The 50,386-nt window shown below is 62.4% G+C and carries 41 protein-coding genes, 1 tRNA gene and 1 pseudogene; 17 read left to right on the top strand and 26 right to left on the bottom strand.

Annotation, left to right across the window (positions count from 1 at the left end; translation table 11 throughout):
- Nucleotides 1-129: 129 nt before the first annotated feature.
- From PG887_RS12040 to PG887_RS12015, 6 genes are all read right to left on the bottom strand, one after another.
- Complete coding sequence (locus PG887_RS12040; RefSeq protein ID WP_124244354.1) at nt 130-447, bottom strand: heavy metal-binding domain-containing protein; 318 nt, start codon at nt 445-447, stop codon at nt 130-132.
- Between the two features lie 378 nt (nt 448-825).
- On the bottom strand, nt 826-2,118 hold the full coding sequence (locus PG887_RS12035; RefSeq protein ID WP_041212859.1) for an NAD(P)/FAD-dependent oxidoreductase: 1,293 nt from the start codon (nt 2,116-2,118) through the stop codon (nt 826-828).
- A 74-nt stretch (nt 2,119-2,192) separates the two neighbouring features.
- Nucleotides 2,193-2,732, bottom strand: coding sequence for an alpha/beta hydrolase YcfP (gene ycfP, locus PG887_RS12030; protein ID WP_005331594.1), 540 nt, complete (start codon nt 2,730-2,732; stop codon nt 2,193-2,195).
- 184 nt (nt 2,733-2,916) lie between these two features.
- Nucleotides 2,917-4,725, bottom strand: coding sequence for a M3 family oligoendopeptidase (locus PG887_RS12025; protein ID WP_270821775.1), 1,809 nt, complete (start codon nt 4,723-4,725; stop codon nt 2,917-2,919).
- Nucleotides 4,726-4,803: 78 nt separating this feature from the next.
- Nucleotides 4,804-6,594 carry a M3 family oligoendopeptidase gene (locus tag PG887_RS12020; protein ID WP_270821774.1) on the bottom strand — a complete coding sequence of 597 codons (1,791 nt, stop codon included), beginning with the start codon at nt 6,592-6,594 and terminating at the stop codon, nt 4,804-4,806.
- Nucleotides 6,595-6,763: 169 nt separating this feature from the next.
- Nucleotides 6,764-7,675, bottom strand: coding sequence for a DUF808 domain-containing protein (locus tag PG887_RS12015; RefSeq protein ID WP_270821773.1), 912 nt, complete (start codon nt 7,673-7,675; stop codon nt 6,764-6,766).
- Nucleotides 7,676-7,881: 206 nt separating this feature from the next.
- Between PG887_RS12015 and PG887_RS12010 the strand changes: the two genes are divergently transcribed.
- Nucleotides 7,882-8,484 carry a DUF924 family protein gene (locus tag PG887_RS12010; RefSeq protein ID WP_270821770.1) on the top strand — a complete coding sequence of 201 codons (603 nt, stop codon included), beginning with the start codon at nt 7,882-7,884 and terminating at the stop codon, nt 8,482-8,484.
- Between the two features lie 54 nt (nt 8,485-8,538).
- On the opposite strand, the pseudogene PG887_RS12005 reads toward PG887_RS12010, so the two are convergent.
- The 10 genes and pseudogenes from PG887_RS12005 to hinT form a co-directional block, all read right to left on the bottom strand.
- Nucleotides 8,539-10,158: pseudogene (locus tag PG887_RS12005) on the bottom strand (methyl-accepting chemotaxis protein).
- A 249-nt stretch (nt 10,159-10,407) separates the two neighbouring features.
- Nucleotides 10,408-11,322 carry a protein translocase subunit SecF gene (gene secF, locus PG887_RS11995; RefSeq protein ID WP_029314368.1) on the bottom strand — a complete coding sequence of 305 codons (915 nt, stop codon included), beginning with the start codon at nt 11,320-11,322 and terminating at the stop codon, nt 10,408-10,410.
- A 109-nt stretch (nt 11,323-11,431) separates the two neighbouring features.
- On the bottom strand, nt 11,432-13,234 hold the full coding sequence (gene secD / locus PG887_RS11990; RefSeq protein ID WP_270821766.1) for a protein translocase subunit SecD: 1,803 nt from the start codon (nt 13,232-13,234) through the stop codon (nt 11,432-11,434).
- A gap of 148 nt (nt 13,235-13,382) precedes the next feature.
- Nucleotides 13,383-13,850: a hypothetical protein gene (locus PG887_RS11985; RefSeq protein WP_042883117.1), complete on the bottom strand. Its 468-nt coding sequence runs from the start codon at nt 13,848-13,850 to the stop codon at nt 13,383-13,385.
- 106 nt (nt 13,851-13,956) lie between these two features.
- Nucleotides 13,957-14,817 carry a DUF6279 family lipoprotein gene (locus tag PG887_RS11980; protein ID WP_042017226.1) on the bottom strand — a complete coding sequence of 287 codons (861 nt, stop codon included), beginning with the start codon at nt 14,815-14,817 and terminating at the stop codon, nt 13,957-13,959.
- Between the two features lie 51 nt (nt 14,818-14,868).
- Nucleotides 14,869-15,732 (bottom strand): phosphotransferase, encoded by an 864-nt coding sequence (locus PG887_RS11975; RefSeq protein ID WP_104455732.1) that lies wholly within the window; start codon nt 15,730-15,732, stop codon nt 14,869-14,871.
- The gene (gene lpoB / locus PG887_RS11970; protein ID WP_010674346.1) at nt 15,722-16,318 is read right to left on the bottom strand and encodes a penicillin-binding protein activator LpoB; all 597 of its coding nucleotides are present in this window, start codon (nt 16,316-16,318) and stop codon (nt 15,722-15,724) included. Before lpoB ends, PG887_RS11975 begins: the two co-directional genes overlap by 11 nt.
- Nucleotides 16,318-16,716, bottom strand: coding sequence for a YcfL family protein (locus PG887_RS11965; RefSeq protein ID WP_104455731.1), 399 nt, complete (start codon nt 16,714-16,716; stop codon nt 16,318-16,320). The genes lpoB and PG887_RS11965 overlap by 1 nt, the downstream gene beginning before the upstream one ends.
- Nucleotides 16,717-16,784: 68 nt before the next feature.
- Nucleotides 16,785-18,206: a COG3014 family protein gene (locus tag PG887_RS11960; RefSeq protein ID WP_270821765.1), complete on the bottom strand. Its 1,422-nt coding sequence runs from the start codon at nt 18,204-18,206 to the stop codon at nt 16,785-16,787.
- Complete coding sequence (gene hinT, locus PG887_RS11955; protein WP_010674343.1) at nt 18,206-18,556, bottom strand: purine nucleoside phosphoramidase; 351 nt, start codon at nt 18,554-18,556, stop codon at nt 18,206-18,208. Before hinT ends, PG887_RS11960 begins: the two co-directional genes overlap by 1 nt.
- A 256-nt stretch (nt 18,557-18,812) precedes the next feature.
- Between hinT and PG887_RS11950 the strand changes: the two genes are divergently transcribed.
- Nucleotides 18,813-20,825 carry a methyl-accepting chemotaxis protein gene (locus PG887_RS11950; RefSeq protein ID WP_103261851.1) on the top strand — a complete coding sequence of 671 codons (2,013 nt, stop codon included), beginning with the start codon at nt 18,813-18,815 and terminating at the stop codon, nt 20,823-20,825.
- Nucleotides 20,826-20,895: 70 nt separating this feature from the next.
- Here the strand turns inward: PG887_RS11950 and PG887_RS11945 are convergent, their stop codons facing one another.
- Nucleotides 20,896-21,780 (bottom strand): 6-carboxytetrahydropterin synthase, encoded by an 885-nt coding sequence (locus tag PG887_RS11945; protein WP_162540564.1) that lies wholly within the window; start codon nt 21,778-21,780, stop codon nt 20,896-20,898.
- Nucleotides 21,781-21,859: 79 nt separating this feature from the next.
- On the opposite strand from PG887_RS11945, the gene PG887_RS11940 reads away from it, so the two are divergent.
- On the top strand, nt 21,860-23,203 hold the full coding sequence (locus PG887_RS11940) for a dihydroorotase (RefSeq protein WP_102948302.1): 1,344 nt from the start codon (nt 21,860-21,862) through the stop codon (nt 23,201-23,203).
- Here the strand turns inward: PG887_RS11940 and PG887_RS11935 are convergent.
- On the bottom strand, nt 23,193-23,507 hold the full coding sequence (locus PG887_RS11935; protein ID WP_103858525.1) for a hypothetical protein: 315 nt from the start codon (nt 23,505-23,507) through the stop codon (nt 23,193-23,195). The two genes, PG887_RS11940 and PG887_RS11935, sit on opposite strands and share 11 nt — an antisense overlap.
- 33 nt (nt 23,508-23,540) lie before the next feature.
- Between PG887_RS11935 and PG887_RS11930 the strand changes: the two genes are divergently transcribed.
- The 3 genes from PG887_RS11930 to PG887_RS11920 all read left to right on the top strand — a co-directional run bounded on the left by PG887_RS11930 (nt 23,541) and on the right by PG887_RS11920 (nt 25,677).
- Nucleotides 23,541-23,617, top strand: a tRNA-Pro gene (locus PG887_RS11930).
- Between the two features lie 120 nt (nt 23,618-23,737).
- Nucleotides 23,738-24,214 carry a CC0125/CC1285 family lipoprotein gene (locus PG887_RS11925; RefSeq protein ID WP_223918138.1) on the top strand — a complete coding sequence of 159 codons (477 nt, stop codon included), beginning with the start codon at nt 23,738-23,740 and terminating at the stop codon, nt 24,212-24,214.
- A 203-nt stretch (nt 24,215-24,417) separates the two neighbouring features.
- A complete protein-coding gene (locus tag PG887_RS11920; protein WP_010674337.1) occupies nt 24,418-25,677 on the top strand; it encodes a dicarboxylate/amino acid:cation symporter in 1,260 nt (419 codons plus the stop codon).
- A 73-nt stretch (nt 25,678-25,750) separates the two neighbouring features.
- Here the strand turns inward: PG887_RS11920 and PG887_RS11915 are convergent, their stop codons facing one another.
- Nucleotides 25,751-26,197: a methyltransferase family protein gene (locus tag PG887_RS11915; protein WP_201984330.1), complete on the bottom strand. Its 447-nt coding sequence runs from the start codon at nt 26,195-26,197 to the stop codon at nt 25,751-25,753.
- A gap of 179 nt (nt 26,198-26,376) precedes the next feature.
- Between PG887_RS11915 and alr the strand changes: the two genes are divergently transcribed.
- A complete protein-coding gene (alr, locus tag PG887_RS11910; protein ID WP_270821763.1) occupies nt 26,377-27,603 on the top strand; it encodes an alanine racemase in 1,227 nt (408 codons plus the stop codon).
- Between the two features lie 54 nt (nt 27,604-27,657).
- On the opposite strand, the gene PG887_RS11905 is transcribed toward alr, so the two are convergent.
- From PG887_RS11905 to PG887_RS11875, 7 genes are all read right to left on the bottom strand, one after another.
- Entirely contained in the window at nt 27,658-28,602 is a 945-nt protein-coding gene (locus PG887_RS11905) for a TerC family protein (RefSeq protein WP_029314355.1), read from the bottom strand.
- Between the two features lie 435 nt (nt 28,603-29,037).
- A complete protein-coding gene (gene oppF, locus PG887_RS11900; RefSeq protein ID WP_039038982.1) occupies nt 29,038-30,033 on the bottom strand; it encodes a murein tripeptide/oligopeptide ABC transporter ATP binding protein OppF in 996 nt (331 codons plus the stop codon).
- Nucleotides 30,034-31,014, bottom strand: a complete 981-nt coding sequence (locus PG887_RS11895; RefSeq protein ID WP_104455726.1) for an ABC transporter ATP-binding protein — start codon at nt 31,012-31,014, stop codon at nt 30,034-30,036.
- Between the two features lie 94 nt (nt 31,015-31,108).
- Entirely contained in the window at nt 31,109-32,020 is a 912-nt protein-coding gene (oppC, locus tag PG887_RS11890; protein WP_010674331.1) for an oligopeptide ABC transporter permease OppC, read from the bottom strand.
- Between the two features lie 14 nt (nt 32,021-32,034).
- Nucleotides 32,035-32,955, bottom strand: coding sequence for an oligopeptide ABC transporter permease OppB (gene oppB / locus PG887_RS11885; RefSeq protein WP_010674330.1), 921 nt, complete (start codon nt 32,953-32,955; stop codon nt 32,035-32,037).
- 97 nt (nt 32,956-33,052) lie between these two features.
- Complete coding sequence (locus PG887_RS11880) at nt 33,053-34,672, bottom strand: ABC transporter substrate-binding protein (protein WP_104455725.1); 1,620 nt, start codon at nt 34,670-34,672, stop codon at nt 33,053-33,055.
- A gap of 280 nt (nt 34,673-34,952) precedes the next feature.
- The gene (locus PG887_RS11875) at nt 34,953-35,588 is read right to left on the bottom strand and encodes a YchE family NAAT transporter (RefSeq protein ID WP_010674328.1); all 636 of its coding nucleotides are present in this window, start codon (nt 35,586-35,588) and stop codon (nt 34,953-34,955) included.
- Nucleotides 35,589-36,421: 833 nt separating this feature from the next.
- On the opposite strand from PG887_RS11875, the gene adhE reads away from it, so the two are divergent.
- From adhE to PG887_RS11825, 10 genes are all read left to right on the top strand, one after another.
- Nucleotides 36,422-39,097: a bifunctional acetaldehyde-CoA/alcohol dehydrogenase gene (gene adhE / locus PG887_RS11870; protein WP_104455724.1), complete on the top strand. Its 2,676-nt coding sequence runs from the start codon at nt 36,422-36,424 to the stop codon at nt 39,095-39,097.
- Between the two features lie 110 nt (nt 39,098-39,207).
- A complete protein-coding gene (locus tag PG887_RS11865) occupies nt 39,208-40,443 on the top strand; it encodes an HD-GYP domain-containing protein (protein WP_104455723.1) in 1,236 nt (411 codons plus the stop codon).
- Nucleotides 40,444-40,795: 352 nt separating this feature from the next.
- Entirely contained in the window at nt 40,796-42,487 is a 1,692-nt protein-coding gene (locus PG887_RS11860) for a sensor histidine kinase (RefSeq protein ID WP_104455722.1), read from the top strand.
- On the top strand, nt 42,484-43,188 hold the full coding sequence (btsR, locus tag PG887_RS11855; RefSeq protein ID WP_104455721.1) for a two-component system response regulator BtsR: 705 nt from the start codon (nt 42,484-42,486) through the stop codon (nt 43,186-43,188). Before PG887_RS11860 ends, btsR begins: the two co-directional genes overlap by 4 nt.
- 144 nt (nt 43,189-43,332) lie before the next feature.
- Nucleotides 43,333-44,754, top strand: coding sequence for a carbon starvation CstA family protein (locus PG887_RS11850; RefSeq protein ID WP_104455720.1), 1,422 nt, complete (start codon nt 43,333-43,335; stop codon nt 44,752-44,754).
- 289 nt (nt 44,755-45,043) lie between these two features.
- Entirely contained in the window at nt 45,044-45,382 is a 339-nt protein-coding gene (locus PG887_RS11845; RefSeq protein ID WP_104455719.1) for a DUF3302 domain-containing protein, read from the top strand.
- Nucleotides 45,383-45,385: 3 nt separating this feature from the next.
- Entirely contained in the window at nt 45,386-46,423 is a 1,038-nt protein-coding gene (locus tag PG887_RS11840; RefSeq protein WP_104455718.1) for an HlyD family secretion protein, read from the top strand.
- Between the two features lie 112 nt (nt 46,424-46,535).
- Nucleotides 46,536-48,296: a DEAD/DEAH box helicase gene (locus PG887_RS11835; RefSeq protein ID WP_254231927.1), complete on the top strand. Its 1,761-nt coding sequence runs from the start codon at nt 46,536-46,538 to the stop codon at nt 48,294-48,296.
- A gap of 87 nt (nt 48,297-48,383) precedes the next feature.
- A complete protein-coding gene (dacB, locus tag PG887_RS11830; RefSeq protein WP_042017206.1) occupies nt 48,384-49,817 on the top strand; it encodes a D-alanyl-D-alanine carboxypeptidase/D-alanyl-D-alanine endopeptidase in 1,434 nt (477 codons plus the stop codon).
- A gap of 201 nt (nt 49,818-50,018) precedes the next feature.
- Nucleotides 50,019-50,276 carry a GrxA family glutaredoxin gene (locus PG887_RS11825; protein WP_010674029.1) on the top strand — a complete coding sequence of 86 codons (258 nt, stop codon included), beginning with the start codon at nt 50,019-50,021 and terminating at the stop codon, nt 50,274-50,276.
- The last annotated feature ends 110 nt before the right edge of the window (nt 50,277-50,386 follow it).

The following is a 50,386-nucleotide window of genomic DNA, read 5'->3' as shown; positions in this document are numbered from 1 at the left end:
TTTGGAGACAGCCAGTTTACCAGCACCCTGTCTGTCAACTTCCACTTCCCCAAGATCCCGCGAAGAACCATAAAAAAGCCGATCTCGCGATCGGCTTGGGCATTGGCTTCTAACGGCGTGAGCGCAGGCTCACACCACCACGGCGGTGCCGCTGATGCTGACCATCAGCATGCTGCCGTTCTGGCCCACCACCTCGTAGTCGATGTCGATGCCCACCACGGCGTTGGCCCCCAGCGCCTGGGCACGCTCCTTGAGCTCCTCGAAGGCGATCTCCCGGGCCCGGGCCAGCTCTTTTTCGTAGGCGCCGGAGCGGCCGCCGATGATGTCGCGGATACCGGCGAACAGATCCTTGAAGATGTTGGCGCCGAGGATGGCTTCGCCCACGACGATGCCGCGGTACTCGCGAATGGTCTTGCCTTCCAGGGTGGGGGTGGTTGAGAGGATCATGAGGTCTCCTGTGAGTTGGGCTGGGTGCGCGAAGCACCGTTGCCGTCATGGTAGCAAGGCGCTGGCCAAAGCATAAGCCCGGCGTGGCCAGGGGCTTCAAGCACAGCGCCCGCCAGGTTCATCAAGGTGCCATCCATAGGGCCTGTGTCGTGCACTTACCCCCGCACAGCGACCTTGGGCTCCGGTGCTGGGGAGAGGGCTTCCGGGCCACGATGAAAGCGGGGCCTTGATGATGCAGACACGACGGCAGCTGCACCGGCCCTCTGCGTCTTCGCCCTCAACTACGGCAGACGTTTCTAGCGTCGCCCCGCATCGGCCATAAAAAAAGGAGAGGCAAGCCTCTCCTTTTTGATGTTCGCAGCGGCAGCCGCCATGCACTCAGTGCAGCTTCATGCTCGGGCGCAGCACCCGGTTGATGCGGCCCACCAGCATGATGAGGCCGGTCTTGATGTAGCCGTGCAGGGCCACCTGGTGCATCCGGTAGAGGGAGATGTAGACGATGCGGGCGATGTAGCCCTCCACCATCATGGAGCCCCGCATCAGGTTGCCCATCAGGCTGCCCACGGTGGAGAAGCGGCTCAAGGAGACCAGGGAGCCGTGGTCGTGGTAGCGGTAGGGCTTCATCTCGCCGCCATTCATCTTGGCCAGGATGTTCTTGAACGCCTGGGTCGCCATCTGGTGGGCGGACTGGGCGCGGGGCGGCACGAACTTGCCGTCCGGCTGCGGGCAGGCGGCGCAGTCGCCGATGACGAAGATGTTCTCGTCCCGGGTGGTCTGCAGGGTCTCGTGGACCACCAGCTGGTTGATGCGGTTGGTTTCCAGGCCCGCGATCTCCTTCATGAAGTCCGGCGCCTTGATGCCCGCGGCCCACACCATGAGGTCTGCTTCAATCAGCTCCCCATCCTTGGTGTGCAGGCCCTCGGCGGTCGCTTCGGTGATCATGGTGGCGGTGCGCACGTCCACGCCCAGCTTCACCAGCTCCTGATGGGCGGAGCCGCTGATGCGCTCCGGCAGGGCCGGCAGGATGCGGGGGCCCGCTTCCACCAGGGTCACCTTGAGGCTGTCGGTGGTGAGGTTCTTGAAGCCGTAGGCGTAGAGCTGCTCCACCGCGTTGTAGAGCTCGGCGGAGAGCTCGACGCCGGTGGCGCCACCGCCGACGATGGCGATCTTCACCTTGTCACCGGGCTGGTATTCGGTGGCGAACTGCAGGAAGCGGTTCATCATGCTGTTGTAGAAGCGGTGCGCCTGGGAGGGGCTGTCCAGGAAGATGCAGTGATCCTTGATGCCCTTGGTGTTGAAGTCGTTGGAGACGGAGCCGATGGCCATCACCAGGATGTCGTAAGCCACTTCCCGCTCGTTGACCACCAGGGCGCCGCTCTCGTCGTGGATCGGCGCCAGCACGATGCGTTTCTCGTCGCGCTTGATGTCGGTCAGGCTGCCGAGCTGGAATTCGAAGCCGTGGTTCTTGGCGTGGGACTGGTAGCTCAGGGCATCGATGCCCGCATCCATGGAGCCGGTGGCCACTTCGTGCAGCAGGGGTTTCCACAGGTGGGTGCGATTGCGATCCACCAGGGTGATCCTGGCCTTGTTCTTCTTGCCCAGCTTGCGGCCCAGGCTGGTCGCAAGCTCGAGACCGCCGGCGCCACCGCCTACAACGACAATATTCATCATGATGATTTTCCTTGGTTCCTCAAAACGAAAGGGAGCCATTGGCTCCCTAAAACGAAATCGGTTGACGTGATGGCTCAGGCTTCTTTGAAGGCCTTCATCCGTTGCAGATGATGCGAGATGTTCTTGAACTTATGGGTCTCGCGCTCATCCCATACGATGTCGTAATAGTTCTTCAATTCACGTTCAGTGTCCCGATTATCGCGGATTTCATCCTGAACGGAAAGGATGCACAGGCAGTTTCCTGAATTTTTATTACGAAATTCGGTTACACACTTGGTGCCGATGTCCTCGTACTCCTCCGGCCTGTCGATCTTGCCCTGCATGTTCTCTTCCGGGTGCAGGTTGGGGTTGAAGACCACCTGCTTGATGCCGCACAGAAACCCGATCCGCTCGCTCCAGTAGCCACCCAGGCCCACGCCGCAGATGAGGGGTTTGGGATCGGTGCTCATGTCGAGCTGCTTCTTCACTTCCTTGAGCAGATGGCTCATGTCGTGGCGGGGGTGAACCGTGCTGTAGTGCACGAAACGCACATCATCATCGATAAACTGCAACTGCAGCACTTTTTCATGATTGCCGGGGCTGGTGGCATCAAAGCCATGCAGATAGATGATCATGGACAAGACCTCAAAAACTGTGTCGGTTCTATCGAAACTACCCCAGCGACAGGGCCTTGCGCCACCAAAACATCCCACTTTCTTGCTTTGGATCACGCCCCTTCGGGCCACCAAACCGCGCGTCGGGGCGGCTGTGGCAGCGCCATGCCCCGGCGGGACATGGCGCAAACCGGGTCTGGCGAGGTTAACTGCCGCACTGGGCGAAGCGCGCCACCGCTGCTTCCACCAGGGCCAGGCTCCCCTGCCAGAAGGCGGATTTTCGAATGTCCTGCTCCAAATGCCGTTCGACCAGTTCTTCGGCGCTCATGCGACCGGTGTCTCGCAGCAGGGCGCGGTAGGCCTTCGCCACCCCCTCCTCCCCTGCGGCCTGGCGGCTCATTAGCTGCTGATAGACCCCGAGGCTGAACAGATAGCCAAAGAGGTAGGGGTAGTTGTAAAAACCGAAGCCCGCGATGGAGAAGTGCGCCTTCGCGGCCCAGAACAGGGGGTGATAACGGTCGAGGCTCTGCTCGTACCAGCGCCCCCAGGCCTCGTCGGTGAGCCCCTTGAGCCGGGCCGACGACACATAGCCCTGCTCGCGCTCGGCCACCAGGGCCCGCTCGAAGTCGAAGCGGGCCGGGATGTTGACCAGGAAGGTGGCGGCGCCATCGGCATCCGCCCAGGCGATGGCCAGACGCTCCTCGGCGCTTCGGGCCTGCTCGTAGAGGGCGCTGCGCACCAGGGTCTCGGCGAAGATGGAGGCGGTCTCCGCCAGGGTCATGGGGTAGCTGCGCTGGCTCATGGGCAAGTCGCGGATGAGCCAGTTGTGCCAGGCGTGACCGAGCTCGTGGGCCAGCGTGATGACGTTGTCCATGGTGCCCGCATAGGTGATGAAGACCCGCGGCTCCACCGGCTCGGCAAACTTGGTGCAATAGGCCCCGGTGCGCCGGTTGGGGGTGGGGGCGGCATCAATCCAGCCGCGCTCGGCCATCATGCGGGCAAAGTCCCCCATCTCGGGGTCAAAGCGCGCGAAGGCCTGGGCGATGATGTCGACCGCCTCCTCGAAGGGGATCTCCCGGCGACTGGCGGCAGGGGGCGGCGCAAAGAGATCCTCCGGCCCCAGCACCTCGAGGCCGAGGTGACCGGCCATCAGCCCCAGGGCCCGCTGGCCCAGATGGCGGGCCTGCCAGGTCTCCGCCATCAGGGTATCCAGGGTCGCCCGCTCGATGTGGCTCTGGTGGCAGGAAACGTCCAGGGCATCGAGGCGCCGGTGTTTGCCGCGCTGGCGCGAGAGCTCCAGGCGCCAGCCGTTGAGGGCGTTGAGGATGGCTGCCACCGTCTCCTGCTCCCCTTCCCAGCCGGCGCTGATGGCATCGAAGGCCTCTTTGCGCAGGGCCCGATCCGGGCTGGAGAGCAAGTTGCTCGCCTCTGCCAGCCCCATCTCGCGACCCGCGATCACCAGCCTTATCTTGCCCACCAGATCGTTGTAGAGGTTGCCCCAGGCGTGCAGGCCATCAGTGCCAAGGCCGATGACCAGCTGCTCCGCCTCCACCGGCAGCCGCTGATCCTGCAAGCGACGCTCGTGGCGCAGCCGGTACCCCTCCTCCCCGAGCAGGGGGTCGGCCATCAGTTGCTCAAACTCGGGCGCAGGCAGCCCCAGCATCAGATCTTCGATGGGGGCAAGCGTCTTGAACAGATCCGCATTGAGGGCACGGGCCCGGGAGGCAACCTGCTTGGCGAGGGGATCCCGGGCGTCCTGGCTCCCCTTGCAGGCGGCCAGCACGGCGATGTTCCAGCCGATGTCGCGAATGCGCCGGGCCCGCAGGCGTACCTCCCTGAGGAAGTCCTGCAAGGCGCCTGGGGTGCGCGGAACCTCGGCCAGTCCCTCGATAAAACCGCTCAGTTCGGCCAGGCTGGCGCGGGCCAGACTCATGTCCGCCTCGAGGACACAGCTGTCGAGGGAGGGGTAGATGTGATCATTTTGCCACTGCTGTGGATAGACTCGTTGTTGCATCGAACGCTCATCGTCAGGGACGGGCCTGGCCCGTCGTGAAATCCAGGTGGCCAGAGCCACCACCTTCGCGGGCAGGCATCACACCAGCCGCTCGAGGCGCACCACCGCCTCTTCCACATAGCGCAGGCTCTCCTGCCAGAACCCGGGTTCGCGGATGTCGACCCCCAGGTGCTTCTCCACCAGCGCCTCGGCGCTCATGCGGCCGGTATCTCGCAGCAGGGCGCGATAGGCGGGCACAAACTCGCCCCCGGCCCGCGCATGCTGGGCATAGAGCCCCAGGCTGAAGAGATAGCCAAACAGATAGGGGTAGTTGTAGAACCCGGACTCGGCGATGGAGAAGTGACCCTTGCTGGCCCAGAACAGCTCGTCATACTGGCTGAGGGCGTCACCATAGCACTGCTGCTGCGCCGATTTCATCATCTCCCGCATCTGGCTCGCCCCCACGTAACCCGCCTCCCGCGCCGTCACCAGGGCGCGCTCGAAGGCAAAGCGGGCGGGGATGTCGAGAAGCAGGCTCGCGGCCCGCTCCCCGTCCAGCCAGGCGATGGCTCGGCGCTGCTCCACCTTGTCGGTGGCGGCCAGCAGGGCATCGCGCACCAGGATCTCGGCAAAGAGGGAGGCGGTCTCCGCCAGCGTCTTGGGGTAGCCCCGCAGCTCGAAGGGAAGATCCCGCAGCAACCAGCTGTGCCAGGCGTGGCCGAGCTCATGGGCCAGGGTGATGACGTTGTCCATGGTCCCCTCGAAGGTGAGGAAGACCCTTGGCTCGGGCGGATCGGCATACTCGGTGCAATAGGCGCCACTTCGCCTGTACTCGCTCGGGGCGGCATCAATCCACCCCTTGTCGGCCATAATGCGGACAAACGCCCCCATCTCGGGATCGAAGGCGGCAAAGGCCTCCATCACCAGATTCAGCGCCTGCTCGAAGCCGAACTTGCCGTGCACGGCCTGGGGCGCCGGGGCAAAGAGATCCCAGGGGGCGAAGTCGGTGATCTGCTGGGCACAGGCCATGGCCCTCAAGGCGCGGCGCCCGAGCTCCCTGTGCTCCCCGGCCGCCGCCATCAGGGTCTCCAGGGTCGCGCCCGTGATGTGCTCCTGATGGCAGGTGACCTCGAGGGCATCCAGCCTGCGCCCCTTGCCACGCTGGCGGCCGAGCTCGTTGCGCCAGCCGTTGATGGCGTTGAGAATGGCGGTCACCGTCTCCTGCTCCGCCTCCCAGGCGCCCTGGATGGCGTGCCAGGCACTGGCGCGCCGCGCCCTGTCCGGGTGGGCGAGCAGGTTGTCCGCCTGGGCAAGCCCCATGGGCACCCCCTCCACCACCGGCAGCAGCCGCCCCACCAGGTTGTCGTAGAGATCCCCCCACCCCTGCAGGCCGTATACCGCCAACCCCTCGATGAGCTGCTCGCTCTCGAGCGAAAGCCACTGATCCTGCTGCGCTCTGTCGTGATGGATGTGGTAGGCCAGCTCGAAGAGCTCGGGGTCTTGCAGCAGGGTGCGCACCAGTGACTTGGGGGCGCGAACCCAGAACAGGTCCACCGGCTTGCTGCGCTGGGCCAGGGTCGCCTCCAGCTGCTGGCCCCGGGAGAGCAGTACCCGGGCCTCCTCGTCGCGCCCGTTCTGGCTCAGCCGGTTGTAACCATAGACCTGGCTGTTCCAGGCCAGGGTCTTCACCCCGTTGGCCTCGCGGCGGATGGCCCGCAACAGGTGGCGCAGGGCATTGGCATCCGCAACGGGATGGGCGGGATCCGGCAGGTCCGCCAGGAGGGCGTCAAGCCGGGTAAGGGCACGGGCAGCCTCCTGGAAGGCGGCCTCGATGGCAGGATCGTCGGGGGCGGCATAGATGTGATCATCTCGCCAAACGGGTGGTTTCATGGTTGTCCTTGTCTGTTTGCGTCCATATCGGGTCACCCCGCCTCTGCGGGCGGGTGAAACCGGATAGTACGAAGGGGGCCAGGCACTTGCCTAGCCCCCATTCGAGGCAACCAGTAGAAGATCGCCCCCCAGTGCGACGCCCCCTGTCGGCCCTCCCCCGACAAGCGACCTATTTGGCGGGCTGAAGCTTGCTCACCAGGGTCATGGCCACCACCAGCACCAGCCCTGCCACCACGCCTGCCAGAGCGCTCAGCAGGGTGGGCGTCACCACGGCCAGTACCCCGCCGACCCCGGGCAGGGCGGCCACCGTGCCCGCCGTCCCTTCGATGAGGTGATGGAGGAAGGGCCAGCCATGGACCAGAATACCACCGCCGACCATGAACATCGCGATGGTGCCCACCAGGGCAAGCAGGTGCATCAGGCGGGGCGCCGTCACCAGCAGCCCCTGCCCCACCGCCCGGCGCACGGCGCCGCCATCGGGCTTTTGCAGCAGGTGCAGGCCGATGTCGTCGAGCTTGACGATGAGCCCCACCAGGCCATAGACCCCGACGGTCATCAGCAGGGCGATGCCCGCTACCACGGCGATCTGCAGGCCCAGGCTCGACCCCTGCACGGTACCGAGGGCGATGACGATGATCTCCGCCGAGAGGATGAAATCGGTGCGAATGGCCCCCTTCACCTTCTGGCGCTCATAGGCCGCCAGATCCTCGGGCACCGGCGCCGCCTGATGCGCCTCCTCCTCGTGGGGCAGGAACTTGTGGACCAGCTTCTCCGCCCCCTCGAAACAGAGGTAGGCCCCCCCCAGCATCAGGAGCGGGGTGATGAGCCAGGGGATAAGGGCGCTGATGGCGATGGCGGCAGGCACCAGAATGAGCTTGTTGCGAAACGATCCCTTGGCCACCGCCCACACCACCGGCAGCTCACGCTCGGCCCGCACCCCGGAGACCTGTTCTGCATTGAGGGCGAGATCGTCCCCCAGCACCCCGGCCGTCTTCTTCGCCGCCACCTTGGTCATCAGGGCGACATCATCGAGCACGCTGGCAATATCATCGATCAGGGTCAACAAACTGGCTCCGGCCATATCTGGCATTCCTTCTATTGAGTGGGACACATCCGGGCTGCCCCGGTCAGGGTGATGAGGAGATCAGGGGGCCACGGGCCCATCCGGGGATCACCCTTTGGGGCAAAAGATGGCACAGTGTAACGGGAAGCCGCCACGGCGGCAGCCCCCCATGGCAGATCCCCTGCTCCGTTTTCACCTCACGGCCACCGGCCCAAGGAGTTCCCATGCAACCCTGGCAACCTCTGCTCGATTTCTGGTTTGGCGATGACGCAGACGACGCTCCCTGTGCCGCCCGTCAGGCCCCCCTCTGGTGGGGCAAGAGCAGCGAGACCGATGCCCTGCTGGCCTCACGCTTCGGCGAACTGGCGGCCCGTGCCGCAGCGGGCGAGCTCGCCCATTGGGAGGGCGATCCCGCAGGGCGCCTGGCCCTCATCCTGCTGCTGGACCAGCTGCCGCGAAACCTTCACCGCCACACTCCCGCCGCCTTCGCCCAGGACGACAAGGCCAGGGCGCTGTGCCTCAAGGGGCTCACCCTCGGGGTCGACAAGGGGCTCTCGCCGCTGGCCCGGGTCTTCTTCTATCTGCCCCTCGAGCACGCGGAATCCAGAGAGCAGCAGGCCAGAAGCGTCGCCCTGTTCGAGGCCCTGGCCGACGAGCAGGCCACAGGCCCGGCCCGGGCCACCTTCGAAGGCTTTGCCGACTTTGCTCGGCGCCACCAGGTGATCGTCGATCACTTTGGCCGCTTCCCCCACCGCAACGCCATCCTGGGCAGGGCGAGCACGGAGGAAGAGGCCGCCTTCCTGCAACAGCCCGGTTCGGGGTTCTGACATAAAAAAATCCCCGCCATGGGCATGGCGGGGAGAGAACAACCGATCCGCGTATCACTGGATGCGATAGCGGGAGATCTGCTGGTGGATATTCTCCGTGGTCACGTTCAGCTCCTCTGCGGCGGCGGAAGTCTCCTCCGCCGTGCTGCTGGTCTGCTGCACCACCTGGGCTATCTGCTCGACCTGGAGGGCGATGGATTCCGCCGCCGAGGTCTGCTCGCGGATGGCCAGGGTGATCTCGCCGACCTGATCCATGACGCGATGGGAGGCCTGGCGGATCTGGGTGATGATGGCCCCGCTTTCCGTCGCCATGGCCACCCCTTGCGCCACCTTCTCCTCCACCAGGACCATTCTGGCCACCGTGGCCTCGGACCCTTGCTGGATAGCCTCCACCGTCCTTGAGATCTCCTGGGTCGACTGGGCCGTCCGCTCCGCCAGCTTGCGCACCTCGTCGGCGACCACCGCAAAGCCGCGTCCCTGCTCACCGGCCCGCGCCGCCTCGATGGCGGCGTTGAGCGCCAGCAGGTTGGTCTGCCCCGCCACATCGTTGATGACGTTCACCACCCCACCGATGCGGGAGATCCCCTCCCCCAGCGCCGTCACATCGCGGGAGGCCTGACGAATGGCGTCGGCGATGTCGTTGATGGCGAGCACAGTGCGCTCTATGGTGGCCCCGCCGTCACTGGCGAGCTTGCCGGATTCATTGGTGATGCGGCTGGTCTCCTGGGTGCGCTGGGAGATGTCCGTGATGCTCACGCTCATCTCCTCCACCCCGGCGGCGATAAGGCTGGTGGCGTCATTGGCCTGACTCGCCGACTCCGCCATGTGCTGGGCCGCCTGGGAGAGGGACTCTGCCGTGCTCTTGATCTGCAGGCTGCCCACCGAGAACTCGGTGAAGGTCTGCTGCAAGGTGTCCAGCAGGCGGTTGACCGCCGTCAGCGTCTGGCCGATCTCGTCCTGCTGGCTCACATTGGCCCGCAGGGTGAAGTTCAGGTCGCGCTGGATCTCGGACAGGGTCGCCATGGCCAGACGGAGGGGATTGGCGACCTGCCTGAACAGCCAGAGAAAGAGCACCAGCGTGAGGGCACCCGCGCCCACCGAGATGAACAACAGGGCCTGCATGCTGCTATCGGCATTCTGCTCGCCTCGCAGCTTGACGGCGTCACCTTGCTGGATGTTGAAGTGGACGTGCTTGTCGATGGCCTGGGAAAGCTGCTCAAACAAGGGGGCAAGCTCCTTGTCGATCGCCTCTCTGGCCTCCACATTCTTGTTCTCGCGGGACAGGCGCAGGACGTCTTCAGAAGCCTTGCCGTACTGGGCAACCAGGCGCCGATCATCGGCGACGAGCTGCCTGTCCTCCTCATTGGAGATCATCCCGCTTTCATACTGGCTCAGCAGGGCGTCAATCTTGGTGTGAAGGGATGCAATGCTCTGCTCTATCTGACTCATCTTGCCGTCGTCGGTGTTGAGCACGTGCGCCTGGATCAATGAATGCAGGGCTTAGAAGTCTGTTTGTATCTCCTTGATCGTGGAAATGCTGGGGACTGTGTTGTCTGTTACATAGCTGAGATCCGCATTGGCGGAGGAGAGTCTGCTGATACTGAACCAGCTGAGACACCCCAGGGCCAGCATGACCAGCAGGGCAATGAGTTGAAGCCGACGAGCGATATTCATGAGTGCTTACTCCATCCATAGACTCCCTGCCAGGGTAGCCGATGCGGGCCCCGAAAATAGCGCCTAAAACATGCATTTCATTACACTTTTCAACTTCTGCTCGGCCGCGTCACACCCGCCGCCCCAACCCGGCCTTCGGGACCGCCGCCCCCCTCTGGCAGAATGGAAAAAGGAAGGCATTCGCCTTCCTTTTTTGCCCGGGGCGGCCGCACTGGCCGCCCATGAGCCCCGTGACAGGGCGCTCGCCGGTCACGCCGCCTCGGCCAGCTCCTCCTCTTTTTTCTGGTAGGCCTGGGGGGAGAGCCCCAGCAGCTCCTGCACGGTGGAGGCCACCGTGATGGAGGAGAGCGTCCCCACCAGGATGCCGGCGAACAGGGTGAAGGAGAAGCCGTAGAGGGCGTCGCCGCCGAACAGGAGCAGGGCCCCCACGGTGAAGAGGGTGGTGCCCGAGGTGATCATGGTGCGGCTGAAGGTGGCCTTGATGGCCACGTCCGAGCACTCGTGGATCCCCATGCGGGTACGCGACCCCAGCAAGTCCCGCAACCGGTCCGAAATGACGATGCTGTCGTTGAGGGAGTAGCCTATCACCGCCATCAGGCCCGCGATGACGTTGAGGTCGAACTCGATGTCAAAGAGCGCGAGCAGCCCGATGGCCACCAGACCGTCGTGCAGTACCGACACCAGGATGCCGATGGCCTGGCGCCACTCGAAGCGCACCGCCAGGTAGGCGGAGATGGCGAGCGAGGCCACCAGCACCGCCAGCATCCCCTGCTGGAACAGCTCCGCGCCCACCTGGGGCCCGACGATGGTGGTGCGCAAGAGCTCCACCGGCAGGGCGAGTTGCTGCCCCAGCATGGTCGCCAGATCCTCCGCCGCCCAGGGCAGTGCGTGGGGGGGCAGCTTGATGAGCCACTCGCCGGGCACACCGGCGCCGTGCAGCTCCACCACCCCCGCCAGGGGCGCCGTCAGCAGAGCATTGAGCTCATGGGCCTCTTTCAGGGTCTGGATGCGAAACTCCAGCAGGATCCCGCCGGTGAAATCGAGCCCGAGGGCGAGCCCTTTTGTCGCAAGGACGGCCACGCAGGCCAGGGTCAGCAGCACGGAGGCCCACAGCCCGATATAGCGCCAGCGGGTCAGCCCCATGGCCAGGATCATTCTCAGCATTGTTCTTCCCTCGACGTCAGGTGGTACAGGCTTCCCGGCAGGAAGCGGTCGGTGCGCAGGTCATGCAGACTCACGGGCGCGGCGTCATGGTGATGAAGTCGGTTCATGGTCATACCCTCAGCAGCTTGGCGCGGCTGTTGCCCCACAGGGGGTTGATGATGGCGCGGGTGCCCCAGATGCCGGTCACCATGCTGGAGATGAGCCCCAGGATCAGGGTGATGGAGAAGCCCTGCAGCGGCCCGGAACCGATGGCATAGAGCACCACGGCGCAGATGAGGGTGGTGATGTTGGCATCGAAGATGGTGCGAAACGCCGAGCGATAACCAAAGTCGATGGCGTTGGCCAACGAACCCCCTTCCCGCAGCCGGTCCTTGATCCGCTCAAAAATCAGCACATGGGTATCCACCGCCATGCCGACGGTGAGCACCAGACCGGCGATCCCCGGCAGGGTCAGTACGGCGCCAGGCAATACCGCCAGCATGCCCACCTGCATCAGCAGGTTGGCGACCAGCGCCGTGATGGCGACCCAGCCGAACTTGCGATACCAGGCCATCATGAACAGCATCATGCCCGCCATGCCGAACGCCAGGGCGGTGAAGCCCGCCTCGATGTTCTGCAGACCCAGGGTCGGGCCTATGCTGCGCTCTTCCAGGATCTTCAGCGGCGCGGTGAGGGCCCCGGCCCGCAGCAGCATGGCGAGCTCCTGGGCCTCGGGCAGGCTGCCAATCCCGGTGATGCGGAACTGGTTGCCAAGGGCGGTCTGGATGGTGGCGACGTTGATCACCTCGCTTCGGGCGCGCAGCTTGCCTTCGGCGTTGGTCTTGTACTCGGTGAAGACGGTGGCCATGGGCTTGCCCACGTGCTGGCGGCTGAACTGGTTCATCTTGCTCCCCCCCAGGGTGTCGAGCACGATGTTGACCTGGGGCTGCCCCATCTCCCCCATGTTGGCGCGGGCATCGACGATGTGCTCGCCGCTCAGCACCGGCTGGCGGGCCAGCCCCACCGCCTGGCCGCTGCGATCCGCCATGAAGAAGCGGCTGTCGGCCTTGGCTTCATAGAAGGCCAGGGACGCGGTGGCGCCGATCACCTCTTTCGCCTGCTTGGGGTTGTGCACCCCCGGCAGCTCGATGCGGATGCCGTCCTGCCCCTGACGCACCACCGAGGCCTCGACGATGCCGAGCTCGTTGATCCGCTTTTTCAGGATCGACAGGTTCTGGGTCACGGCGTTGTTCACCAGCAGGGTGCGCTCGGCGTCGCTCAGCACCAGGGTCAGTGCATTGCCGGAGCGGCTCAGTGTCCACTGATCCTGGCGGGTACCGGCACTCTCCTTGATGATGGAGAGCCAGGCCTCCTGCCCCGCCACGTCGGGCAGGGTGACGGCCACGCTCCCCTGGGCGGTGCGCATCACGCTGGCACCGCGCAGGTTGGCCTCGCGAAAACGGGTGCGCAGGGTATCCACCAGGTTCTTGGTCTGGTTGTCGATGACGAAATCCACGTCCACCCCGATCAGCAGCTGGGAGCCACCGCGCAGGTCCAGCCCGAGCTTGATGGGGTCGGCGCCGAGCCGGCTGATCCAGGCCGGGGCATTGGAGTAGAACTCCAGGGTCAGGGCGGCGCTGTCCAACCCCTGCAGCTCCAGCAACTGCTTGGCCAGTTGCTGCTCCCCCTGGCTGGCGAACACCAGCGCCATCCGGCCACCCTGGGCGATCTGCTTGAGGGGGTCGATGTGGTTCTCGGCCAGCAGGGTGCGCTGCGCGTCGCTCAGGCGCGACTGGCCGTGCAGACCGAGGGAGGGCTGCTCACCGAAGAAGGTGGGCAGGGAATAGAACGCGAACGTGACCAGCATCAGCAGCAACAGGGCGTACTGCCACAGGCTCATGCGGTTCAACACGGTATGACTCTTTTTTCTCATGAAATCGGCCTCTGTCAGGCGATGGCAAGGGGCGAAACCGGGGTCGCACCGTGCAAAAAAATGAAACAAGACAGCCTAGCCGTTCACTAAAAGTGAACAGCAACAGAGAGAAGATGAGGCAACAGGTGGCAAGCTGACCCCATCGGGATCAGGCGAGGAAGCTCTGGGCGAAGCGGTACTGCAGATGCCGGCGCTGCAGGCGGCGCCTGTGAATGCCGGCGAAGTGATCGCGAAAGCTCGTCCCCGGGTAGAAGAGGGCGGCATAGAACAGCAGGCCGCACAGCAGCAGCAGGATCGCCTGCTGGGACCAGCTCATCACCAGCTCGTAGACCACGCTGCCGGGCTGATGATCGCGGCTCAGGGAGTGCTCGAGGCGCAGCAGGTGATTCTGGTGGGAGCCGACGAACTTGACGATGCCATCATCACTGCCGCTGACGCCGTGGGCCACCGGGCTTGCGTCGGCAGGTGCCGCCCCCTCCGCCAGCGAGTGGGCCTGCTGGGCCGAGGGCTGGAACGCGGGTACCTTGACCCCCTCCACCGAGAGGGTAGAGAACAACAGTGCGAGGGTGATGAGCAGGGTCATCGCCGCCAGTTTCACGTTGTCGGTCAGGTTCAAAAGTTAATTCCCACACAATAGAAAGGGCAAGCTACCACAGCCTGCCCCACAAGAACAAGGGCGGCAGGCCCGGGGCCCGCCGCCCTTGTGTTGTCTCACCGCACCCTCAGCGGCTGCGGGTCATGCCCTCGAAGTCCTCGGCATAGTCCTTGAGCAGGGTGTAGAGGTGGGCCCGCTGGGAGAGATCCATGGAGTGGCTGAGATCGCTCAGCCACTGGATGGTACGCTGGCGGGACTGGTCCGTGTAGCCGGTGAAGCGGCCATCCATCAGGCCGTCCCCCTGCTGGAGCAAGCGGGTCAGCTCCTGGCCGAAATCCGGGCTCTGGCGCTGTTTCATCAGCCGATCCAGCTCCTTGGTCCAGGCCTCCTGAAAGTCGAGCCAGGGGGCCATCATCTCGTATTGCCACTCGGCCCACTGCGTGATGAGAGGCTCCTGGGCCGGCTTCACCTTGCCAATCCAGAACACCAGGCGCTCGTTCATCTTCTCCCGAAAGCCCTTGATCATCTCGGCCTTCGACTGGGTGGCAAAATCGTGCTGGCGCTCCTGCTGGCGCTTCACCCGATCGGCCATGAAGCGAGCCACCTGATCGTCGGTCAGGGTCTTGGCGAGGCGCACCGTGCGGGGAATGGCGTTCTCCAGGGTACGGGTCAGGCTCGCCTGGGTTCTGTCCAGATGCAGGGTCACCTGGGCCGGGCTCATGGGGCTGGCCACCGCCTTGGCCAGGGCGTCGAGATCCCGGGCATAGATGGGCAGCTCATGCTGCCGGTGCCAGGCCATCAGCCCTTTCACCTCCTGGTCCAGCAGCTTCTTCTGGCTGCGGTCCAGGGAGAAGTAGTCGTCCAGCTGCCAGACGATGGCCGAGTCGAGCCAGTAGTAGATCACCCGGGTGGCGCAACCCGTCAGCAGCAGGCAGAGCAGCAGCAGGCTCCAGCTACGCGGTTGACGCCATGAGAATGTGGTCACCATGCATGCCTCCCATTCATTGAATACACGCGTCGCGCGGGCCGTTGCCGGGCATCACTCCAGGCGCTGGCGGTTGATGTCGATCAGGGCCTGATACTCGGGCCCGGGTTGCTGTTCGGCCATCAGCAGCGCCCACAGCAGGCCGATGTAATCGACCCAGGGCAGGAAGGCGTCGGCCTGGAATCCCCGGGGCCCCAACCCCGTCGGTGCCCCGTCCATGGCTTCAAGATAGCAGCTCTCCAACTGGCACCGCTGCTCTTCGCTCCAGCCGTGGGTGCGCTGAATGCTGGCGACCTCGAACCCAGGATGACCGGCGGCGCCGTACTCCCAGTCGATGACCCAGGGCCGCGCCCCCAACAAGTTAGCCGGATTGAGATCGTGATGGCAAGGGAGCCAGCAGTCGTCCGGCTCCCGGCTCGCGAGCAGGGCCCGCTCCAGCGCGGGCAGCCAGGGAGGGATATGGGCCAGACGCTGCCGATACCCGCCGCTGTGAGCCCGCACCGCCATCACCACGGTCGGCACCGGCAGGCGGTGCAGCCGCACCAGCACATCCGCCATCAGGCGGGGCTGCGCGGCGAGAGGCGGCGCCTGCTCGGCCCAGTTGGGTTCGTCGCACCACGCCAGCAGCATCAGGCCGGTGGCGGGATCGCCGTGATGACAGGGCAACGCCAGCCCCTGCCCCACCGCCCCCTGGTAGAGCTGCCACTCGGTGGCCCGGTCGATGCCAAGGCGCACCGGATCAGGATGACCGCGGCGCAGGAAGGCCTGCTCGCCAGTGGGGAGGCTGAGCCGGTAGTTGCCGTTGGTCAGGCCCTGGCCCAGCGGCTCAAGGCGCCCCTGATCCCAGGGCGCCGGCAGACTGGCGAGGAGTGCCAGCTCCGCCAGATCCCCCTGCCCCCGCGGGTCCTCACCAGCCAAAGGTGGACTTCTTGGCCTGTTTGCGGATCTCTTTCTGATCGGCCCACAGCAGTTCGCCGTTCTCCACATCCATCAGGTTCATGGTCATCTGGTAGTAGACGTCCTTCACCTTGCCGTTGTCCTTGACGATGCTGGCGAGGTTGCCATAGACCATGTAGCGGGCACCGGTCTGCTTGCCGAGCCGCACCATGGTGGCGGGATCCACCATGCCGCTGCCCTGCTGGTATTCGAGCTGCTGCTTGACCGCCGCCACCTTGCTCATGTCCACGAAGCGGAACTTGCCCGAGCGCAGCAGCTTGGTGCGGATAGTGTCGGTGATGGCCTCGGTGTCGATGTGCTCCGAGGTCTTGTTGCGGATGGAGTCCATGAACATCACCGGGCGGCCCCCGGCGGTGATCTCGCTGGTGGCCGGGGACGCCAGCATGGAATCCGCCATCTTGTCGGCGATGGCCTGCAAGTCGGAGGAGCCGTAATCGACGGTCACCGTCTCGGTCTCGGTGGGATCGCCATAGCTGACGGTGGTGCTGGAGCAGCCGCCCAGCAGCAGGGCGCCGGTCAGGATCAGCAGGGCATGATTCATTTTCATCAGTAGGATTCCTCCATCACTTCGCGAACGTAAATCCGGTAACCCCGTGCAGCCGGGCTCGGCGCCAGGGCGGACAGGGTGCGGGTCTGGTAGCCATGCAGCTTGAGGGGGGTCCAGCCGCGGCCATCGCTGGCCACCTCCTGCCCCGCGTCGTCATACCAGTAGAAGAGATATTGCAGCGTGTGGTCACCACGCTGGGTGCTGGCCGCCGCCACGTTGACCTGCAACAGGCCGTTCTGCTGACGCCGGCTGAGTTCGGTCAGGGTGACGTTGACGTTTTGATGCTGCTCGGCCACCGCCGCCGCACCGGCCGCGCCATAGAGCGCCACGCCGGAAGTATTGGTGGCACAGCCCGTCAGCAGCAGAACCAGGCCCAGGGCCAACCCTTGTGCTTTCATCTTGCTCTCCTTGCCGGTGGCCGTCGGCCTGACCGGTCATTCATCTGAGTTGCCATATCCGGTTCCCCCTAGAGGGGCATCACCCGGGTCGTGAGCCCGCTCCCCAGGCGCTGTACCCACACCAGGGTGGTGCGCCCGGCGTGGACGCTGAGTGGCAGGGTGCGCATGGCGCTGCCCGCCCCCAGGGTCAGGGTGACGTTCCCGGCCGGGACCATCCCCTGCCAGCTCGAGGCCTTGGCGGGCAGCGTCAGCCAGCTGCGGGTATCCGCCCGCTCCGAGAGGGTGTTGAAGATCCCCACCAGGATGTTGCCCACATCCCCCCCCTCCTTGGCGGCAGTGCGCCGTACCTGCTCCTTGGCCACCAGCCGCAGGGCCTGCCGGGTCAGCATGCCGGGCAGCCGCTCCTGCAGATCCTTGGCCGCCAGCGCCTCCAGCCTCACCAGCTCGCTGGTCTGCGCCACCCCCTTGCCCACCGACAGGGTGAGCGGGGCGCCGTCGCTGGCCCGATTGTCGTAATAGGGCACCGCCACGGTAAAGGTACGAAAATCGCCGCTGGAGGTGGAGATGGGCAGCGGCAGGAAGAGCTCCCGGCGCGCCGGGATGAGGCCATCTTCAAACAGCACCACCAGCTGTCCTTCATCCTTGACCGGCTGCGGCGCCTTGCGGCCCATCCGTTGCTCGGTCTCCTTGAGCTCCTCGGGAGAGCCGCGAAGCCGGGCCAGGCGCAGCAAGGCATCCTGCAGGCTCTGGTTGTCCGGCGCTATCTGGTAGCCGCGCTGGTAATCGACCCAGGCGTCGTTGAGATCCCCGGCCGCCTCGTAGAGCAAGCCGGAGAAATAGAAGGTGTAGGCGTTCTGGAAACCGTTTTTCACCTGGCCTATCAGGCGATCGAGCTCGGGGGCGCCGCGCGACATCAGCTGGCGCATCTCCCCGGCTTCGTCCTCCCGATCCCCCTCCTGCGCGGCCTTGCGCACCTCGTCAGCCCGCCGTTTAAGGGCCTGCTCCTGCACCTGGTTGGCACGGCGCACCTCTACCAGGGCGCCGTCGGCATCCCCGCGCTGCAAGTAGTTGAGCGCCAGATAGTGGTGCAGCATGGTGCGCTCGTAATCGGGCGCCTGGTAAGCCAGGGTCTGATCGTTGGTGAGCAGGCTGCCCGCTTGGGACAGTCCCTGGCTCAGGCGGTACTCGGCCTGATTGTCTTCCCACGCAAGCCGGCTGTCGGCGGCGGCAAAGGCCTGCTTGCTGGGGCCGTCCTGACCCGCCAGCCAGGCGATGCGCCCCTTCTCCAGCTGGTCGAGCACGAAGGTGTCGTCCCCCGGGGTCGATTCGCGCACCTCGGGCAGGGCCTCGGCGGCATGGCCCAGCAGCAGCTGGTTGCGCAGGGGCACCATCTGATCCGAGTAGGAGACGAACATGTCTTTCCACTGGGAGGCACAGCCCCCCAGCAGCAGACCGGCCAACAGCAGGCCGGTCGACGGGACGAGGCGCATCACAGGCTCAGCAGGGGTCCCAGGGGCTCGCCACCGACCAGGTGCAGGTGGATGTGATAGACCTCCTGCCCGCCGTGGCGGTTGCAATTCATGATGAGGCGGTAGCCGTCCTCGGCGATGCCCGCGTCGCTGGCGAGCTTGCGGGCCACGGTGAACATCCGGCCCAGCGCCAGCTCGTGATCCGGCTCCACGTCGTTGACGGTGGGGATGAGCACGTTGGGAATGATCAGGATATGGGTCTTGGCCTTGGGCTGGATGTCGCGAAACGCGGTCACCAGATCGTCTTGATAAAGGATGTCGGCGGGGATCTCCTTGCGGATGATTTTGCTGAAAATGGTTTCTTGCGCCATGGGTAACTCCTTTATAGGAAAAAGAAAATTCAATACAAAGCTCAAGCGGCTCCCAAACAGGCCGCCGCAACGCGCCAAGTGTGACACAAGCCGACATTTGGCACAGCCGTTGTCCCAATCGCTTCAGTTATTGTGAAGAATACCGATAGCGAGGAGACGTCCCGCGAACCACAACGGCATCCCCTTCGGGGCATGCAGGGTATCAAAGGGACGGGGTACTCAGGCAAGGGACTTTTGCACAGACAGCGGGACAATAATGAAACAAACAATGTCAGACCTCTCGATCTTACAGAGAGTCTATCTGGGCTTTGCCATCCTGGTCGCCGTCATGGTCGCCAGTGCGGTACTGACCTTTCGCGGCCAGAGCGAACTCAGCGGCGCCCTGGATCAGGTGACCCAGGAGTCCATGCCGCTGGTACTCGCCAGCAGCCAGACCCAGATAAGCCTGCTCAGCGCCAACAAATGGCTCACCGACGTGCTGACCGAGCAGGATCTCAAGCAACTGCCGGCGGAAGTGGCCGAGTTGCAACAGGCCAAGGGCCAGGTCGACAAGATGGTCGCCAGCCTCAAACAGCAGGTGGCGGTTCATCCCCAGTTGCAGGCGGACATGACTGCCCTCGTCAAGCTGGTGGATGACTACCTGCAACTGACCCAGACCCTGCCCGGCGAACACGAGGCCCTGCTCACCCGGCTGCACAAGGTCAATCAGGCCAAGGGCCAGTTCCAGGTCAGCCTGCCCCAGTTCAAGAAGAACCTGGGGGACATGATGGTCACCATCGACGACAGCTTCATCAAAATGCTCTCCGAGACCCTGACCACCAAGCTCTCCGCCATCGAGCTCTCCACCATGGATGCCCTCAACCAGAGCATCCCCGCCCCCATCGAGGCGGCTCTCAAGCGCAACAAGATGCAGATCGAGGGCTTCAACAGCACCATCAAGGATCTCCAGGGGGAGCTCAAGGATTTCGACAACAACATGGGCCACTACGTCCATGGCTTCGTGCGCGACACCACGGGCAATGACGGCGTGCTCTCCCAATACCTGGTCCTGATGAAGCAGCAGCAGGCCATGCGCGAGCAGAGCAAGCAGGCGAGCCAGCTCATCCTCAACATCCAGAACAAGCTGGAGGGGATCACCGCCCAGAGCCAGCAGCTGATGAACGCCAGCATCCAGGCCTCCGATCGGGTGCAGACCCAGAGTACCCTGACCCAGGGGATCAGCATCGCCATCGCCATCTTCGTCGCCATCCTGGTGGCCTTCACCCTGGGCAAAGCCATCCGCCGCCCCCTGAAAGAGCTGCTGCGGGTGCTGACCGAGGTGACCCAGGGCGACATGACTCAGCGCGTCGGCTTCAAGAGCCAGAACGAATTCGGCCAGCTCGCCAGCCAGATCAACCTGCTGATCCACCAGATGGGGGATGTGCTCAAGCAGCTCTCCCAGGCGTCGACCCAGCTCAACAGTGCCGCCCACGACAACCGCCACACCACCGAATCGGTGCGGGCGGATCTGGAGAAACAGCGTCAGGAGACCGCCTCGGTCGCCGCCGCCATGACCCAGATGGAGGCCTCGGTGCGGGAGGTGGCCCAGGCCGCCAACCAGACCCTGGAGCGGGTGCAGGATGTGGAGAAGGCCTCCGAGATGGGGCGCAAGGTGATGGCAGGCAACATCACCACCACCCATCAGCTCGCGGGCAAGCTGCAGCAGACCGGCAAGGTGATTGGCGACGTGAGCGCCATGAGCGGCCAGATTGGCAACATCCTCGACGTCATCCGCGGCATCGCCGAGCAGACCAACCTGCTGGCCCTCAACGCCGCCATCGAGGCGGCCCGTGCCGGCGAGCAGGGACGCGGGTTTGCGGTGGTGGCCGACGAGGTGCGCAACCTGGCCGGTCGTACCGCCCAGTCCACCAGCGAAATCCAGACCATGATCGAGAACCTGCAGCAAGGCGTCGCCCGGGCGGTCAACGTGATGCAGGAGTGCTCCCGCGAGATGGACAGTTGCGTGGATCAGAGCTCCCAGGCCAACAACGCCATGGAAGAGGTGCAGGGCATCGTGGTGCTCATCAGCGACATGTCAAGCCAGATAGCCTCCGCCGCCGAGCAGCAGCAGGCCACCAGCGCCGACATCGCCACCAACCTCAACCGCATCTCCGACATCTCGGATCTCAACTATCAGGGCATAGAGCGGGTCGCCGAGACCAGCCAGCAGCTCGACTCCCTTGCCGAGCAGCAGGAGGGGCTGGTCCAGCGCTTCCGCCTCAGTGCCTGATGGCCACGACCCGATACGACAAGGCCCCGCATTGGCGGGGCCTTGTTTTTTACTGGCATGCGGCGCGGGATCAGGCGTAGGCGATGGCGCCCTTGCCGACCCCTTCATAGGCGACAATCTTGACGAACTTGTCCCCTACCTGCTTCTTCACCTCGCGGGCGATGTAGTGGGCCAGCAGCTCGATGGTGGTGTCGGTGTCGATCATCTCCACCTCCGCCGCTGGCATGGCGAGCTGGAACAGCCCCTGGGGCGCCACGTACTTGAAGCCGATGTAGTGAGCGTCCCCTTCTTTCAGTGACGCCTCGGCCCGCTCGCTCAGGGCGAGTTCGCCAAGGGCCACCCTGTCCTCTTCAGTGCCCAGGTAGATGTCGGCCCAGCGCTCGGCCCAGTTGAACTCCAGCTCCTCGTCACGCTCCCCGTCCACCAGGATCTCGACGGGAGAACGGTGGCCGTGGGCGATGCGCTGGCAGTTGCCGTCGTGCTTCTTGAGGCCGTGGCTGTAGTGGTAGAAGGCGCCCTCGATGCGCTCCTGGCGCAACGTCAGGGAGAGATCCTTGATGTTGCCCGGCAGCCGCTTGGCCAGTACCCCCAGCAGATAGCGGGTCACCGACTCTTTATCCACCTGGGGGGCGGGAATGAAGGCGAAGCCCTGGGTCGGGCAACGCAGGTGAATGGCGCGACCCGGACGCAGCAGATCCACGGTGCTCTCGTCGTTCTCCAGCGCGTGGACATGGACCAGGGGACATTCCGTCGGCACCAGCAGCTTGTGATCCACCTCTTCATCGATGATCGACTTGATGAGCTTCTTCACCCGACCGAAGTCCAGCAGCATGCTCATCTCGTTGAGCTCGCCACTCATCTCGATGTCCACCAGCCAGCTCTCGCCCACCATGCCGCGGCGCTCGCATAAATAGCTGGAATCGATCACAGTCAAATCTCTAACAAATAACTTCATTACTCAGGCCTTGCTACAGAGAAAGTGCAGTTTGCGATATTATGACCCCGGATTATCGGCAAAGGAACTGGAACCCCCCATGAACAAATTGCTTATCAAGAATGCCACCCTGGTCAACGAAGGCCGCATCTATGCCTCCGACGTCCTGATCGAGGGTGAGCGGATCGCCCGCGTCGCCCCGGACATCAGTGCCCCCGATGCCATGGTGATCGATGCAACGGGCCGTCATCTCATCCCCGGGATGATCGATGACCAGGTCCACTTCCGGGAGCCCGGCCTGACCCACAAGGGAACCATCGCCAGTGAATCCCGGGCCGCCGTGGCCGGTGGCACCACCAGCTTCATGGAAATGCCCAACGTCAATCCCCAGACCACCACCATCGACGCCCTCGAAGCCAAATACCAGATCGCCGCCAACTCCGCCGCCGCCAACTACAGCTTCTACCTGGGTGCCACCAACGACAATCTGGAAGAGATCAAGAAGCTCGATCCCAAGCAGTCCTGCGGCATCAAGATCTTCATGGGGGCCTCCACCGGCAACATGCTGGTGGACAACCAGGAGACCCTGGCAGCCATCTTCCGCGAAAGCCCGGTGATGATCGTCACCCACTGCGAGGACACCCCGTCCATCAAGGTGCTGGAAGACGAAGCTCGCGCCAAGTGGGGCGAAGACGTGCCCATGCGCGAGCACGGCCGCATCCGCAGCGCGGACGCCTGCTACAAATCCTCCAGCATGGCGGTCTCCCTGGCCAAGCAGTACGGCGCCAAGCTGCACGTGCTGCACCTGACCACGGCGAAAGAGCTCTCGCTCTTTACCGCCACCCCGGATCTGAAGGATCTCAAGGACAAGAACATCACCGCCGAAGTGTGCGTCCACCACCTCTTCTTCAACGAGGCGGACTACGACACCCTGGGCAGCCAGATCAAGTGCAACCCGGCGGTGAAGAGCGCTGCCGACCAGCACGCCCTGCTGGATGCGGTACGCAACGATGTGCTCGACATCATCGCCACCGACCACGCCCCCCACACCTGGGAAGAGAAGCAGAACAGCTACTTCAAGGCGCCGTCCGGCGTGCCCCTGGTGCAGCACTCCCTGCAGGCGCTGCTGGAGCTCTACCACAACGGGGTCTTCAGCCTGGAAACCATCGTCAAGAAGACCTCCCACGCGGTGGCCGAACGCTTCCAGGTGCAGGATCGCGGCTACATCCGGGAAGGCTACTTCGCCGACCTGGTGCTGCTGGATCTCGGCAAGCCCTACGTGGTCACCGACAGCAACCTGCTCTACCTGTGCGGCTGGTCCCCGTTCAACGGCTACCGCTTCCAGAGCACCATCGAGATGACCCTGGTGAACGGCCAGATTGCCTGGCAGAACGGCCAAGTCACCGACAAGGTATTGGGCAAGCGTCTCACCTTCAACCGCTGATCTGGATGATGACCGCTTCCAGCGCACCCTGCTTGAGATGACCCTGGTCAACGGGCAAATAGCCTGGCAGCACGGTCAGGTCACCGGCAAGGTATTGGGCAAGCGCTTGACCTTCAACCGCTGATCTCGGCTTGAGAGCATCACGCCAAACGGCCGCCTCCGGGCGGCCGTTTTTCATACAAGACAGCGGTGAGGTGCCGACAAAATGCACCACTGGTCGCACTTTGATCCGAAGTTGCTCGCAAAGCAGGCAAACGATCTCGAACCTGGATTTCCCCTGTTGACAGGGTCGGGGCATCTCCATAAACTCCCTCCCCGTCAGCCGAGCTGACTCCGTCGGTGTGTAGCGCAGCCAGGTAGCGCATCTGCATGGGGTGTAGAGGGTCGGAGGTTCGAATCCTCTCACACCGACCAAATTCCCCGAGAAAGGCCTTGTCAGACGACAAGGCCTTTTCTTTTATGGTCTTCCGCCGCGATTGTCTCTCCAACCCCTTTATGCTGTAGTAAAACCCCCTTTGCCAAGCGGCCCGCATCATGTTGCCTTCCCTTCGTACTTTCTGCACCCTTGCCCTCAGCGCCCTGCTGGTCGGCCAGCTCACGGGCTGCGCCACCGCCTATGACCGTGAAAAATCGTTCTGGAATGGCCAGACCGGTTTTTCACAGACCCAGCTTGGCCCGGCCCGCTGGCAACTGGAGTTTGTGGGCAACGATCTGGTGGACAGGGAAACGGCGCGCAAATACGTGCTCAAGCGGGCCGGTGAGGTGGCACTGGCAAAGGGATACCCCTGGATTCAGGTCGAGACGCTGACCCTATCGCGGGATGCCGTCAGGGTCACCCCGACCCGCCCCCAATTCGGGTTCGACGAGTACGAGCCAGACACCTTCATGGACGACATGCAGGTGGAACATCGCACCTCGGCCCTGCTCGTCTTCACCCTGGAGGCCAGCCCCCGGGACGCGCAGAGCATGGAAGCTGTTTATCTCGCGAAAATTAAAATAAACAGCGATTAATACAAATAAATCACAAGATGCATATCAAATGCAGCTAACAACAGCACAAAACTCCGAAACAAGTCACTGGATTTCCCCTTCGCGATTAGGCATGCTCCAGCACACCGGCTGTCTGGATTCCACCGCCCGGATCACAAAAAAGGACTGAGGCGGCCCCTCGCCGCCTGCACAGGCATTGCACCTATCGAAACCGGAACTCCCCCATGAAAATGAACAAGTTGACCGTTGCCATCCTCATTGCGATGTTGCTTGGCATCGTGACCGGGCAGGGTTATCGCCTGCTCGCGCCCGCACAGGCCGCAGGCTTTGCCGATGACATCACCCTGCTGACCGACATCTTCCTGCGCCTCATCAAGATGATCATCGCCCCCCTGGTGTTCACCACGCTCGTGGTCGGCATCGCCAAGATGGGCGACACCCGCACCGTGGGCCGCATCGGCGTCAAGACCCTGGGATGGTTCATGCTCGCCTCCCTGATGTCCCTGACCCTGGGGCTGGTCATGGTCCACCTGATGCAACCCGGGGTGGGGCTCTCCCTCTCCCTGCCCGATGACGGCACCAGCTCAGGCGTGGTTGCCACCGCCATCTCCCTCAAGGATTTCGTGACCCACGCCATCCCGAAAAGCGTGGTCGAGGCAATGGCCACCAACGAGATCCTGCAGATCGTGGTCTTCTCCCTCTTCTTCGGGCTGGCCGCCGCCGCCCTGGGGGACGACGCCAAGCCCGTGGTCAAGCTGATGGCCAGCGGTGCCGAGATCATGCTCAAGGTGACCGGCTACGTGATGAACTTCGCCCCGTTCGCGGTGTTTGGCGCCATCGCCGCCATGGTCGCCAAGGAGGGGCTCGGCATCCTCGCCACCTATGGCACCTTCATGGCCCAGTTCTATCTGGCGCTCGGCTGCCTCTGGCTGCTGCTCATCGCCATGGGCAGCCTCTTCATCCGCCGCCGCATCCTGACCCTGCTCGCCCTCATCCGCGAGCCCATCCTGCTGGCCTTCTCCACCGCCAGCTCCGAGGCCGCCTACCCCAAGACCCTGGACAGGCTGGAGAAATTTGGCTGTGACAAGCGCATCGCCAGCTTCGTGCTCCCCATGGGCTACTCCTTCAACCTGGACGGCTCCATGATGTACTGCACCTTCGCGGTGATGTTCATCGCCCAGGCCTATGGCATCGAGCTCTCCACGGCCCAGCAGATCACCATGCTGCTGCTGCTGATGGTTACTTCCAAGGGAATGGCCGGGGTGCCCCGCGCCTCCCTGGTGGTGATTGCCGCCACCCTCAACCAGTTCCACATCCCGGAAGCGGGCATCCTGCTGCTGCTCGGTATCGACCACTTCCTCGACATGGGGCGCTCCGCCACCAACGTGCTGGGCAACGCCATCGCCGCGAGCGTGGTGGCCAAGAGCGAAGACAGCCTGGGTGAGACCGCCCCCCTCGGCGAGGTGGACACCGCCAAGGTGTGATCCCCCCTGACCCCCATGACAACGGCCCGCTTCTGCGGGCCGTTGTCATATGCCTGATGGGGCACGCCGCACCTCAGCACCAGCGCCTGACCTGTCGGCAATAGTCGTCATAGGCATCGCCGAATTGTCGCCGCAGCGCCTCCTCCTCTGCCAGGATCTGGAAGCGGGTAAGCCAGCCCCAGAGCAGCAGCGGCCCGAGCCACACTGCCATGCCTCCCAGATAGCACGCCAGCGCCAGGGTCCAGCAGAGCAGCCCCAGGTACATGGGATTGCGGCTGATGCGATAGACGCCCCGGGTCACCAGCACCCGGCTGCTCTCCAGCCGCTGGGGGTGCACGGTGGTGCGCTGCTGCCAGAAATGCAAAAGCGCACCGCCTCCCAGCAGGGCTCCCGCCAGCCACAGCGTGGCGACCAGCACCAGCCACAGGGGCGCTGCCCTCCCCTCGCCCCGCCCCAGCCACATGGCGAGCACGATGACGACGAACAGCAGCAACGGTGGAATCCGCAACGTCAGCTTCATATTTTCTTCCTGCAACACGTGCCACGATTGACGCCGTTGAGATACACTCCCAGAGTCGGCATCTGGATAAAAAGTGAAATATATCATTAGCATAGCAACATGCCATGACCAGACCTGCCGCAGCTCGCCTCAGCGATGAGCCCAGCCTCAACTCAAGACAATAAGAAAGGACTTGCCCCATGCACAAGAAAACACTGCTCGCGACCCTGATCTTTGGCCTGCTGGCCGGCCAGGCGGTCGCCGCCCCCTACCTGCCGCTCGCCGACGACCACCGCAACGGTCAGGAACAGAACGCCGCCAACGCCTGGCTGGAAGTGGATCTCGGTGCCTTCGAGCACAACATCCAGACCCTGAAGAATCGCCTCGGTGACAAGGGCCCGCAGATCTGCGCCATCATGAAGGCGGACGCCTACGGTCACGGCATCGACCTGCTGGTCCCCTCGGTGGTCAAGGCAGGCATCCCCTGCATCGGCATCGCCAGCAACGAAGAAGCACGTGTTGCCCGCGAGAAGGGCTTCGAAGGTCGCCTGATGCGGGTGCGTGCCGCCACCCCGGATGAAGTGGAGCAGGCCCTGTCCTACAAGCTGGAAGAGCTCATCGGCAGCCTGGAGAGCGCCAAGGGGATCGCCGACATCGCCCAGCGCCATCACACCAACATCCCGGTGCACATCGGCCTGAACTCCGCCGGCATGAGCCGCAACGGCATCGATCTGCGCCAGGACGATGCCAAGGCCGATGCCCTGGCCATGCTCAAGCTCAAGGGGATCACCCCGGTCGGCATCATGACCCACTTCCCAGTGGAGGAGAAAGAGGACGTCAAGCTGGGGCTGGCCCAGTTCAAGCTGGACTACCAGTGGCTCATCGACGCCGGCAAGCTGGATCGCAGCAAGCTCACCATCCACGCCGCCAACTCCTTCGCCACCCTGGAAGTGCCGGAAGCCTACTTTGACATGGTGCGCCCGGGCGGCATCATCTATGGCGACACCATTCCCTCATACACCGAGTACAAGAAGGTGATGGCGTTCAAGACCCAGGTCGCCTCCGTCAACCACTACCCGGCGGGCAACACCGTCGGCTATGACCGCACCTTCACCCTCAAGCGCGACTCCCTGCTGGCCAACCTGCCGATGGGCTACTCCGACGGCTACCGCCGCGCCATGAGCAACAAGGCCTATGTGCTGATCCATGGCCAGAAGGCCCCCGTCGTGGGCAAGACCTCCATGAACACCACCATGGTGGACGTCACCGACATCAAGGGGATCAAACCCGGTGACGAGGTGGTCCTGTTCGGACGCCAGGGTGATGCCGAGGTGAAACAATCCGATCTGGAGGAGTACAACGGTGCCCTCTTGGCGGACATGTACACCGTCTGGGGCTACACCAACCCCAAGAAGATCAAGCGCTAAGCAAATTGCTGACATGAAAAAGGGCTCCCGAGGGAGCCCTTTTTACTGCGCCGTTCACGCCGCCTTTTTGCGGGTCATCAGCAGACTCAGCCCCATGGAGGCCAGCAGGATCAGCGCCACCACGCCAAGGGCGATGCCGGTCGGTATCTTGAAGATATCGAGCAGCAACATCTTGACCCCGATGAACATCAGGATCAGCGCCAGGCCGTATTTGAGCAGGGCGAAGCGATCGGCCACCCCGGCCAGCAGGAAGTACATGGCGCGCAGCCCCATGATGGCGAAGATGTTGGAGGTGAGCACGATGAAGGGATCCGTGGTCACCGCGAAGATGGCCGGGATACTGTCCACCGCGAAGATGAGGTCGCTCACCTCCACCAGCACCAGGATGAGCAGCAGCGGGGTCGCGTAGCGCACACCGTCACGCCAGACGAAGAACTTCTCTCCCTCCAGCGTCTCGGTCACCTTGAAGCGACGACGCATCCAACCGAGCAGGGCATTGTTCTCGAGATCCGGCTCCTTGTCGGCCGCCCACAGCATCTTGGCACCGGTCAGCAGCAGGAAGGCCCCGAACAGGTAGAGGATCCAGTGGAACTGCTCGATGAGCCAGCTGCCCGCGAACACCATGCCGGCGCGCATCACGATGGCCCCCAGCACCCCGTAGAGCAGGACCCGGCGCTGCAGCTCCGCCGGGATGGCGAAGTAGCCGAACAGCATCAGCCAGACGAAGACGTTGTCCACCGCCAGTGCCTTTTCGATGAGGTAGCCGGTGAGAAACTCCAGCCCCTTCTGGTTCGCGATCTCGCGCCCGGCACTGTGATCCAGCCAGAGCCAGATGGCCAGGTTGAACAGGAGCGCCACGCTGACCCAGATGAGAGACCAGATGCCCGCCTCTTTCAGGGACACCTTGTGCGCCTTGCCGCCACCGACAAAGCGGATATCAATCCACAACAGGACCAGCACTATGCTGAAGAAACCGGTCCACATCCACCATTCACCCATGTTCACTTCTCCCAAAACGACAAAACCCACGGCCGGGAGGCAGTGGGTTCGCGTTTGGAGCAGATACACCTTGCCTCTCGGCAAGGTCTCACTTACAGCCGATTGACATCGACTGCCCGGCTGCCGGGTGCACTGCAGGATATGGGTGCACCGTAATGACGACAAACCGGCGAGAAGTTACTCCCCTTGTGCGGCGGATAGTAGCAGCGACAACCGCTGGCGCCAAGAGGCATCTTATCCCCCATGCAATAAAAAGGGCGCCAGCACGCGCCCTTCTCGATACGGTTCTCCTTAAAACCTGTTTACGAGCTGTCGCGAGAGGTCGTCAACAAGGTAAAGAGCAGCGCAGGAACCGGAAGGTATATGAATACATGAGGATTCCGAACAGCGCATGAGCCTTGATCACGGCCTCGCAGCAAGATCGTTAACAGGTTCTCAGAGCGGATCCACCTTGAGACAAGAGACCGCATGGTCGAAGTTGCCCTCGAGCTGGGGCCGGGTCTTGGCGCACTCCGGACCTGCCACCGGGCAGCGGGTACGGAACACGCAACCGGAGGGCGGATTCATGGGGGATGGCAAGTCCCCTTCCAGGATCTGGATGACCTTGCTGCGCTCCAGATCCGGATCCGGGATGGGGACCGCCGACATCAGCGCCTTGGTATAGGGGTGCAGGGGATTGGCGAAGATCTCCTTGCCGGTCCCCAGCTCCACCGCGTTGCCCAGGTACATCACCAGCACCCGATCGGAGATGTGTTTGACCACTGAGAGGTCGTGGGCGATGAAGATGAGGGAGAGACCCATCTCCTTTTGCAGGGATTTGAGCAGGTTCACCACCTGAGCCTGGATGGAGACATCCAGCGCCGAGACCGGCTCGTCGCAGATGATCATCTTGGGCTCGAGGATGAGCGCCCGGGCGATGCCGATGCGCTGGCACTGGCCGCCGGAGAACTCATGGGGGTAACGGTTCACCAGGTTCGGCAACAGACCCACCTTGGTCATCATGGCGCGCACCTTCTCCTTCACCTCTTCCCTTGCCAGGGTCGGGTAGAAGGTGATGAGGGGCTCGGCGATGATGTCCCCTATGGTCATGCGGGGGTTCAGGGAGGCCAGCGGGTCCTGGAAGATCATCTGGATCTCCTTGCGCTTCTCCCGCAGGGCGTTCTGCTCGAGTTTGGTCAAGTCCTGCCCAAGCCACACCACCTTGCCGTCGGTGGCCGGTACCAGGCCGATGAGGGCACGGGCGAAGGTGGATTTGCCGCAACCGGACTCCCCCACGACGCCCAGGGTCTCTCCTTCGTAGAGGCGCAGGGTCACCCCGTCCACCGCCTTCAGGGCGGAGGGCTTGGCCCAGGGCCAGGCCTTGTCACTCTTGATATGGAAGTGAACCTTGAGGTCGGACACTTCCAGCAGCAGTTTCTTGTCAGTACCCATTTAGTTCACTCCCTTGATCATGGCATCCGATACCCAGTGGCACGCCCGCTCCCGCCCGTCATTGAACGGGGTGAGGATGGGGGACTGCTGGCCGCAAATCTCGTGTACCCGGTGGCAGCGCTCCTGGAAGGGGCAACCGGTGGGCAAACGCAGCAGGTTGGGCGGATTGCCCGGGATGGTGGGCAGCACTTCCCCTTCGGTGTCGAGACGGGGAATGGCGCGCAGCAGACCCTCGGTGTAGGGGTGGCTCGGCCGATAGAAGATGTCGTTCACCTTGCCGTATTCCATGGTACGGCCGGCGTACATCACCAGCACCTTGTCGCAGATGCCGGCCACCACGCCCAAGTCGTGGGTGATCATGATGATGGCGGTGTTGAACTCGCGCTTGAGCTCGTTCATCAGGGTCATGATCTGGGCCTGCACCGTCACGTCCAGCGCTGTGGTCGGCTCGTCGGCGATGAGCAGCTGCGGGCGGCACAGGAGCGCCATGGCGATCATCACCCGCTGGCGCATGCCGCCGGAGAACTCGTGGGGGTACATGTTCATCCGCTTGCGCGACTCGGGGATCTTCACCGCGTCCAGCATGCGCACAGACTCCTCGAAAGCAGCGGCCTTGGTCATCCCCTTGTGCAGCATCAGCACTTCCATCAGCTGATCCTTCACCTTCATGTAGGGGTTCAGGGAGGTCATGGGATCCTGGAAGATCATGGCGATCTTCTCGGAGCGGATACGGTTGAGCTTGGACTCCGGCAGGTTGAGGATCTCCTCTCCCTGGAACTTGGCCGACCCCGTGATGACGCCGTTCTTGGCGAGCAGCCCCATGATGGCAAAGGCGGTCTGGGACTTGCCGGAGCCGGACTCCCCGACGATCCCGAGGGTTTCGCCGGCTGAGAGGGAGAAGTTGAGGTCGTTGACGGCCACCACATTGCCGTCCGGGGTCTTGAACTCGACCCGCAGATCTTTCACATCCAGTAATTTCATATAAACACTCCTTATCGATCTGTCGTGAGGCAGGCCTGCCCATCCCGCTGGCGCTATGTGACCAGCGGACGGGTCCTACGGCATTGCTTGCGTCTTACCGATCCTTGGGATCGAGGGCATCACGCAGACCATCCCCGAGGAAGTTGAAGCAGAACAGGGTCACCACCATGAAACCGGCGGGGAACAGGAGTTGCCAGATGGCCACTTCCATCGACTTGGAGCCTTCATCCAGCAGGGCGCCCCAGCTGGTCATGGGCTCTTGCACGCCCAGACCCAGGAAGCTCAGGAAGGATTCGAACATGATCATCCCCGGCACCAGCAGGGTGGCGTAAACCGCCACTATGCCGAGCACGTTGGGCACGATATGACGGGTGATGATCTTCCACTTGGAGACGCCGCAGACGTGGGCCGCCTCGATGAACTCCTTGCTCTTGAGACTCAGGGTCTGGCCGCGGACGATCCGCGCCATGTCGAGCCAACTCACCGCGCCGATGGCGAGGAAGATGAGGGCCAGATTGCGACCGAAGAAGGTCACCAGCATGATCACGAAGAACATGAAGGGGAAGGCGTTGAGGATCTCCAGCACCCGCATCATCAGGCTGTCGACCCGGCCGCCGATGAAACCGGAGGCCGCGCCATACAGAGTGCCGATGATGACGGCCACCAGGGCCCCCATGATGCCGACCATCAGCGAGATGCGCCCGCCGAGCAGGGTACGCACGAACAGATCGCGCCCCAGGCTGTCGGTGCCGAACCAGTGGCCGGTCTCCATGTCCGGGGCACTCTGCATGGCCCCCCAGTCCGGGTCATCGAACGTGTACTGGGACAGGTGGGGCCCCACGATCACCGCCAGACCGATGATGGTCAGGATGATGAGGCTGGTCAGGGCCGCCTTGTTGCGCAGGAAACGGCGACGGGCATCCTTCCACAGGGAGCGTCCTTCCACCACTTCCACTTTCTGGGCGAACGCCTCGACGGCTTCGCGCTTTTCAGTTGTGACTACCATGATGAACTCCCGGCTTAGTAACGGATCTTGGGATCGATGACGGCATAGAGAATATCGACCACGGCGTTAAAGGTGATGGTGAGGGCGCCGACCAGAATGGTCAGACCGAGCACCATGGAGTAATCACGGTTGAGGGCACCGTTGACGAACAGCTGGCCAATCCCCGGCAGGCCGAAGATGGTCTCGATGACCACGGAGCCGGTGATGATGCCCACGAAGGCCGGTCCCAGGTAGGAGACCACCGGCAGCATGGCCGGGCGCAGCGCGTGCTTGAGGATGATGTGGCGCAGGGGCAGCCCCTTGGCGCGGGCGGTACGGATGAAGTTGGAGTTCATGGTCTCGATCATGCTGCCGCGCATGATGCGGGAGATGGCCGAGATGTAGTACATCATCATGCCGAACACCGGCAGTACCATGAACTGGGCGCCGCCCCCCTGCCAGCCCCCCGCCGGGAACCAGCCCAGATAGATACTGAAGAAGAGCACCAGCAGCGGTGCCAGCACGAAGCCGGGGATCACCACCCCGGCCATGGCCGACGACATCAACAGGTAGTCGATGAGGGTGTTCTGTTTCAGGGCCGCAATGGTGCCGAAGGTGACCCCCAGGGTCACTGCCAGCAGGAAGGCGACCGAGCCTATCTTGGCGGAGACAGGCAGGGCCTGGCTCACCAGATCATTGACGGTGAAGTCCTTGTATTTGAAGGAGGGCCCCAGATCCCCCTGGACCAGGTTGCCGAGGTAAGTGAGGTATTGCATGCCGATGGGCTTGTCCAGGCCATATTTGGCTTCGATGTTGGCCAGGACTTCCGGCGGCAGGGCGCGTTCGCTGGTAAAGGGGTTACCCGGGGCGAAGCGCATCATGAAGAAGGAGACGGTGATCAAGACCAGCAGAGTCGGGATCGCTTCCAGTAGACGTTTAAGGATGAATTTCAACATAGACATTTCCTGTCCTGTACTGCTTCCAAAGGGTCGCGGTTGTAATAAAGGCCCGCCGTCTGGCGGGCCCTGCTTGTTATGCGACTTGTTTCTTTACTCAGTGAGCAACGATGTACATGTCTTTGCTGTAGATGTTGTCCAGCGGGTTGGCCGGGTAGCCACCCACGTAGGGCTTGACCATGCGGGAGGTCACATACTGATAGATGGGGGCGATCGGCATGTCCTTGGCCAGGATCTCTTCGGCCTGGACATAGAGCTTGTTGCGCGCCTCGGCATGCACCTGGTTGCGGGACTCGCTCATCAGCTTGTCGAACGTCGGGTTGGAGTATTTGCCGTCGTTGTTGCCGTGGGTGGTCTGCATCAGATCCAGCATGGAGGAGGCTTCGTTGTAGTCCGCAATCCAGCCGGCGCGGCCCACGTCGAAGTTACCCTGCTTCTTGGTCTCCAGGTAGGTCTTCCACTCCTGGTTCACCAGGCTCACCTGCACGCCGAGCTTCTTCCACATGGAGGCGACGGCCACGGCCACCTTTTTGTGGTTGTCGTCGGTGTTGTAGAGCAGCTCGAACTTGAGCGGCTTGCCCGGGCCGTAACCGGCTTCGGTCAGCAGCTCTTTCGCCTTGGCATCGCGCTCTGCCTGGGTCAGCTTGGACCAGGCCGGCGCCACCGGCTTGAAGCCGTCCACGAAGTCAGGCACGAGCGTGTAGCCCGGGGTCTCACCCTTGCCCATCACCTTGTCGGCGATCACGTTGCGATCGATGGCATAGGAGAGGGCGGTACGCACCCGCACGTCGTCAAACGGCTTGTGCTTGAAGTTGTACTGGTAGTAGTAGGTGCCCACATAGCCGCTGACCTTTACTTCGTCCGGCAGCTCTTTCTTCATCTGCTTGAAGCGTTCGATGGGCATGTTGTAGGTCAGATCCACTTCGCCAGCCAGATAGCGGTTCAGCTCGGCGTTGGTGGACTGGATGGGCAGGTAGGTCACCTTGTTGATGACGGTCTTGCCGTTGTTCCAGTAGTTGGGGTTGCGCTCGACGTCGACGCGCTCGTTGACCACCCAGTCCTTCAGCACGTAGGCGCCGTTGGATACCATGTTGCCGGGCTGGGTCCACTTGTCACCGAACTTCTCGATCACCTTCTTCGGGACCGGATAGGTGGTGGTGTGGGAAAGCATGCTGACGAAGTAAGGCACCGCCTTCTCCAGCTGCACCTCGAAGGTGTGATCGTCCACCGCCTTCACGCCCAGGGTGTCGGCCGGCTTCTTGCCCGCGATGATGTCGGAGGCATTGACGATGGTCGGGATCTCCATGTACCAGGAGTAGGGAGAGGCCGTCTTGGGATCCACCGCGCGCTGGAAGGCAAAGACGAAGTCATGAGCGGTGACGGGATCCCCGTTGGACCACTTGGCATCCTTGCGCAGGTGGAACACGTAATGTTTGTTGTCCTTGGTTTCCCAGGACTCGGCGACGCCGGGCAGGGTCTCACCCTTGGGGCCGGAGGAGACGAGACCTTCGAACAGGTCACGCAATACGTTGGATTCGGGGGTACCTTCCACTTTCTGGGGATCCAGGGTGGCGGGTTCGGAACCATTGCCTTTCACCAGGGTTTGCTCGGGAGCAAGCTTGGTACCGGCGGGGACATCGGCGGCGTGAGCCAGGGTGGCGCCACCGAAAAGTGCAGTCAATAAAAGGGTATTAATAATTGTTTTTCTATGAGTCATTTCCATACTCCAACAAGAACATTCCATGCATTTGTTATCCACGAGACAAACACCTCGCTGCCCGCATAATTCCCTGACAATTCTGATAATGCAATAGATATCATCAGGAACAGGCCGCTTTCATGGTCAAAAAAACAACTTAAAACCATTTATTCAGCATTTAAATATCCCGCAGCGGTCATTTTTCGTACAAGGCCGCTCGATTCTAGGAAATGACCAACAAAAAAGAAACAATAAAAAGCCGGTCACAAGGACCGGCTCCGACAAAAACGGACCTGGCTCACACCAGACCGGGGAAGACTCCCTTGATGCCCGCCACGATGATCTCGATGCCAAGGGACATCATGATGAGACCCATGATACGGGTCACCACGTTGATGCCGGTGTTGCCCATCAGCTTGAACAGCAGGGGAGCGGCACGGAAGATGAGCCAGGAGCAGCAGGCAAACGCCACCACCACCACGAACATGCCGGCCATCTGGGGCAGGGTCTTCTGGCTGGCATAGACGATGGAAGAGGAGATGGCACCGGGTCCGGCCATCAGCGGCAGAGCCAGGGGCACCACGGCAATAGATTCACGCGCAGCCAGTTCCCCCTTCTCCTGCTTGTTGTGCTTCACCTCCCCCAGCTTGCCCTGCAGCATCGACCAGGCGATCAGGGTGATCAGCGAGCCACCGGCAATGCGAAACGACGCCAGGGAGATGCCGAAACTGTCGAGGATGAGCTGTCCCATGCACATGGAGACCATCAGGATGATCATCACGGCAATGTGGGCGGTGGTGTTGGTCTTGCGTCGCTCCTCCGGCGACATGTGGCCCGTCAGGCTCACAAAAACCGGCAACAGACCCAGCGGGTTGATGATCGCAAACAGGCCGACGAAAAATTTCAGGTATAAAGAGAAGTCTATTGCTGCCATAGGCGCCATCCAGAACCAATACGAGCCACAAGGGGCCAACCCCCAAACTACGCGTAAATTTACACCATGGCTTTTCCCTTCTCCAATCAAATAATCTCACCCTTACCGGGGCTTTTTAGTTAGTTCCGCTAATGTATCGACAAAATTCAACATATCGGGTTGTTAAGGGAGAGTGGCCACCATTAACATCGCCGGGTGCCATGACAGCGCGTTATATCAACCCTCAGCCAAGAAACGATATTTTCGGCAAATGGCACCCTTGCTTCTCACCACACCTGCTTGCCGCCCCCACCCGCTCCTGTGACCCCGATTTTGGCCTTTCTCACCCTGGTGCGGTGCCAGTGGGGCCGGCTGTGCAGAGGTGACAAGCTCCCTGCCACCGCCAGATGTGCTGTTTCGCCAGGGCGACTGGATGAAAACAACAACCCCTTTCTCAACATAAATGAAACGTCAGGGGGCTAGGCGTTCTGCCGCCATCATGGCAATGCCACCTTCCCCCATCCCGGTCAAGGCGAGAATTCATCGGATCCCCTTCCCTGAGCAGATATTTCAAGGGCGCGTGACAGCAGCTCGTGATGCCAAGAAAGGATGACACACTCCCGTAACATAGTGGTGCGATAAGGGGTGAAACAAAATTTCTTTTGTTCTTTTGTTACATATGATCCAGATCAATCTTTTCTGACACATCCCGACCCTATAATCGAGTCAGAAAAACAGTTTACTAAGGCATGTAAATACCCCGTTATGGTGATTCTCGCCTTGACAAGGTGGCTATAATTGCCGGGCATTGCCAAGGTCTTACTAAACAGTTTTCAAATCATCAGGAGATAAACATGGCAGTAACCAATTTGGCTGAACTGGATGCACTGGTTGCCCGCGTCAAAGAAGCACAGCGTCAATTCGCCAGCTTCTCGCAAGAGCAGGTAGACAAGGTCTTCCGCGCCGCCGCTCTGGCCGCCAGCAACGCCCGTATCCCCCTGGCCCAGATGGCCGTGGCTGAATCCGGCATGGGTATCATCGAAGACAAGGTTATCAAGAACCACTTCGCCTCCGAATACATCTACAACGCCTACAAAGATGAGAAGACCTGCGGCATCCTCAGTGAAGATGACGAGATGGGCACCATCACCATCGCCGAGCCGGTAGGCATCATCTGCGGTATCGTACCGACCACCAACCCGACTTCCACTGCGATCTTCAAGGCCCTCATCTCCCTGAAGACCCGCAACGCCATCATCTTCTCCCCGCATCCCCGCGCCAAGAACTCCACCAATACCGCTGCCAAGCTGGTACTGGATGCTGCCGTGGCTGCCGGTGCGCCGAAAGACATCATCGGCTGGATTGATCAACCCTCCGTCGAACTCTCCAACGCCCTGATGCGTCACGACGACATCAACCTGATCCTGGCCACCGGTGGCCCGGGCATGGTGAAGGCCGCCTACTCCTCCGGCAAACCCGCCATCGGCGTGGGTGCGGGCAACGTGCCCATCGTCATCGACGAAACCGCCGACGTGAAGCGTGCCGTCGCCTCCATCCTGATGTCCAAGACCTTCGACAACGGCGTGGTCTGTGCCTCCGAGCAGGCTGTCATCGTGGTCGACGCCATCTACAACCAGGTCAAGGAGCGTTTCGCGACCCACGCCGGCTACATCCTCTCCAAGGACGAAGCGGACAAGGTGCGTAAAGTGCTGCTGATCAACGGCGCCCTGAACGCCGACATCGTGGGCCAGCCTGCTACCAAGATCGCCGCCATGGCCGGTGTGACCGTGCCAGCCACCACCAAGATCCTCATCGGTGAAGGTCTGGAGCTGTGTGCCGAGGACGAGTTCGCTCACGAGAAACTCTCCCCGACCCTGGGTATGTTCCGTGCCAAGAACTTCGAAGAAGCCGTCGAAATGGCCTGCGACATGGTCAACATCGGTGGTATCGGCCACACCTCCGGTCTCTATACCGACCAGGATCGCAATGCCGACCGCATCAAGTACTTCGGCGACAAGATGAAGACCGCCCGTATCCTCATCAACACCCCCTCCACCCAGGGTGGTATCGGTGACCTGTACAACTTCGCGCTGGCCCCGTCCCTGACCCTGGGTTGCGGCTCCTGGAGTGGTAACTCCATCTCCGAGAACGTCGGTCCCAAGCACTTGATCAACAAGAAGACAGTCGCAAAACGGGCAGAAAATATGCTGTGGCACAAACTTCCGAAATCCATCTACTTCCGTCGTGGTTCCCTGCCGATCGCCCTGGGCGACCTGGAAGGCAAGAAGCGCGCCATGGTGGTGACCGACCGCTTCCTGTTCAACAACGGCTATGCCGATGAAGTGGTTCGCCTGCTCAAGAAGCTGAACATGGAAGTGGAGATCTTCTACGAAGTGGAAGCCGACCCCACCCTGTCCGTGGTCCGTAAGGGCGCCGAGATGGCCAACTCCTTCAAGCCGGACGTGATCGTCGCCCTGGGTGGTGGTTCACCCATGGATGCCGCCAAGATCATGTGGGTCATGTACGAGCACCCGGACACCGCGTTCGAAGACCTGGCCATGCGCTTCATGGACATCCGCAAGCGTATCTACAAGTTCCCGAAAATGGGCGTGAAGGCCGAACTGGTCTGTATCACCACCACGTCCGGTACCGGTTCTGAAGTGACCCCGTTTGCGGTCGTGACCGACGACGCCACCGGCATGAAATACCCGCTGGCCGACTACGAGCTGACCCCGAACATGGCCATCGTGGATGCCAACCTGGTGATGGGCATGCCCAAATCCCTGTGTGCCTTCGGTGGTATCGACGCAGTGACCCACGCCATGGAAGCCTATGTCTCCGTGCTGGCCAACGAATACTCCGACGGTCAGGCGCTGCAAGCCCTGAAACTGCTGAAGGACTACCTGCCCTCCAGCTACATCAACGGCGCCAACGACCCGGTTGCCCGCGAGAAGGTGCACAACGCCGCCACCATCGCCGGTATCGCGTTTGCCAACGCCTTCCTGGGTGTGTGCCACTCCATGGCCCACAAACTGGGTGCGGAGTTCCACATCCCCCACGGTCTGGCCAACGCCCTGCTGATCAGCAACGTCATCCGTTACAACGCGAACGACAACCCGACCAAGCAGACCGCGTTCTCCCAGTACGACCGTCCGCAGGCTCGCCGTCGCTACGCCGAAGTGGCTGACCACCTGGGCCTGACCGCTGCCGGTGACCGTACCGCCGCCAAGATCGAGAAGCTGCTGACCTGGCTGGACGAGCTGAAGGCCACCCTGGGGATCCCGGCCTCCATCCGCGAAGCCGGCGTGAACGAAGCGGACTTCCTGGCCAAGGTAGACCAGCTGGCCCTGGAAGCCTTCGATGACCAGTGCACCGGCGCCAACCCGCGCTACCCGCTGATCACCGAGCTGAAAGCCATCCTGATGGACACCTACTACGGCCGTCCCTTCATCGAGGAAGCCCCTGCTGCCGCCCCGATTGCAGCCAAGGTCGACACCAAGGTGGACAACAAGAAAAAATCCAAGGCCTGATAAACGCCACGGATGACAAGAGCCCGCGCACATGCGCGGGCTTTTTTGTTTGTCTATCTGTTTAATTTTGCTAGCTTGTTGATAGGCAAATTCGACAGAAGAGCTAGTCCATGGCGCTGATACAGGCCTCTATCGAGCAGTTGAGAGTCGGCCACTACATCCATCTTCCCACGGGATGGACGAGCCACCCTTTCATGTTCAACGCCTTCAAAATCAAGGACCAGCAGCAGCTCGACATCATCCGCCACCTCGACCTGCCCCTGCTGATGGTGGATCCCGACAAGAGCGATCTGCCGGTAGAGCCCCTGCTGCGGGCCGAACCCGTTCCCTCTCTTGAGATGAGCGACACCGGGGATACCGCCCCCTCTTCTGAGGGCCCCACCTTCGACGAAAAGGCGTTCAGGCGCTCCCTTCGCATCGCGGACAAGGCGTTCGGTCAATCCCTGTCAGATCTTCGCGACGCCCTTGGCGCCCTCAACCTCAAACCGGACGAAGGCCTGGCCAATACCGCGCAGATAGTGCGCAGCACCGCCGCCCGTCTGGCAGAACACCAGGGACTGCTCGGTCTGCACCTCATCCGCAGCCAGAACACGGATACCCTGCTGCAACACAGCCTGAGCGTGGCCTTCATCGCCATGTTGATGGCACGGGAGCTTGGCATGAATCCCGTCGAGATCGAGGAGACCGGTCTGGCGGGCCTGCTCCACGACATCGGCGAGCTCAGGATCCCGAGCCAGATCATCCAGAAGCGGGGGGAGCTCAGCAAGGCGGAGCAGAATTTCCTCAACATGCACCCCCAGTACGGACTGGAGATGCTCAACCAGTTGCAGGCTTTCGAACCCAGGATCCGCGAGGTCGCCTACCTGCATCACGAACGCCTCGATGGCAGCGGTTTTCCCCTCGGGATCAAGGGCGACAAGATCCCCCCCCTCGCCCGCCTCATCGGGCTGGTGGACCACTATGACGAGCTGCTTCACCCGCGCAGCGGCCTCAACCCGCCGGGACCCAGCCAGGTGATCGGCCAGCTCTACAAGCTCTCCCAGAAGAAGTTCGAGCAAACCCAGGTCAGGTTGCTGATAAAAGTGCTGGGGGTCTATCCACCGGGTTCCCTGGTGCGCCTGGATGACGATGCCCTGGCCCTGGTGCTCTCCACCGAGCCCAGCATGCCCCTCAGACCCAAGGTGCTGCCCTACCTCAAGGGACAGCGGCCGGAAGGGGTGGCCATGATCGATCTGCGGGAAGATGCGCGAAGCATCGTCGCCACCCTCAGACAGGAAGAGCTGGACGACGCGCAACGCGCCTTTTTCGGTCTGGGTCGGCGGGTCTGTTACTATTTCGCCTTCTGAGTTATCCCCAGAAGCTGGGGATAACTCATTGGACAAACCTGAATAATTGCTCAGGTCCCCTCGAAATCGTCCACCATTGGAGCTGGATAAAAAACGCCCAGCCGATGGCCGGGCGGAGCATGCCACCTCCGTGTGGCGTATCCGGTGGATACCTTCATGCTCGCATCAGCAATATCAAGCGGGCGCAGGTTACACAAATATCAATTTAACGTGCTGATTTTATATGGTTTTATTTCTCCATTCTGGCAAACTGCCGCAGCGTTCAGCCCGCAGCCCGCATCAAGACGGGCTCAGGCTCACCCTGCGTCATGACAACGCCCGGCTCCGGCATGGTGTTTGAGGAAGCTTTTTTATGCAACTAGTCCTCTCTCTGCTCCAGCAGATGAGCGTCAGTCTGGTCATCGCCTATCTTTTTTCCAAGAGTCCCCTGCTGCGTCCTCTGGCCAACTACTCCGTCAGGCTGCCCCACAAGGTGCTCATCTATGTCATCTTCTCCTGCTTTTGCATCCTGGGAACCTATGTGGGCCTCGACATCGATGACGCCATCGCCAACACCCGGGCGGTCGGTGCCGTACTGGGGGGACTGCTGGGCGGCCCCCTGGTGGGATTCCTGGTGGGGCTGACCGGCGGCCTGCACCGCTATACCCTGGGGGGGTTCACCGATCTCGCCTGCGCCATCTCCACCACCTGCGAAGGCTTGCTGGGGGGGCTGGTTCACTGGCGGCTGATGCGGGCAGGCAGGGTCAATGACCTCTTTGCACCCAGGGTCGCCTTCTTTACCACCTTCGTGGCCGAGATCATGCAGATGGTGATCATCCTGCTGGTCGCCACCCCCTTCGACAAGTCCCTGCTGCTGGTGCGCACCATCGCCACCCCCATGATCCTCGCCAACTCCTGCGGGGCGGCGCTCTTCATCAGCATGATCCGCGACCAGCAGCGGATGTACGAAAAGTTCTCCCGGGTCTTCTCCGCCAAGGCGCTCACCATCGCCAACCGCACCGTCGGCATCATGAGCCAGGGGTTCACTCCGGAGGCCAGCGGCAAGATAGCCCATATCGTTCAGGAAGAGACCGGCGTCGGCGCCGTCGCCATCACGGACACCGACAAAATCCTCGCCTTCATCGGCACCGGGGAAGATCACCACAAGCCGGGCACTCCCATCACCTCGGCGATCACCCTGCAAGCCATCGCCCAGAACAAGGTGCAGTTCGCCGATGGCAACAGCCAGCCCTATCGTTGCAGCATCTCCCCCCAGTGCCAGCTCGGCTCCGTGCTGGTGATCCCCCTGCAGGGTGACGAGGGGGTGATCGGCACCATCAAGCTCTATGAGCCCAAGAAGCGGCTCTTCCTCAAGATCAATCACACCCTGGGAGAAGGGATCGCCAACCTGTTGTCCCAGCAGCTGCTGGCAGGCCGCCTGGAGCAGCAGCAGCGCCTGCTGGTGCAATCCGAGCTCAAGCTGGTGCAGGCACAGATAAACCCCCACTTCCTGTTCAACACCCTCAACACCATCAGCGCCATTACCCGCCGCGATCCGGGACGGGCACGGGAGCTGCTGCTGCACCTCTCCCGTTTCTTTCGCAACAACCTCAAGCGCCAGAGCGGCCTGACCACGCTGCGGGAGGAGCAGGAGCACTGCCTCTCCTACCTGGAGATAGAGCAGGCCCGCTTTGGCGAGCGGCTCACCGTCATCAACGAGATCCCGCCCCACCTTGCCGAGGTGCAACTGCCGAGCTTCACCCTGCAGCCCCTCATCGAGAATGCCATCAAGCACGGCATCTGCTCCCTGCTGGGAGAGGGGCGACTTCGCCTATTCGCGAGGGAGACCCCCGAGGCGATCACCCTTTGCGTCGAAGACAACGCCGGGGCCTGGCAACCATCCGGCCAGGGGGATGGTCTGGGGATGAGCCTGGTGGACAAGCGCCTCAAGAGTGCCTTTGGCGAGCGCTATGGCATTGACGTCCAGTGGGAGCCAGAGCAATGGACCCGGGTCTCCCTGACGCTCCCACGACAACCCCGCACTACCGCCAAGGAGATGACATGATCCGCACCCTGATCGTCGATGACGAGCCCTATGCCCGCGAGGAGCTGGCAGAGCTGCTGGCCAGCGATCCCGACATCGAGATCCTGGGCATGGCGGGCAACGCCATCGAGGCGCTCGGCCTCATCCAGCAACGCAAGCCGGATGTGGTGTTTCTCGATATCCAGATGCCCAAGCTCAGCGGCATGGAGCTGGTGGCCATGCTCGATCCCCTGCCCCGCATCGTCTTTGTCACCGCGTTCGACGACTACGCCATCCAGGCGTTCGAGGAGAACGCCTTCGACTACCTGCTCAAGCCGGTGGAGCCGGCCCGCCTCGCCAAGACCCTGGCGCGGCTCAGGCAGGACATCACCCCGCAACCGGTCGGGACCCTGGCTCCGAGCATCCACCATATCCCCGGATACCTGCACAACCGGGTGCGGCTGCTCCCAACCTCCCAGGTGGAGTACGCCTTCTCCGATCTCGGCGGTGTCCATGTCGCCTGCCAGGGCGAGCTGTTTCACACCCAGCTCACCCTCAAGTCCCTCGAGGAGAAGACCCCGCTGCTGCGCTGTCACCGCCAGTATCTGGTGGCCCCGGCCGCCATCTTCGAAATCCGTTTGCTGGAGAATCAGCTGGCGGAGATCGTGACCCCGAGCGGGGCCCGGGTACCGGTCAGCCGCCGCTACCTCAAGGAGCTAAAAGACGAGCTGGGACTGGAATAAAGCGGGGCGCGATGTGCGCCGGATCACAGCGGACAACCGCTCGGGTCGCCATGTCGCCGCTCACCCCCTTTCACCTGCCGTTAACAGAAGTCCCCACCTACACTGGCTGCGCACACCAAAAAATAACAAAGCAGGAGCGTAGCAATGATCTGGTTCTTCCTCTGTGTCGGCTTACTTGTAGCCGGCTACTTCATATACGGCAAATTCATCGAACGGATATTCGGGCCCAAACCCGAGTTGAAGACCCCCGCCATCACCATGGCGGACGGGGTGGACTATGTCCCCATGTCGGACAAGAAGGTCTACCTGGTTCAACTGCTCAACATCGCAGGCGTCGGCCCCATCTTCGGCCCCATTCTGGGAGCCCTCTATGGTCCAGTCGCCATGCTCTGGATCGTCTTTGGCTGCATCTTCGCCGGTGCGGTCCACGACTATTTCTCCGGCATGCTGTCGGTACGCGCCAGGGGCGCCTCGGTGCCGACCGTGGTCGGTGAGCACCTGGGCACCGCCGCCAAGCACTTCATGAACCTCTTTGCCGTGGTGCTCCTGATGCTGGTGGGCGTGGTCTTCGTCCTGAGCCCGGCGGGCCTCTTGGCCAACCTCACCTCCACCGACCTGGTCTACTGGATTGCGGCCATCTTCGCCTACTACATCCTCGCGACCATCGTCCCCATCGACAAGATCATCGGTCGCTTTTACCCCATCTTCGGCGCACTGCTGGTCTTCATGTCGGTCGGCCTCATCATCGGCCTCATCGTCTCCGGCAAGGGCTTCTACAACACCGGGATGGACTTCTCCAACCTGCACCCGACGGATCTGCCGCTCTGGCCGCTGCTGTTTATCACCATCGCCTGTGGTGCCGTCTCCGGTTTCCACGCCACCCAGTCCCCGCTGATGGCGCGCTGCATGCAGAACGAGAGCTCCGGTCGCTTCATCTTCTACGGGGCCATGATAGGGGAAGGCATCATCGCCCTCATCTGGTGCACCCTGGGTCTCTCCTTCTACGACAGCACCGAGGCGCTCAACGCCACCCTGGCCAGCGGCGGCCCTTCTGCCGTGGTGCACGAAGTCTCCACCAGCCTGCTCGGTACCGTGGGCGGCATCCTGGCGATCCTCGGCGTGGTGATCCTGCCCATCACCTCCGGTGACACCGCGTTTCGCAGCGCCCGTCTCATCGTGGCGGACTTCCTTAACCTGACCCAGAAGCCCATGGCCAAGCGTCTGCTCATCGCCATCCCCATGTTCATCCTTGGCTTCATCATCTCCAAGGCCGAGTTCGGGGTGATCTGGCGCTACTTCGGCTGGGCCAACCAGACCACCGCCGTCATCATGCTGTGGGCTGCGGCCGCCTACCTCATCAAGGAAGGCAAGCTGCACTGGGTATGCACCATTCCCGCCATCTTCATGACCGCAGTGGTCATCACCTACCTGGCCAACGCCCCCATCGGTTTCGGCCTCGAGATGAATGTTTCCACCATCATCGGTCTGGTGAGCACCGCCCTCATCACCCTCGCCTTCCTGGTGAAATTCAGGCCCGCGCTGATCAACAAGCCCAGCGAAAGTTAATCCACGCCAACCATGTCAAAAAAGGAGCCGTCAAGGCTCCTTTTTTTGCTGAACATTTCCCTTCAGCAATGCCATACTCCCAGCGTAAATCCTTGTCATGGATACGACTTTACGGACTTGCCCCCAATAACATCAGCGTCTGTTTTGGCGACTTGGAAACCACTTAAGCTTCAGTACAACAAAACAACTTAAGATTTCGGGCCCGACAGGAGGGAAATCAGGTGGCTGACTGCCTTGCAGAGCCCTGTTCCCAATGACAATGCGGTGCGTCAAGCCAGCGGAGGCATAAATGGCACTCGATTATTTTGCTCTTGGTCTGCTTTTTTTTGTGGGTTTGGTCATTTTTTATGGGGTCATCGTCATTCACGACATTCCCTATGAAATAGCCAAGCATCGTCAGCACCCCCATCAGGACGCCATTCACGTGGCCGGCTGGGTCAGTCTGTTCACCCTGCACGTGCTGTGGCCCTTCCTCTGGATCTGGGCCACGATTTATCGCCCCGATCGCGGCTGGGGCTTCAACCAGCGGCTGCAGCAGGATGAAGATGATATCCAGCAGCTCAAACAGGAGCTGGCCGACCTCAAGGCCCGCCTCAATACCATCGAACAGACCGAGCAACAGGGATAAATCATGGACCTGCTACTGATCCTGACCTACACGGCCGTCTGCGTGGCCATCTTCAAAATCTTCCGTATCCCGCTCAACAAGTGGACCGTGCCTACCGCAGCGCTGGGTGGCGTGCTGCTCATTGGCACCCTGATCATGCTGATGAACTACAACCACCCCTATTCCGAGATGGCGCGGAACTACTATGTCTCCACCCCGATCGTGCCGCTGGTCAAGGGCCGGGTAATCGAGGTGCCGGTACAGGCTAACCAACCGGTGAAAAAGGGCGATGTGCTGTTTCGCCTGGATGCCGCCCCCTTCCAGCTCAAAGCGGACAGCCTGACGGCGCGGGTTGAATCCAACCGCAACCACCTCAAGTCCATCGAGGCCAGGCTGCGCTCCGCCAAGCTCGACCGGGATCGCGCCAGCGACCTGATGCGCCGCGGCGTCGGCAAGCAGCGTGACCTCGATGTCACCCAGGCCAACGTGGACGACATCGTGGCCCAGATCGAGCAACAACAGGCGACACTGGAAGATCTGCAGGCCCAGCTCGACGAGGCCAGGTACCAGGTCGAGCAGACCGTGGTCTATGCTCCGAGCGACGGCCACGTGGTACAGCTGGCCCTGCGCCCCGGCATGATCGCCACCCCGTTCATGTATCGTCCGGTGATGACCTTCATCCACAAAGACGAGACCGCCTATGTTGGCTGGTTCTGGCAAAACAGCATGCAGCGCCTGGCGGTGGGCGATGAGGCCGAAGTGGTGATCGACGGCATCCCCGGCAAGATCTTCCAGGGCAAGGTGACCGCCGTGATCCCGGCCATCGCCGCAGGCAATGTGCAGGCCAACGCCGGTTTGCTGGATCAGACCAGTGCCGTGCGACCGGGTCGCCTGCCGGTGCTCATCTCCATCACCGACCCCGAGTGGGCCAAGTATCAGGTGATCGCCGGGGCTAGCGGCCAGGCCGCCATCTACACCAAGCACTTCCACCATGTCTCGGTGATGCGCAAGGTGCTGCTGCGCATGGCCAGCTGGATGAACTACGTCTTCCCCTTCCACTAAGCGAAGACATTATCGCCAGCGGCCGGCACCATGCCGGCCCGCTGTTTTTTAGTGCCAGGATCCCTATAATGGCGCCATCCTGCACCACCCCATATCGATACCCCAAGCCTGCATGTTCGTTCTCAGACCCTATCAGACCGACGCGGTCAACGCCGTCATCAGCCACTTTCGCAAACACCCGGATCCCGCCGTGGTGGTGCTGCCCACCGGGGCCGGCAAAAGCCTGGTGATCGCCGAACTGGCCCGCAAGGCCCGTGGCCGGGTGCTGGTGCTGGCTCACGTCAAGGAGCTGGTGGAGCAGAACCACGCCAAGTACGAAGCCTGGGGACTCCGGGCCGACATCTTTGCCGCGGGGCTCGCACGCAAGGAGGCGAGCGCCCAGGTGGTGTTTGGCTCGGTGCAGTCGGTGGCGCGCAATCTGGATGCCTTCGACGGCGCTTTTTCGCTGCTCATCATCGACGAGTGCCACCGGGTCTCGCTCGATGACGACAGCCAATACCATCAGGTGATCGAGCATCTCAAGGCCGCCAATCCGGCCCTCAAGATCCTCGGGCTCACCGCCACCCCCTATCGGCTGGGGCTGGGCTGGATCTACCGGCGCCACTACCACGGCATGGTCAAGAGCCACGGCGAGCGGCTCTTTGGTGACTGCGTGTTCGAACTGCCCCTGCGCTTCATGGTGAAAAACGGCTACCTGACCCCGCCGCGCCTGGTGGACGCCCCCATCGTCCATTACGACTTCAGCAAGCTGGTGCCGCGGGAGAACGGCCTGTTCAGCGAGGCGCAGCTCAACGGCGAGATCAGGCGCCAGGAGCGGGTCACCCCCCATATCCTGAGCCAGGTGCTGGAGTATGCGGCCGACCGGCAGGGGGTGATGATTTTCGCCGCCACAGTCGAACATGCCCGGGAAATTCATGGCCTGCTCGGTGCCAGAGACCAGCAGGCCGCCCTCGTCACCGGCGAGACACCGGGACCGGAGCGCGACGCTCTAATCAGTGCCTTCAAGGCGCGCGAGCTCAAGTTTCTGGTCAACGTGGCAGTGCTCACCACCGGTTTTGATGCCCCCCACGTCGACCTTATCGTGATGCTGCGTCCCACCGAATCGGTGTCGCTCTATCAGCAGATTGTGGGACGGGGCCTGCGCCTCTCACCCGGCAAGAGCGATTGTCTGGTGCTCGACTACGCAGGCAACAACTTCAACCTGTTTGCCCCCGAAGTGGGGGAACCCAGGCCCCACGCCGGCACCGAGCCGGTTCAGGTGCCCTGCCCCGCCTGCGGCTTTGCCAACACTTTCTGGGGCAAGACCGACGAGGATGGCAAGGTGGTCGAACACTACGGCCGCCGCTGTCAGGGACTGTTTGAAGATGACGAGGGCAACCGCGAGGAGTGCGACTACCGCTTTCGCGCCAAGATCTGCCCAGGTTGCGGTGCTGAAAACGACATCGCCGCCCGCCGCTGCCAAAGCTGTGACCAGCTGCTGGTGGACCCTGACGACAAGCTCAAGGAGGCCCTCAATCTCAAGGACTGCATGGTGATCCGCTGCGCCGGTTTGACCCTGAGTGCCGGGCGCGGCAAGCAGGGGGAGCGGCTGGAGGTGACCTACCACGACGAGGATGGCCTGACCCTGACGGAGTACTTCCCCTTTCACTCCCGGGGTGCACAGCGCTTGTTTCAACAACGCTTTGTGCGTCATCATTGGCCCGCCCCGGGCCTGGAGCCCGAATTCACGACCCTGGCGAGCGTGATGCTCGCGGCAGACCAGTTCCGTCACCCGGATTTCGTCATCGCCCGCAAGTCGGGACGCTTCTGGCAGGTGAAGGAAAAAATATTCGATTACGAGGGGCGTTACCGGACTGCCAACGCCCCGCCCTGACCCCATGGCAGGCGATACCCGGCAGTCACCCGGTTTGATTATCGGGGCGGTTTCTGATGCCGCCCTTTCGTTCAGTTAGAGGATCCTATGCAGCGGCTGTTGATTGGTTTTTGTGCTCTCTTTTCTCTGGCGGTCCACGCCGCCCCGCTGACCCCGCCCAAGGGGGGCCAGTACGCCGTCATCGTACAGGGCAACAACGGGGTGGAATTTGCCCGTCACGCCGATGACATGATAGCCCCCGCCTCCACCATGAAGGTGCTCACCGCGCTCGCTGCACGCCTCGAACTCGGTGCCGACTTCCGCTTCGCCACCGACATCCAGGCCCAGCCCGGCGCCAAACAGGGCACCACCATCAACGGCGACATCTGGATCAACTTCGTCGGCGACCCGACCCTGTCGCGCATGGATCTGGTTGCCCTGTTCAAACAGTTGGGCGTCACCCGCATTCAGGGCAACGTCTATGTCAACACCGGTGCCTACAACGGCTATGAGCGTGGCAACGGCTGGTCCTGGGGGGATCAGACCCTCTGCTTCGCCGCTCCCGTCTCCTCGGTCATCATCGACAAGAACTGCGCCTACGGCACCATCACCGCCACCCAGATTGGCAAGCCTGCGGTGGGCAACGTGGCCACCGGCGTGCCCATCGGCATCGGCGCCGACAACGTGGAGGTGATGAGCTATGGCGACATGGCGCGTCAGTTCTGCGCTCTGGAAGTAGACATGGCCAAGGGCAACTTCTACGAGCTCAAGGGCTGCATCACCCCGAACAAGGAGCCACAAGGTCTGCGCTTTGCCATCCATGACGTGGAGGCCTGGGGCTGGGACAACATCCGCTGGGCCATGAACCGCGCCGGGATCAGCCACGACGGCCTGCTGCGGGTCACCCATCAGGCCCCTGTCGGTGCCCAGACCCTGGCGACCCACTACTCTGTCTCCCTGCCGGTGATGCTCGCCAAGATGTTGAAAAAGTCCGACAACCTCTACGCCGATACCTTCCTCAAAACCGTGGGGCGTCACTACTACAACAAGCCGGGCAGCTATCGCAGCGGCACCATGGCGGTGCGCGCCATCCTGACCAAGCACGGCATTGACCTTGGCAACGCCACCCTGGCCGACGGCTCCGGCCTCTCCGCCCACAATCTCATCAGCGCGCGCCAGATGTTGTCGGTGCTTAACTTCATCCAGAAGAACGATGCTGAGCTCGACTTCATCAAGCTGCTGCCAAGCTCCCAGGTAGACGGCACCCTGGCCTGGCGACGCAGCGTCACCGCTCCCATGATGAAGAACAAGGTACACGCCAAGACCGGTACCATCACAGGTACGTCGAACCTCGCCGGCTTCATCGACACCGCCGGTGGCCAGCGCAAGGCCTTCGTGATGTTCCAGCGCGGTCTCTCCCAGGATCCGGCAACCCACGAGCGCTACCGCGCCAGCAAGGCGCCCTGGCCCTGGACCGTCTTCGAAAAAGGCGTGCTGGAGAGCATCTACCAGCAACAACCCATCCAGATCGTCGAACAGTGATAGACGGGCTGCCTTGCCGGCAAGGCGGCCCGATTCCCCGGCCTTGGGGACGCTGGCGCCGTCATCAGCAGTGGGCGCAATCGGAGATGGCGAACGGAAGCATCGCTATTTTCAGCTTTGACTGACAGGGCGCCAGGGCTATGCTGTGCCCAGCCTCATCTCAATGGCCTTCTTCAACGGCTTGTTTAATGGAGAGAAAAGATGTTTGTAGAGATTTTTGGTCGTCCCGGTTGCCCCTATTGCGTGCGTGCCAAGCAGATTGCCGAGCAACTGACCGAGGAGCGCGATGACTTCGAGTTCCGCTACGTGGATATCAACGTGGCCGGGCTGACCAAGGACGATCTCGCCGCCAAGGCGGGCAAGCCGGTCACTACTGTGCCGCAGATCTTCCTGGATGAGCAGCACATCGGCGGCTGCACCGATTTTGAGGCCTATGCCAGAGCCAATCTGGGTCTGTAAGCCCCGACACCATGAAAAAAGGCGCCTCTGGCGCCTTTTTTCAGGTTCATCGCGGCTTTCCGGGGAAGGCCGCCTTGATTTTCAGAAAAAAGTATTCTGAGTCCCTAAAT

The sequence above is a fragment of the Aeromonas sp. QDB14 genome (assembly GCF_027707845.1).
GTDB classification, from domain to species: domain Bacteria; phylum Pseudomonadota; class Gammaproteobacteria; order Enterobacterales; family Aeromonadaceae; genus Aeromonas; species Aeromonas caviae.
The sequence above is the reverse complement of the archived record's forward strand: the minus strand, read 5'-3'. Positions and strand labels throughout refer to the sequence as shown.

Coding starts and splice junctions, on each gene's coding strand:
- PG887_RS11905 (WP_029314355.1), bottom strand. CDS start 28,602: ATGGGTGAATGGTGGATGTGGACCGGTTTCTTCAGCATAGTGCTGGTC.
- btsR (WP_104455721.1), top strand. CDS start 42,484: ATGATCCGCACCCTGATCGTCGATGACGAGCCCTATGCCCGCGAGGAG.
- PG887_RS11850 (WP_104455720.1), top strand. CDS start 43,333: ATGATCTGGTTCTTCCTCTGTGTCGGCTTACTTGTAGCCGGCTACTTC.
- PG887_RS11880 (WP_104455725.1), bottom strand. CDS start 34,672: ATGACTCATAGAAAAACAATTATTAATACCCTTTTATTGACTGCACTT.
- PG887_RS11860 (WP_104455722.1), top strand. CDS start 40,796: ATGCAACTAGTCCTCTCTCTGCTCCAGCAGATGAGCGTCAGTCTGGTC.
- PG887_RS11940 (WP_102948302.1), top strand. CDS start 21,860: ATGAACAAATTGCTTATCAAGAATGCCACCCTGGTCAACGAAGGCCGC.
- PG887_RS11825 (WP_010674029.1), top strand. CDS start 50,019: ATGTTTGTAGAGATTTTTGGTCGTCCCGGTTGCCCCTATTGCGTGCGT.
- PG887_RS11865 (WP_104455723.1), top strand. CDS start 39,208: ATGGCGCTGATACAGGCCTCTATCGAGCAGTTGAGAGTCGGCCACTAC.
- PG887_RS12020 (WP_270821774.1), bottom strand. CDS start 6,594: ATGAAACCACCCGTTTGGCGAGATGATCACATCTATGCCGCCCCCGAC.
- ycfP (WP_005331594.1), bottom strand. CDS start 2,732: ATGATCATCTATCTGCATGGCTTTGATGCCACCAGCCCCGGCAATCAT.
- hinT (WP_010674343.1), bottom strand. CDS start 18,556: ATGGCGCAAGAAACCATTTTCAGCAAAATCATCCGCAAGGAGATCCCC.
- PG887_RS11840 (WP_104455718.1), top strand. CDS start 45,386: ATGGACCTGCTACTGATCCTGACCTACACGGCCGTCTGCGTGGCCATC.
- PG887_RS11935 (WP_103858525.1), bottom strand. CDS start 23,507: ATGGAGATGCCCCGACCCTGTCAACAGGGGAAATCCAGGTTCGAGATC.
- PG887_RS11875 (WP_010674328.1), bottom strand. CDS start 35,588: ATGGCAGCAATAGACTTCTCTTTATACCTGAAATTTTTCGTCGGCCTG.
- PG887_RS11945 (WP_162540564.1), bottom strand. CDS start 21,780: ATGAAGTTATTTGTTAGAGATTTGACTGTGATCGATTCCAGCTATTTA.
- PG887_RS11835 (WP_254231927.1), top strand. CDS start 46,536: ATGTTCGTTCTCAGACCCTATCAGACCGACGCGGTCAACGCCGTCATC.
- alr (WP_270821763.1), top strand. CDS start 26,377: ATGCACAAGAAAACACTGCTCGCGACCCTGATCTTTGGCCTGCTGGCC.
- dacB (WP_042017206.1), top strand. CDS start 48,384: ATGCAGCGGCTGTTGATTGGTTTTTGTGCTCTCTTTTCTCTGGCGGTC.
- lpoB (WP_010674346.1), bottom strand. CDS start 16,318: ATGAAAATGAATCATGCCCTGCTGATCCTGACCGGCGCCCTGCTGCTG.
- PG887_RS12035 (WP_041212859.1), bottom strand. CDS start 2,118: ATGATGAATATTGTCGTTGTAGGCGGTGGCGCCGGCGGTCTCGAGCTT.
- adhE (WP_104455724.1), top strand. CDS start 36,422: ATGGCAGTAACCAATTTGGCTGAACTGGATGCACTGGTTGCCCGCGTC.
- PG887_RS12015 (WP_270821773.1), bottom strand. CDS start 7,675: ATGGCCGGAGCCAGTTTGTTGACCCTGATCGATGATATTGCCAGCGTG.
- PG887_RS11965 (WP_104455731.1), bottom strand. CDS start 16,716: ATGAAAGCACAAGGGTTGGCCCTGGGCCTGGTTCTGCTGCTGACGGGC.
- oppF (WP_039038982.1), bottom strand. CDS start 30,033: ATGGGTACTGACAAGAAACTGCTGCTGGAAGTGTCCGACCTCAAGGTT.
- PG887_RS11920 (WP_010674337.1), top strand. CDS start 24,418: ATGAAAATGAACAAGTTGACCGTTGCCATCCTCATTGCGATGTTGCTT.
- PG887_RS12010 (WP_270821770.1), top strand. CDS start 7,882: ATGCAACCCTGGCAACCTCTGCTCGATTTCTGGTTTGGCGATGACGCA.
- PG887_RS11845 (WP_104455719.1), top strand. CDS start 45,044: ATGGCACTCGATTATTTTGCTCTTGGTCTGCTTTTTTTTGTGGGTTTG.
- oppB (WP_010674330.1), bottom strand. CDS start 32,955: ATGTTGAAATTCATCCTTAAACGTCTACTGGAAGCGATCCCGACTCTG.
- PG887_RS11915 (WP_201984330.1), bottom strand. CDS start 26,197: ATGAAGCTGACGTTGCGGATTCCACCGTTGCTGCTGTTCGTCGTCATC.
- PG887_RS11980 (WP_042017226.1), bottom strand. CDS start 14,817: ATGGTGACCACATTCTCATGGCGTCAACCGCGTAGCTGGAGCCTGCTG.
- oppC (WP_010674331.1), bottom strand. CDS start 32,020: ATGGTAGTCACAACTGAAAAGCGCGAAGCCGTCGAGGCGTTCGCCCAG.
- PG887_RS11895 (WP_104455726.1), bottom strand. CDS start 31,014: ATGAAATTACTGGATGTGAAAGATCTGCGGGTCGAGTTCAAGACCCCG.
- PG887_RS11950 (WP_103261851.1), top strand. CDS start 18,813: ATGAAACAAACAATGTCAGACCTCTCGATCTTACAGAGAGTCTATCTG.
- secF (WP_029314368.1), bottom strand. CDS start 11,322: ATGCTGAGAATGATCCTGGCCATGGGGCTGACCCGCTGGCGCTATATC.
- PG887_RS12040 (WP_124244354.1), bottom strand. CDS start 447: ATGATCCTCTCAACCACCCCCACCCTGGAAGGCAAGACCATTCGCGAG.
- PG887_RS11925 (WP_223918138.1), top strand. CDS start 23,738: ATGTTGCCTTCCCTTCGTACTTTCTGCACCCTTGCCCTCAGCGCCCTG.
- PG887_RS11960 (WP_270821765.1), bottom strand. CDS start 18,206: ATGCGCCTCGTCCCGTCGACCGGCCTGCTGTTGGCCGGTCTGCTGCTG.
- secD (WP_270821766.1), bottom strand. CDS start 13,234: ATGAGAAAAAAGAGTCATACCGTGTTGAACCGCATGAGCCTGTGGCAG.
- PG887_RS12025 (WP_270821775.1), bottom strand. CDS start 4,725: ATGCAACAACGAGTCTATCCACAGCAGTGGCAAAATGATCACATCTAC.